At 41.7% G+C, this 57,671-nt stretch carries 48 protein-coding genes and 1 pseudogene (2 of these 49 cut by a window edge); 2 read left to right on the top strand and 47 right to left on the bottom strand.

The window, feature by feature from the left end; translation table 11 throughout:
• The 16 genes from smc to gatC form a co-directional block, all read right to left on the bottom strand.
• A protein-coding gene (smc, locus tag H7198_RS01425; RefSeq protein ID WP_274458023.1) for a chromosome segregation protein SMC crosses the window boundary here: on the bottom strand, nt 1–1,142 show its 5' portion. Its footprint begins 2,416 nt before the window's first position; the window shows 1,142 of its 3,558 coding nt (coding positions 1–1,142); it begins with the start codon at nt 1,140–1,142; its stop codon lies beyond the left edge, outside the window.
• Nucleotides 1,143–1,157: 15 nt separating this feature from the next.
• Nucleotides 1,158–1,838 (bottom strand): ribonuclease III, encoded by a 681-nt coding sequence (gene rnc, locus H7198_RS01420; protein ID WP_441316737.1) that lies wholly within the window; start codon nt 1,836–1,838, stop codon nt 1,158–1,160.
• A 136-nt stretch (nt 1,839–1,974) separates the two neighbouring features.
• Nucleotides 1,975–3,345 (bottom strand): phosphoglucosamine mutase, encoded by a 1,371-nt coding sequence (gene glmM / locus H7198_RS01415; protein ID WP_274458021.1) that lies wholly within the window; start codon nt 3,343–3,345, stop codon nt 1,975–1,977.
• A gap of 44 nt (nt 3,346–3,389) precedes the next feature.
• Nucleotides 3,390–4,400, bottom strand: a complete 1,011-nt coding sequence (locus H7198_RS01410) for a CdaR family protein (protein ID WP_274458020.1) — start codon at nt 4,398–4,400, stop codon at nt 3,390–3,392.
• Nucleotides 4,397–5,221 carry a diadenylate cyclase CdaA gene (gene cdaA, locus H7198_RS01405; protein ID WP_274458019.1) on the bottom strand — a complete coding sequence of 275 codons (825 nt, stop codon included), beginning with the start codon at nt 5,219–5,221 and terminating at the stop codon, nt 4,397–4,399. The genes H7198_RS01410 and cdaA overlap by 4 nt, the downstream gene beginning before the upstream one ends.
• A gap of 3 nt (nt 5,222–5,224) precedes the next feature.
• Complete coding sequence (locus H7198_RS01400) at nt 5,225–7,318, bottom strand: cation:proton antiporter (protein WP_274458018.1); 2,094 nt, start codon at nt 7,316–7,318, stop codon at nt 5,225–5,227.
• A 3-nt stretch (nt 7,319–7,321) separates the two neighbouring features.
• Nucleotides 7,322–8,212: a UDP-N-acetylmuramate dehydrogenase gene (gene murB / locus H7198_RS01395; protein WP_274458017.1), complete on the bottom strand. Its 891-nt coding sequence runs from the start codon at nt 8,210–8,212 to the stop codon at nt 7,322–7,324.
• Nucleotides 8,213–8,313: 101 nt separating this feature from the next.
• Entirely contained in the window at nt 8,314–8,802 is a 489-nt protein-coding gene (locus H7198_RS01390; RefSeq protein WP_274458056.1) for a DUF1456 family protein, read from the bottom strand.
• 32 nt (nt 8,803–8,834) lie between these two features.
• Nucleotides 8,835–10,967 carry a DNA mismatch repair endonuclease MutL gene (gene mutL, locus H7198_RS01385; RefSeq protein WP_274458016.1) on the bottom strand — a complete coding sequence of 711 codons (2,133 nt, stop codon included), beginning with the start codon at nt 10,965–10,967 and terminating at the stop codon, nt 8,835–8,837.
• A complete protein-coding gene (mutS, locus tag H7198_RS01380; RefSeq protein WP_274458015.1) occupies nt 10,960–13,704 on the bottom strand; it encodes a DNA mismatch repair protein MutS in 2,745 nt (914 codons plus the stop codon). The genes mutL and mutS overlap by 8 nt, the downstream gene beginning before the upstream one ends.
• A gap of 48 nt (nt 13,705–13,752) precedes the next feature.
• A complete protein-coding gene (locus tag H7198_RS01375; protein WP_274458013.1) occupies nt 13,753–14,964 on the bottom strand; it encodes a hypothetical protein in 1,212 nt (403 codons plus the stop codon).
• Between the two features lie 10 nt (nt 14,965–14,974).
• Entirely contained in the window at nt 14,975–16,366 is a 1,392-nt protein-coding gene (gene rlmD, locus H7198_RS01370) for a 23S rRNA (uracil(1939)-C(5))-methyltransferase RlmD (RefSeq protein ID WP_274458012.1), read from the bottom strand.
• A gap of 65 nt (nt 16,367–16,431) precedes the next feature.
• Nucleotides 16,432–17,502: a diacylglycerol kinase family lipid kinase gene (locus H7198_RS01365; protein ID WP_274458054.1), complete on the bottom strand. Its 1,071-nt coding sequence runs from the start codon at nt 17,500–17,502 to the stop codon at nt 16,432–16,434.
• Nucleotides 17,503–17,639: 137 nt separating this feature from the next.
• Nucleotides 17,640–19,091, bottom strand: coding sequence for an Asp-tRNA(Asn)/Glu-tRNA(Gln) amidotransferase subunit GatB (gene gatB, locus H7198_RS01360; protein WP_274458011.1), 1,452 nt, complete (start codon nt 19,089–19,091; stop codon nt 17,640–17,642).
• Between the two features lie 12 nt (nt 19,092–19,103).
• Nucleotides 19,104–20,570 (bottom strand): Asp-tRNA(Asn)/Glu-tRNA(Gln) amidotransferase subunit GatA, encoded by a 1,467-nt coding sequence (gene gatA / locus H7198_RS01355; RefSeq protein WP_274458010.1) that lies wholly within the window; start codon nt 20,568–20,570, stop codon nt 19,104–19,106.
• Nucleotides 20,570–20,878: an Asp-tRNA(Asn)/Glu-tRNA(Gln) amidotransferase subunit GatC gene (gatC, locus tag H7198_RS01350; protein WP_091501311.1), complete on the bottom strand. Its 309-nt coding sequence runs from the start codon at nt 20,876–20,878 to the stop codon at nt 20,570–20,572. Before gatC ends, gatA begins: the two co-directional genes overlap by 1 nt.
• A 223-nt stretch (nt 20,879–21,101) precedes the next feature.
• On the opposite strand from gatC, the gene rpsO reads away from it, so the two are divergent.
• Together rpsO and rpsT are read left to right on the top strand one after the other, a co-directional pair.
• Complete coding sequence (gene rpsO / locus H7198_RS01345) at nt 21,102–21,371, top strand: 30S ribosomal protein S15 (RefSeq protein WP_091501309.1); 270 nt, start codon at nt 21,102–21,104, stop codon at nt 21,369–21,371.
• Between the two features lie 46 nt (nt 21,372–21,417).
• On the top strand, nt 21,418–21,669 hold the full coding sequence (gene rpsT / locus H7198_RS01340) for a 30S ribosomal protein S20 (RefSeq protein ID WP_091501307.1): 252 nt from the start codon (nt 21,418–21,420) through the stop codon (nt 21,667–21,669).
• A 55-nt stretch (nt 21,670–21,724) separates the two neighbouring features.
• Here the strand turns inward: rpsT and H7198_RS01335 are convergent, their stop codons facing one another.
• The 31 genes and pseudogenes from H7198_RS01335 to addA all read right to left on the bottom strand — a co-directional run.
• Nucleotides 21,725–22,003: a type II toxin-antitoxin system YafQ family toxin gene (locus H7198_RS01335; protein ID WP_274458053.1), complete on the bottom strand. Its 279-nt coding sequence runs from the start codon at nt 22,001–22,003 to the stop codon at nt 21,725–21,727.
• A complete protein-coding gene (locus H7198_RS01330; protein WP_274458009.1) occupies nt 21,996–22,250 on the bottom strand; it encodes a type II toxin-antitoxin system antitoxin, RelB/DinJ family in 255 nt (84 codons plus the stop codon). The genes H7198_RS01335 and H7198_RS01330 overlap by 8 nt, the downstream gene beginning before the upstream one ends.
• Nucleotides 22,251–22,369: 119 nt before the next feature.
• A complete protein-coding gene (locus H7198_RS01325) occupies nt 22,370–23,023 on the bottom strand; it encodes a hypothetical protein (RefSeq protein ID WP_274458008.1) in 654 nt (217 codons plus the stop codon).
• Nucleotides 23,024–23,199: 176 nt separating this feature from the next.
• Nucleotides 23,200–23,628 carry a GtrA family protein gene (locus H7198_RS01320; protein WP_274458007.1) on the bottom strand — a complete coding sequence of 143 codons (429 nt, stop codon included), beginning with the start codon at nt 23,626–23,628 and terminating at the stop codon, nt 23,200–23,202.
• Between the two features lie 74 nt (nt 23,629–23,702).
• Nucleotides 23,703–25,172: pseudogene (locus tag H7198_RS01315) on the bottom strand (glycoside hydrolase family 68 protein).
• Nucleotides 25,173–25,397: 225 nt separating this feature from the next.
• Nucleotides 25,398–26,096, bottom strand: coding sequence for a C39 family peptidase (locus H7198_RS01310; protein ID WP_274458006.1), 699 nt, complete (start codon nt 26,094–26,096; stop codon nt 25,398–25,400).
• 51 nt (nt 26,097–26,147) lie between these two features.
• On the bottom strand, nt 26,148–27,158 hold the full coding sequence (locus tag H7198_RS01305; protein ID WP_274458005.1) for a hypothetical protein: 1,011 nt from the start codon (nt 27,156–27,158) through the stop codon (nt 26,148–26,150).
• A gap of 418 nt (nt 27,159–27,576) precedes the next feature.
• The gene (locus tag H7198_RS01300) at nt 27,577–29,235 is read right to left on the bottom strand and encodes a hypothetical protein (protein WP_274458004.1); all 1,659 of its coding nucleotides are present in this window, start codon (nt 29,233–29,235) and stop codon (nt 27,577–27,579) included.
• Nucleotides 29,232–31,013, bottom strand: a complete 1,782-nt coding sequence (locus H7198_RS01295) for a DUF6020 family protein (RefSeq protein WP_274458003.1) — start codon at nt 31,011–31,013, stop codon at nt 29,232–29,234. The genes H7198_RS01300 and H7198_RS01295 overlap by 4 nt, the downstream gene beginning before the upstream one ends.
• Nucleotides 31,006–31,959, bottom strand: a complete 954-nt coding sequence (locus H7198_RS01290) for a glycosyltransferase family 2 protein (protein WP_274458002.1) — start codon at nt 31,957–31,959, stop codon at nt 31,006–31,008. The genes H7198_RS01295 and H7198_RS01290 overlap by 8 nt, the downstream gene beginning before the upstream one ends.
• A gap of 22 nt (nt 31,960–31,981) precedes the next feature.
• Nucleotides 31,982–32,875 (bottom strand): glycosyltransferase family 2 protein, encoded by an 894-nt coding sequence (locus H7198_RS01285; RefSeq protein ID WP_274458001.1) that lies wholly within the window; start codon nt 32,873–32,875, stop codon nt 31,982–31,984.
• A 29-nt stretch (nt 32,876–32,904) separates the two neighbouring features.
• A complete protein-coding gene (locus H7198_RS01280; RefSeq protein ID WP_274457999.1) occupies nt 32,905–33,843 on the bottom strand; it encodes a glycosyltransferase family 2 protein in 939 nt (312 codons plus the stop codon).
• Between the two features lie 58 nt (nt 33,844–33,901).
• Nucleotides 33,902–35,092: a UDP-galactopyranose mutase gene (glf, locus tag H7198_RS01275; RefSeq protein ID WP_274457998.1), complete on the bottom strand. Its 1,191-nt coding sequence runs from the start codon at nt 35,090–35,092 to the stop codon at nt 33,902–33,904.
• Nucleotides 35,092–35,862: a DUF4422 domain-containing protein gene (locus H7198_RS01270; RefSeq protein ID WP_274457997.1), complete on the bottom strand. Its 771-nt coding sequence runs from the start codon at nt 35,860–35,862 to the stop codon at nt 35,092–35,094. Before H7198_RS01270 ends, glf begins: the two co-directional genes overlap by 1 nt.
• A complete protein-coding gene (locus tag H7198_RS01265; protein ID WP_274457996.1) occupies nt 35,862–37,181 on the bottom strand; it encodes an O-antigen ligase family protein in 1,320 nt (439 codons plus the stop codon). Before H7198_RS01265 ends, H7198_RS01270 begins: the two co-directional genes overlap by 1 nt.
• An 81-nt stretch (nt 37,182–37,262) precedes the next feature.
• Nucleotides 37,263–37,886, bottom strand: coding sequence for a YveK family protein (locus H7198_RS01260; RefSeq protein ID WP_274457995.1), 624 nt, complete (start codon nt 37,884–37,886; stop codon nt 37,263–37,265).
• Between the two features lie 14 nt (nt 37,887–37,900).
• Nucleotides 37,901–38,533, bottom strand: a complete 633-nt coding sequence (locus H7198_RS01255) for a sugar transferase (RefSeq protein ID WP_274457994.1) — start codon at nt 38,531–38,533, stop codon at nt 37,901–37,903.
• A 62-nt stretch (nt 38,534–38,595) separates the two neighbouring features.
• Nucleotides 38,596–40,038, bottom strand: a complete 1,443-nt coding sequence (locus H7198_RS01250) for a flippase (protein WP_274457993.1) — start codon at nt 40,036–40,038, stop codon at nt 38,596–38,598.
• Between the two features lie 107 nt (nt 40,039–40,145).
• Complete coding sequence (locus H7198_RS01245; protein ID WP_274457992.1) at nt 40,146–41,183, bottom strand: acyltransferase; 1,038 nt, start codon at nt 41,181–41,183, stop codon at nt 40,146–40,148.
• A gap of 109 nt (nt 41,184–41,292) precedes the next feature.
• Nucleotides 41,293–43,530, bottom strand: a complete 2,238-nt coding sequence (locus H7198_RS01240) for a glycoside hydrolase family 68 protein (protein WP_274457991.1) — start codon at nt 43,528–43,530, stop codon at nt 41,293–41,295.
• A gap of 132 nt (nt 43,531–43,662) precedes the next feature.
• The gene (locus H7198_RS01235; RefSeq protein WP_274457990.1) at nt 43,663–45,594 is read right to left on the bottom strand and encodes a GDSL-type esterase/lipase family protein; all 1,932 of its coding nucleotides are present in this window, start codon (nt 45,592–45,594) and stop codon (nt 43,663–43,665) included.
• A 67-nt stretch (nt 45,595–45,661) separates the two neighbouring features.
• The gene (locus H7198_RS01230) at nt 45,662–47,146 is read right to left on the bottom strand and encodes a GH25 family lysozyme (RefSeq protein WP_274457989.1); all 1,485 of its coding nucleotides are present in this window, start codon (nt 47,144–47,146) and stop codon (nt 45,662–45,664) included.
• 26 nt (nt 47,147–47,172) lie between these two features.
• Entirely contained in the window at nt 47,173–47,583 is a 411-nt protein-coding gene (locus H7198_RS01225; RefSeq protein WP_274457988.1) for a hypothetical protein, read from the bottom strand.
• A 163-nt stretch (nt 47,584–47,746) separates the two neighbouring features.
• Entirely contained in the window at nt 47,747–48,658 is a 912-nt protein-coding gene (locus H7198_RS01220) for a phosphatase PAP2 family protein (protein WP_274457987.1), read from the bottom strand.
• 122 nt (nt 48,659–48,780) lie between these two features.
• Nucleotides 48,781–50,148, bottom strand: coding sequence for a magnesium transporter (gene mgtE, locus H7198_RS01215; protein ID WP_274457986.1), 1,368 nt, complete (start codon nt 50,146–50,148; stop codon nt 48,781–48,783).
• A 69-nt stretch (nt 50,149–50,217) separates the two neighbouring features.
• Complete coding sequence (locus H7198_RS01210) at nt 50,218–51,123, bottom strand: RluA family pseudouridine synthase (protein WP_274457985.1); 906 nt, start codon at nt 51,121–51,123, stop codon at nt 50,218–50,220.
• 75 nt (nt 51,124–51,198) lie between these two features.
• The gene (locus H7198_RS01205) at nt 51,199–52,008 is read right to left on the bottom strand and encodes an NAD kinase (RefSeq protein WP_274457984.1); all 810 of its coding nucleotides are present in this window, start codon (nt 52,006–52,008) and stop codon (nt 51,199–51,201) included.
• A gap of 107 nt (nt 52,009–52,115) precedes the next feature.
• Nucleotides 52,116–52,688, bottom strand: a complete 573-nt coding sequence (locus H7198_RS01200) for a GTP pyrophosphokinase (protein WP_274457983.1) — start codon at nt 52,686–52,688, stop codon at nt 52,116–52,118.
• 152 nt (nt 52,689–52,840) lie between these two features.
• Nucleotides 52,841–53,800 (bottom strand): ROK family glucokinase, encoded by a 960-nt coding sequence (locus tag H7198_RS01195; protein ID WP_274457982.1) that lies wholly within the window; start codon nt 53,798–53,800, stop codon nt 52,841–52,843.
• A gap of 144 nt (nt 53,801–53,944) precedes the next feature.
• On the bottom strand, nt 53,945–54,199 hold the full coding sequence (locus tag H7198_RS01190) for a YqgQ family protein (protein WP_274457981.1): 255 nt from the start codon (nt 54,197–54,199) through the stop codon (nt 53,945–53,947).
• 94 nt (nt 54,200–54,293) lie between these two features.
• Nucleotides 54,294–57,671, bottom strand: the 3' portion of a protein-coding gene (addA, locus tag H7198_RS01185; RefSeq protein ID WP_274457980.1) for a helicase-exonuclease AddAB subunit AddA. 432 nt of this gene lie beyond the right edge of the window; the window shows 3,378 of its 3,810 coding nt (coding positions 433–3,810); the start codon falls outside the window, past its right edge — the gene reads right to left on this strand; its stop codon occupies nt 54,294–54,296.

Below are 57,671 nucleotides of genomic sequence, written 5' to 3'. Positions count from 1 at the left end.
CTTTCCAAATCAGCCTTGATTCGGTCAACCTGTTGTTGGCCGTGGTTAGCTTCAATCTGTTGAATCGTTTTCTTTAATTCAGCTTCCTTTGTTGAGAGCAAACTTGCCTGCTCATCCACTTCGGCTAACTGCGAAGCGGCCTGTTCACCCTGAGTGGTCAAAGTCGCTTGCTGCTTCACCAAGGTTTCCGACTCACGCTGTAAGGAGTCAGCCTCCTGAGAAGCCAATTTCTGGTTCCCAATCATCTGCTCACGCTGCTGCGTTTTAGTCAGAATGTCCTGTGACAACTGGTCTTTTGCCTCTTGAACGGAAGCTAATTCAGCACGAGTGCTAGCAAGTAACTCCTTGTGAGCAGCTAAGGCAGTCTGCTTTTCTGAGACATCCTGCTTCTTTTCGTCTAAAGTCTTGCCCTGGGCAACGACTTTACCTTGCAAAGAAAGGATGGAACGGGTCAAGCGGACCTGGTCCAACTGCTCGTAGCGTTCCCGCTTTTCCAAGTATTCTTTGGCACTCTCGGCCTGCTTTTCAAGCGGTGTCAAACGACCTTCCACTTCATGAACGATATCCGCCACACGGGCGAGGTTATCGTCAGTCACAGCTAGGTCCTTTTCGGCCTGAGTTTTGTTCTGCTTGTACTTGTAAACACCAGCAACTTCTTCGATGATACCGCGCCGTTCTTCCGGCTTAGCAGAGAAAATCTTTTCAACCTGCCCCTGGGAGATGATGGAGAAACCATCGCGGCCCAATCCAGTATCCATGAAGAGCTCATGAATATCCTTCAAACGGCAGTCAGCCCCATTCATTTGGTAAGAAGATTCACCTGAACGATAGAGTCGTCGGGTAATTCGCAATTCAGAGAAATCGGACTGAATGTAGTGATCTGAATTATCAAAAGTAATCGAAACTTCCGCACGGTTTAAGGCTTTACGGTCTTTTGTTCCAGCAAAAATAACGTCCGCCATTTTGTTACCGCGCAAGTCCTTTGCAGACTGCTCGCCCATCACCCAGCGGATTGCTTCAATAATATTTGATTTACCAGAACCATTTGGCCCGACAATTCCCGTCATCCCCTTCTGAAAGTCAATGACGGTTTTATTGGCAAAAGATTTAAAGCCAATAATCTCCAGCGTTTTTAGTTTCATACTTCTCTACTCAATTTATTCAGATAGATCAACCAATGCTTGTTGTGCGGCTGCCTTTTCAGCATCCTTGATTGATGAACCAAAGCCATAGGCTAAGATACGGCCGTTCAAAGCAACGGATACCTTAAAGACTTGGCTGTTGTCCTCATTACGTTCTTCATCTTCAATGTTGTAGGTAATATCAACCGTTCCCTTGGCCTGCAATTTTTCTTGCAAACGGGACTTGAAGTCAATAAATTGGTCGAAGAAATGCTCGTCAATGGCAGCAAAGACTGTTTGATTTAATAGCTTTACCACGGCTTCTTGACCTTGATCTAAGAATAAGGCACCAATGAAGGCTTCCCAGATATCCTCTAATAGTGAAGGACGGTGGCGAGCACCGTTCATCTCTTCCCCCTTACCCAAACGAATGGCTTCGTTCAAGTGGATAACTTGAGAAAAGTGTGCGAAGGACTTGGTTTGAACCATTGTGATTCGCATTTCAGTAAGTTGACCTTCGTCCCAGTCAGGATAACGCTTGAAAAGGTACTCTGTTACCGATGCCTGCATAATGGCATCCCCTAAGAACTCGAGACGTTGGTAGTCCCGGCCCTTTTCCTTTGGATGCTCGTTTAGGTAGTTTCGTTGTGTCAACGCTTCCTTTAACAGGTCCACGTTGTCAAAGTTGACATGGTAATTCTTACTTAGATAGTCTATGAATTCTTCTGGTGACACTTTGTCTTCCTCTCATGTTTCAATTAGTTACTATTATACCAGATTTACCGGTATTTTCTTGGCCAGACTGACACGAAAAAACCAAGAAAACGAGACTCGCTTTCTTGGTTTAAATCCATTATTCAGCTGTAATTTCTTTTACAGTTTCAACTAGTTGGGCGACATAACCATCCACTAGTTCAGGTGTCTTAGCTTCCGCCATAACACGAATCAAGGCTTCCGTTCCTGAAGGGCGCACAAGGACACGACCGTCCCCTGCCATTTGCTTTTCAACAGCGGCAATTTTTTCCTTCAAAACAGGGTTATCCATGATTGCCTTCTTATCAGCAACCGGCACGTTCACCAACTTCTGTGGGTAAATCGTCACTGGTTCTGCCAATTCTTGCAAAGTCTGGCCAGAATCCTTCATGACCTGCAAGAGTTGCAAGGCTGTCAAAAGGCCGTCACCAGTCTTGGCCCAGTCACGGAAAATAATGTGTCCGGACTGTTCCCCACCCAAGTTGTCATCGTCTTCGACCATCTTTTCCATAACGTAACGATCACCGACTTGTGTTTTAACAGAGGAAATACCGGCTGCTTCCAAGGCCTTGTAGAAGCCGATGTTTGACATCACCGTTGACACAACAGTCTGGTGCTTCAAACGGCCCTGGTCATTCAAAGCCTTGGCAGTGATATACATGATTTTATCACCATCGACAATGTTTCCCTCGGCATCAACGGCAATCAAACGGTCACCGTCGCCATCAAAGGCCAAACCAGCGTCAAATTCACCATTTTGAACCATTTGAACAAGGGCTTCGGGATGTGTTGACCCAACATGGTCGTTGATGTTCAAACCGTCGGGTTCAGTTCCCATCGTTTCAAAGTCAATGCCAAGATCAGCAAACAAACGTGGCAACAAATCAGATGTGGCACCGTTAGCCCCATCCAAAGCAATCCGGAAACCAGCCAAATCAGCAGGAACCGTCTTTTGCAAGAAGGCCAAGTACTTCTGAGCACCCTCTTGATAGTGAGAAACCACACCCAATCCTTCGGCTGAAGGACGTGGCAATTGGTCACCATCTTCTCCATCCAAAATAGCTTCGATTTCGCCCTCTAATTCATCAGAAAGCTTAAAACCATCTTGGCCAAAGAACTTGATTCCGTTGTCCTTAGCAGGATTGTGTGAAGCAGTAATTTGGATACCAGCGTCAGCCTCCAAGGCTTCAACTAGGTAGGCAACGGCTGGAGTTGTAATCACACCCAAGTTCAAGACATCAACACCCACTGAAAGGAGTCCTGAAATCAAGGCTTCTTGTAACATCTCGGATGAAATACGTGTGTCTTGACCAACAACAACAACTGGCTTCTTGTCGGGATTATCGTTATGACGAGTGAGAATAGCTCCCCCTGCTCGACCAAGTGAGAGGGCCAATTCAGGCGTTAAACCTTGATTGGCCACCCCTCGGACCCCGTCTGTTCCAAAATATTTTAACTGTGATTCTGTCATTGTTTTATCTCCAAATATGTTTCACTGTCAGCCATTAAAAAGTCTTAGTTGCTGCTAGAACTTGAGCTTGCGCTACTTGAGCTGGCACTCGAACTATTATTCGTTGATTTCGGTGTAATGGTTACCGAGACTTTTTGGTCAGACAGTTGATCAACACCGGATGGTTTATCTAGCGTAATACTTTTTGTCGTTTTACTTGTGATATTTGATAAATCTAAGCTCACAGGCAGTGTATCGATGCTATTAAGTGTATCACTTGAACCGTAGATTGTCACTGTTGACGGATCAAAGGAGATATCATAAGCACTCAGTGAGCCAGAGCTAGCTTGAGCTGCTAATTGCACCTTTTTGCTTGACTGAGCCTTTGTTAACGTCAACTTGACGTTCGCCTTTGTCTGAGATAAGGTCACTTGAACAGCGTTTCCATCCTTGTCGTAGGCCGTCAATTTGGCAGCTTCCGATACATTGGATTTCGTGTTCTTATCTAAGTCAACATCGGCCCCAACGTATGAAACGGCATCGACGTTTGTCTTTGGTCCTGAAACAGTCACAGAGTTCACGTCTGTGCTTTCATCCGTTACCGAGTAACCAGAAGCAATTTTGCTATCATCGTACTGAACCTTAACATTTTTCTTAGCAGAAGACTTTTCAGCCAGGGTAACCGTCACCGTTTGAGGTGAAGCATTCGCTGATAGTGATGAGTTGACGCCTGACAAAGCCACGTTAACCGTATGCTGTCCAGCGCCCAAACCGCGCAAATCAGCGGAAGCAGCAATATCGTTATGGTTCTTTGCTGCAGTAACCAAGGCAGATGAACCTTGAACGTTAACTGAAACCGTTGAAGCACCGCCAACGATAACATAGTCATCTGAATCATACTGGAAAGTCAAAGGAACCGTGAGGGTTGCTTTTTTTTCTGGAATTAATGACGAATAACTATTCGAATTTGTTGAATTCGAGTAGTTCTTAACTGAAAGAACATAGGCTGCTAACAGAATAGCCATTAGCAAGGAGAAAATAATGTTAATGATTTTTGATGAACCTAATTTTTTCATGACTTCCTCCCTTTCGTTAAGAATTGGAGCCAAGCAAATCGGCGTGGCTTTTCAACCGGTTCAACCCACTGCTTTTCAAAGAAGTTCATGTAAGACTTCTGATCCATGTTACGAAGCAGGTCACCACGTTGCGTGATTGAAACCTCTCCAGTTTCTTCTGAAACAACAACCGTAACAGCATCCGTTGCTTCCGAAATACCAACGGCGGCACGGTGACGGGTTCCCAATTCTTTGGGAATACGAGTTGACTCAGATAGTGGCAAGTAAGCGGCGGCCACGGCAATCTGATCATCGTTAATAATCACCGCACCATCGTGCAATGGTGTGTTTGGAATAAAGATGTTAATCAAAAGCTGACCGGTCACGGTCGCATTCAATGGAATCCCCGTCTTGATATATTCATCAAGGGAATCTTTCCCATTAATTGTAATCAAGGCCCCAATACGGCGCTTGGACATGTACTGTAAAGCCATGTCTAATCCGCGAATCAATTCACGGGCCTGTTCGTTATCCAGGTGCTGCTTACGAACCGTAATCCGGCGGCCCAGACTTTCCAGTCCCCTTCGAATCTCCTGCTGGAAGACAACTACCAAGGCAATTGGCGCCCAGGTAATAATCTGATCCATCAACCATGAAAGCACTACCAGGCCGAGTGACCAGGCAATGACTTTGACCAGAACAATAGCACCAACTCCAAATAAAATCTGGAGGGCACGCGTTCCTTCAACAAATGTAATGACCTTGTACAACAAGAACCAAATGATCAAAATATCTGCCACGTGGGCCAGGTTGCTTGAGGTCATGTACGCCCAAATTCCCATTTTTTACTCCTCGTTACGGCCGACCAAAGCTCGGGTCTCCGCATAGTTAATATACTGTCTTAAATTAATACTTGTCTGCCTTGTAATCCGCTTTTGGTCGTAGAGCTGTTGAACCATGTCGCGTTCGGCTGACAGAGCCTTTAATTCTAATTCCAAGCGCTTGCGGTCATCCTCTTCCTGCTGGTCAAAGGATGGCACGTGCTTGGTCATTTCGATTTGATAACGGTAGATAACAATTAAGTTATAGGCCGTCTGTCGAATGATTCGGTGGGTTACTGTATCCCCCACCTGCCCGCTGACAAAATCAGACAGGGCCTTGATGGCCGCCTTAGCCATCTCCCGCTTGGCAATACCCGATTCCTCGTAGACGGTGTCAGATTCTTCATCTGACCACCAAATTCGGATATCAGCTAGCAAACGGCGGTAAAGCCATTTCAAACGCTTTGTCCAGACCAAATCGCGGTCCGAACCAAGGTCGGCTTCAAACTGATCCAAGCGCTTGGCTTGAACACCGTAAGTGACAGGCGAAATTGTTTCTTCGACCAACAACTGCTGCAATCGGTCCCGCTGTGCCTGCAAAGCCAGTTCCTGCAATTCCAGTTCCTTTTCGGCTGCAAAGTCCGACTGATCCTGATTATCATGCAGGCTATGGCGCAAGACACGGGCCGACTTTTGACGACGGGAAATCAATTCGTGGATAATCCGACGATTATCTTCCGTCTGCATCTCACGTAACTGCTGAATCCCCACACGGGTAATCCAAAGTCGCGCCCGCCGTTCCGACAAATCCGCCTTCGGACGCTCATCGCTATCGTTAACCGACGTCACCGATTCCGGCTGCGTGAAATCATGCTGGCTGGCTTCCTTTGTGACCAAGGGCAACATAATCGAGGCCATCACTAAGGATAGCACAACGACAACCGCAGCGATAAAAATCACCAGGTCGCGTCCAACAAAGGCAGCCCCTGTCGCCGTGACGGTTGGCACCGTCAAAACAGCAGCCATTGTGACCGCCCCACGAACACCAGTTAAACCAGATACGATAGCAGAACGGAAGGAAACAGCCGTCTGACGGTGGTGCCAGTGTTGTCCCAACTGAATGAAGTAGGCCCAAAGCACACGCAGAGCAAAGACGATGAACCAAACGGCAAAACCATATAGAAAGGCCTGCCAGTTAGCAATGGCCGTGTTCTTTAAGATGCTGTGCAAGGCGTTTGGTAAGGTAATTCCCAACAGAACGAAAATCAATCCGTTCAAAACGTAGACAATCACTTCCCAGGAATGCACGGAAACAATCGTCGCTTCAGCCGAGAGCAAGTTGGCCTTGCGGTCGGACAAAATCTTAGCGGCCACACCACCAGTTACCACGGCAATCAAGCCGGAGGCATGTACCCCTTCGGCCGCCCAGAAAATCATGAAGGGCATCAAAATCGTCAAAATCGTATAAAAGACGACATCCGCTAGACCAGCCTGAGACACCCAGTTACGGAACGTAATGATTCCCGCCCCAAGGACAATTCCAATGATAGTTCCAACGACCGTCATCCAGGCGAAGTTTAACAGGGCATCCCCTAGCACAAAGGTACCAGCCACCGTGGCCTTCACCGCGGTGTTAAAGGAAACCAAACCAGTTGCATCGTTAACCAGACTTTCACCAGTCACAACGTGTAACAGGTTTTCTGGCAACTTCACTCGCTTGGCAATCGCTTGTACGGCCACCGGATCGGTTGGCGACAGCACCGCGGCCAAAGCCAAAGCAACTGACAGAGGTAGCTGCGGAATCAGCCAGTGGATGGCGTAACCACCAAGAATGGTGGTCACTAAGACCAGCAAGATGGCATTCAGCAAAATTGGTGCTCGTAACTCCCAAAGCTCTCGCTTGGGGAAGCGCCAGGAATCGTTAAACAGGATTGGTGCAACGAAAAGCATCATGAACCAGTGGGAATCGACTTCCACGTCGATGTGACCCATGGTTGCTAGCAAGACACCAATGGCAATTTGGAAAAGTGAGATGGGAATGGCCGGGACAAAGTGCGAGATGATGCTTGAAAGCGCCACCCCAGTCACTAAGACAACCATTAATTCAATCAAGGTCATGGATTAGCGGTCTCCTATAATACGAACTTCAGGTTCTAGTCGGACTTGGTAGTTCTTATAAACGGTTTGCTGAACCAGGTGAATCAGATCCTCGTAATCGTTTCCGGTACCATGGTCAACGTTGACCATGAAGCCGGCGTGCTTAGTTGATACCATGACACCACCGACCGCAGTTCCCTGCAATCCGGAATCCATGATTAACTTTCCAGCAAAATACCCTTCTGGCCGCTTAAAGACAGAACCGTTTGACGGCCAAGAAAGAGGCTGCTTCAATGCGCGGGCGTAATTATTTGCGTCCATTTTGGCTTGAATTTTTTGTCGATTTCCTTTCTTCAACTTAAATGTCGCTTGGACAATAACTCCACCGTTATCTTGGAAAACAGAATGACGGTAGGCAAAGGCTAATTGCTCCCGTGTAAAAGTCTTCAAAGACAAATCTGGCATTAAGGCGGTTACTGATTCTGCCACCATGTCGGTCTGGCCCCCGTAGGCACCAGCGTTCATGAAGACAGCGCCACCAACGGAACCAGGAATTCCAGCCGCCCATTCAAGGCCAGCTAATCCCTTATCCTGTGCGATGGCAGATAACCAGATAATGTCACAACCGGCATCAGCGGTTAGTAACTCACCTTCTTGTTGGACTGACTTTAGTTCGGTCATAATAATGACCAAACCACGCAATCCACCAGAACGAACAACCAAGTTGGAAAGACGCCCAAAGACGTGAACCGGTAGCTCTCGTTCTTCAGCCCATGCTAGCAAATCTTTTAATTCGTCCAGGGACTTTGGAATCGCCAAATAATCAGCTTTACCCCCAGCCTGTGTATAGGCGTAAGGTGCAATCACTGTGTCTTTTAAAAGCTTTGGTTCAGTCTTTGACATCATGTTCTCCATTTGTGTTCTATCTCTTCTATCATAACAAATTTACCATTTATATATGAAAAAAGACGACCAAAATTGGCCGTCAAAATCAAAGAATTGTCATAACTAGCACTTTAACCGCGGTACTTCTTGCTCATCCCAGCCAAAAGCTTACGAACGTAGCGATCACCCGCTTCACGGTAGTTACGATGATCTGGTCGACGAAGAATAGCTGAAAGTTCACCATTTGAAATGCTGTCCCCTGCTAACTTCATCAACTCTTGGATGTCATCTGAAGTATAGCCCATGGCAATCTTAATCTTCTTGATGGTTACGTTGTTCACCAACTTGGCGTTTTTGATGTCAAAAGTTGCTGGGACAATATTACCGTCTTTATCCTTACGATGACCGCGCTTATCAATCATCAATCCGTTCAAAAAGGCTTCTAAATCATGGTTTGAAAGCGTTGCATCGTGCTGGGCTTCCTTATCCTGACGAGTCAAGATGCGGTCCAAGTCACTGTCAGTGACTTTCACGCCACCAAGGTTAAAGATGGCTTCAATTTGCTTGTTGGTCAACGACAACGCATAACGCAATCGAATCACAACGTCGTTGTTGTTCATCATCTGGATTCTCTCCTTATTTCCCAGCTCTTTTAGAAAGGGTGGGTATCGTAATTCTGCCAAGACTCGTGTGAATCCTGAATACGCTTAAACATTCGTTCCATTTCAGTCAACGTAAAGGCCGTTAACACTGGACGGCCATGCGGACAGTTATAGGGATTTTCAGCCTTAGCCAAATCCTTTAGCAACTGTCGCGCCTGCTCATCCGATAGGTGCCAGTTGGCCTTAATCGCCCGCTTACATGACATCATGATGGCCGCTTTCTCACGGAATGCAGCCACCGTTAGCTTTTCACCAGACAAAGTCCAATCAATCATTTCCTTGACTGTTTCGGCTAACTGGTCGGCCTTCATCCAGGTTGGGTGCTCGTACAAAGCAACCGTGTTCGGACCAAACTCTTCGACCGATAAACCAACCTCAGCCAGCATCTCTTTGTGGTCCATAATCTTCAACACATCGGCCGTCGAATAGGTCAAAGTCAATGGTTGCAAGAGCACCTGCTGGTTGTCCGACACTTCCCCCACCTGTTTGCGATAGAACTCATAGTTCAACCGTTCCTGGGCGGCGTGCTGATCAATCAAGTAAAGTTTGTCCTTGTCCTGGGCAAAGAGGAAGGTCCCGTGCATCTGCCCTATGTAATCCAAGTTTGGGAAACCCTGTGGGTTATCAGTAGCGTTCTGTTCGTCCACGTCCAAATCGACGTTTTCAACTTTGACTTTTTTAGTAGGCGCTGGTGCATCTGAAACTAGCAGTTCTTCATGCGCTGGCTGATGAAACAAATCAACGTTTTCCGCCTCATAGGTCGCCGTCGGTTCGGCTACCCGGTCAGCGGACTCAAAGAACTCGTCCACCTCTTCGCTAACAACCGCGTTCTTCTTAGAAGGCGCAGGTCCAAATGGTTCGCAGAACCCTTCAGCTTCATAACGTTTCGTAAAGACCAAGACCGCCGCATCGTTCAAGAAGGCCTTATCGGTTAACTGAATCACGCGTTTTTCATCAACTACAATGGCTGGCAAAGTCGCCAACTTAACCGACCGTTCAGCCGGATTCAAGAAAGTCCCAGCAGTCGTCACGGCCGCTTCCGCCTTCTCTACCTTTTTCTCGACAGGGGCCATCCCCGGATGAACCAATTCATCGGTTTCTTGCCCCAAGTTCTCCAGGGCGTCGGGAATCAGGTTCTCCTTAGCCAAACGCTGGGCAATCACCCGTGTCAGCAAGTCCGTCAGTTCGCCCTGCTCCGAGAGTCGAATCTCGGCCTTTTGAGGGTGAACGTTCACATCCACCAAGAGTGGGTCTAATTCAATGGAAACCGCCCCAATCGGAAAACGGCCAACCATCAACTTGGAACCATAGCCCTTAATAATGGCGTTCGACACCGAAAAATTCTTAACAAAACGGTGGTTGACCAGAACGGCTAAGTAAGAACGCGAGGCTCGGGTTTGTTCCGGCAGCGTCAAATAGCCGGACACCTTAAAATGTTCGGACTGGCCCGAGAAATCAACCATTTTCTCGGCTGTCTTTCGATCATAAATCGAGGCTAGGACCTGGCGCGAATCACCGTTTCCGGCCGTCTTCACCAAAGTCTTCCCGTTATGAGTTAGCGTCAAGGCCTTTTCCGGATGAGCCAGAGCCAAGTGGTTGACCACATCGACAATCAATGATAATTCCGTCTGTGGTTTCTTCAAATACTTCAGCCGTGCAGGTGTGTTGTAGAAAAGATTGCGAACGGACACAATCGTTCCAAAACGTCCGGCAGCCGGTGTTTGCTGAACAACCTGGCCACCCTTGACCTGGTAGGTAAAGCCATGGCTGGCATCCTTAGTCCGTGTCTGTAAAGTGACATCGGCAACAGATGCAATTGATGGCAGGGCTTCACCTCGGAAGCCCAGGGTCATGACTTTGAACAAATCATGACGGTTTTCAATCTTAGAGGTGGCATGACGAACGAAGGCCAGTGGGACCTGGTCCGCTTCAATTCCATCCCCGTTATCAATGACCTTAATCATGTCCAGACCGGCATTATCAACGACAACGTCGACCTGGGTCGCACTGGCATCAATGGCGTTTTCCACCAGTTCTTTGACGACCGAAGCTGGTCGCTCAATCACCTCACCAGCCGCAATCTGATTGGCAATTAAATCCGATAGTTCGTGAATCTTAGCCATCGTTCTCCCCCATCTCCTGCAATTGATAGAGCAGGTTCAAGGCGTCCAATGGCGTCAACTTGTTTAAATTCGTTTCTTGCAATCGCTTCAAAACGGAGGCCTGTTCATCGCTCAGTGTCTTACCTTCTGGCTTTGCCTCGGCAATTTCAAAGAGTGGTACTTCTTCTGCCAGACGGTTTTCTTGGGCAAAGTCGCTCGCTCCGCTAACAGCAAAATCATCTGCAGGTGCAGCCGTTGCCACAGCCCCATCCTGCTTACCTTCCGCCGCCCGCTTAACGGTTTCTTCTACCTCAACCTGTCCGGCACCCTCGCGCTCCAAAGTTGCTAAAATGCTCTCGGCATTTTGCAAGAGTGAGCCTGGCAAGCCAGCCAAAGCGGCAACTTGGATACCGTAAGAACGGTCCGCCGCCCCTGGCTGTACCTGGTGCAAGAAGTGCAAGCGACCGTCATCGGTCAACTTAGCGCCAACGTGCACGTTTTCAATAGCTGAATAGGCCTCTGACAAAGCCGTCAACTCGTGATAGTGCGTAGCAAAGACGGTCGTGGCGTGTAGGTGCTTAGCCAAGAATTCAATGATGGCCTGTGCTAGCGCCATTCCATCGTAGGTCGCCGTTCCACGTCCTAACTCATCAAAGAGAATTAGGGACTGGGCCGTCGCGTTTTGCAAGGCCAGATTAGCTTCAGCCATCTCAACCATGAAGGTTGAACGACCGGCGACCAAATCATCGTTGGCCCCAATTCGGGTAAAGATTTGGTCAAAAATTGGTAATTCAGCCGCATCAGCTGGCACAAATGATCCCAACTGCGCCAAAATCACGATGATGGCAATCTGACGCATGTAGGTTGACTTTCCAGCCATGTTCGGACCAGTCACCAATTGGATGAACTTGTCCTGTGGGAAAGTCACGTCATTTGCCACGTATTCCCCAGCTGGCAAGAGTGATTCCACCACTGGATGACGTCCTTGCGTGATATTCACTGCACGGGAGCCATCCCCATGAAAAGTCGGGCGTGTAAAATGCAAGTTTTCCGCCACATCGGCCAAAGCAGCCAAAACATCAATGGTTGCCAAATCATGAGCCAAATGCTGCAAACGATGCATCTCAGCCTTGACCTGACGACGAATCTCCAAGAAGAGCTCATACTCACGGTCGTAACGCTTTGTTTGAGCCGCGAAAATCAGGTCCTCGTGCTCCTTCAACTCAGCCGTCGTGAAACGTTCAGCGTTTGTCAAAGTCTGCTTACGGGTATAGCGACCCTCTTCCAACTTCGACAAGTTGGCCTTTGTCACTTCAATAAAGTAGCCAAAGTTCTTGTTGTATTTAACCTTCAGAGTTGGAATACCAGTGGCCTGGCGCTCCTCTTCCTGATAGTTTGCCAACCAATCCTGGTTATCCGTTAAAGCCTGCTTGTAGGAATCAACTAGGTCGTCATAACCTTCCTTGATCAATTCGCCATCACGAACGGATACGGGCGGATCTTCCACCAAGGCTGCTTCAATCAAATCAGCTAAATCAGAAACGGGGTCCAAATCATTCCCCAGTGTTTGTAGAATTGGGTCGGCTGAGGTTCCAGTCAAAGCCCCCTGCAAAGCAGGTACGGCCTGCAAGGACTTCTTCAACTGGACCATATCCTTAGCATTCAAAGTTCCCAGAGCGGCCTTAGCAGCCAAACGTTCCAAATCATAGACGTACTTCAACTGGTCCTGAACGGTTCCACGGGTGAAGAAGTCCTCCTTAAAGGCAGCTACAACATCCTGTCGAGCCTTGATATCCTTTAAGTTCTTCAATGGCTTAATCAACCACTGCTTGAGCAAACGTCCTCCCATGGCCGTCTTGGTTTCATCCAAGAGAGCAAAAAGAGAACCCGCCTTCTGCTTGGTCCGGGCGTTCTGCACCAAGTCCAAGTTAACACGGGTGACCTGGTTGAAGACCAAATAGGCCTGTCGTTCATAGGCCTGAACCGGCATGATGTGGTCCAAGGAACGCTTCTGCGTATCAAAGAGGTACTGCAAGAGCAGTCCCGTCACAGCCTGACCCAAATTATCCTTCAACCCCTTGGTCAAATAAGTAATGGTCGAAGAGGCTTCCGCTTCTCCCTGGAAGGAAACGACCAAGCCCTTTTCACCAACTAACTGGGCAACGTCGCCAGCCTGCAGATCGTCCTGCTTAGCCAAAACGACTTCCTTAACTTCCAAGGCGCCCAATTCGTCCATGACTTCTTCAGCAGACTCTAGAAAAGTCGCTTTCAGCTCCCCGGTCGACAAATCAATGTAGGCCAGCGCATAGGGACGAGGTACCTCCCCCTTCTTCGCAGGATGAATCCCAGCGTTATCATGCACAACGGCAGCCAAAAAGTTGTTGGTCTTCCCATCGCCGTGTTGACCACCTAACTTCGTTCCTGGCGTAATCAACTGCACAACGTCACGCTTAACCATCCCCTTGGCCGTGGCAGGGTCTTCCATCTGTTCAACGATGGCGACTTTATAACCCGCATCGACCAAAATATCAATATAGTTAGAGGCCGCATGGTAAGGAATCCCGGCCATTGGCACTGGGTTCTCAGAATTCTTGTTCCGGGCTGTCAGCGTCAGCTCAAGAATCTTTGCTCCCTTAATGGCATCGTCTTCAAAAAGTTCATAGAAGTCCCCAAGACGGTAGAACAAGAAGGCATCAGGATAGAGATCTTTAATCTTATGGTACTGCACCATCATTGGTGTGTCGGTTGCTTTGGCCATAGCGGTCCCTCCTTTATAGGTCAAAAATATATGTACGAGCTAATAAAATTAGCTCTTAGGGTAGTCCCAAAATTCGCGGTGAGAAAAAGGAAACATAATATCCATTGCTGTGAATAATGAATCGAAATCTTCGTGAGGCTTAGTTAAATATTCTGGATCACAATATGGGAATGGTTCTTTCTCTTTTACTACAAATAAAAACAACAAGTCTTCTCGGTTATCCTGGTTCATTGAATCATAACCAGCTTCCATGTTTTTATCTACGTATACATGTTCCCGGTACGTATTACTATATTTTGAAAATGTCATCATAGTATCATCAATCTGCTGAACACCAAATCCTAATTTGAATTGGCCGGCATCAAAGTAAGCAGATTGAAAATATTCATCACTCTCGCATGTGTCAAAAAGTATTTCCTTATGGTCATAATGTGAACACAATTTTAACTCATCAAATGCGTACTTATAAGGCAGAATCGGTTTAAATAACCATGCACGTTTAATATTTAGTGGATAGCTATATATTTTGTCTTGATTAAGCAACCACTGAGTTTCTTTCGTCACATCAATTAAGTCGGAATCTATTTTCTTACCATCTCGTTCCATCCAAAACTTGATGGGTCCTATATGAATGTCCTTACCACTTTTTTCAGAATTTGAAAAAGTCATATCATCTAGATGAACACTAGCTTGCTCTCTTATGTCATCATGCACATCACGCATTACTTCAAAAGATTGCTTGAGGGCCACATCAAATCCACGTGAAGCAACTTGTTGATCATAATTTGTTTTCGACTCAGTACTAATTTGAAAGTACAACCAATTATTATTGTGAAGAGTAATGTCCGAGTATTCAGCTCGAAACTTTTCTACGTTAACCTTAGCTGATTTACTAATCCTAGGTGGTTTATTATATGGAAAGCTCTCTGACCAATGAAATAAATCATAAATAGCTAGTCCAAACATTGTCTGACCAACGTTAAAGACACCACCATCGCAAAACTCAGAATCAGCTTCTTTCACATATTCAAAATCACCAACAACCCGGTCCGTTCGAAGCTCTAATGATTTAAACTTCGTCGTATCCGAAATATTAGGGCGAATCACGTACTCATGTTTTACAGTATGATTTTCGACTTTCCAACGTAGATTTTCAAACCCAGAACAGTCATAAACCTCAAAATCAATCCGCTTCCCATCCATCATCATCCAAAAGGTAACATCGTTGACCTTCAGTTGATTTTGAATCGACTTTTCCATTCTGATACCTTTACTTCGCCCGCACCAACTTCACGACCGCTTCCACGTGCATCGTCTGTGGGAACTGATCAACCGGTTGTACACGGCCATCCACTTCATAGCCCTGTTCCAACAGGTCCTTGACGTCACGTGCCAAAGTAGCTGGGTTACATGAAACATAGACCAAACGGTCGGGCTTCATGACACCAACAGCTTCGATGAAGTCATGGGTAAGGCCCTTACGGGGAGGATCAACGAAGACGACGTCCGCCGTCTTTCCTTCGCTAGCCCACTTATGCATCTGTTCAGGCGCATCGGCTACAACGAAGTCCGCATTCCAAATGCCGTTCAACTTGGCATTTTTCTTGGCATCTTCGATGGCTGGTTCAACCACTTCAACACCCAAGACTTTTTTAACATGGTCAGCAACCGTCAAAGCGATTGTTCCGATACCACAGTAGGCATCGATAACCGTATCCGTTGGCTTCAAATCGGCCATGTCCTTGGCCAATGAATACAACTTAGCCGTTGTCACAGGGTTCACCTGGTAGAAGGAATTAGGACCAATCAAGTAGGCCTTACCAAGCAACTGGTCTTCGATTTCAGGGTGACCCCAAATCAAGTGGTTTTCCTGGCCCATGATGACGTTGGTCTTGGCCTTGTTCACGTTTTGAACGAGGGAAACCATCTTTGGCAAGCGCTCACGCAAAGCAGTCATGACTGCTTCCTTTTGTGGGAAACGTTCCTTGGCAGTGACAATAACCACCATCAACTGACCAGTGGCCTTACCGTAACGGGCCATCACGTGACGAACGAGTCCCTTACCAGTCTCTTCATCATAGGCAGTCACACCCAATTCCTGCAAAACGTCACGAGTAGCACGAATGGCTTCGTCCACGTTTTCATCCTGAATGTAGAAAGAATCCGTTGGAATCAACTTGTGGGAACCGCGGCGGTAGAAACCAGTTTCCAAACGGCCGTTGACCATCTGAGCTGGAATCTGGGCCTTGTTACGGTAGTGCGTTGGGTCTTCCATCCCAATGGTTTGTGCTACCGAAACCTTTAACTGGGCCTTTTTGAAGAGCTCGCGTACCTGACGCTGCTTCCAAGCCAACTGTGCTGGATAAGAGAGGTTAGCCATTGGGGCAATGCCAGTCGTCAAAGCTAACTTGTCCTTTAATTCAACACGGTCTGGTGATGGCTTCACCATCTTTTGAATACGGGCAAAGCCGTAGTTCTTCAAGACCTTGGTAACCGTCAAAATCACCTCTTCACCAGGCAGCGCGTTAGCTACAAAGAGTGGATAACCCTCCACCTTTGCCACACCCATCCCCTGGTAGGTCAAATCAATGATGCTTGCTTCCACCTGGTCGTTTTTAGCAACCGGCGCCTTTTGTTTAATTACTCGATTGGCTTTAGCCATTTTAATCCCCTATAATTCTTGCTTTAACGCAAAATCGGCCATACCAAACGGTACAGCCAGATTGCTTACTTATCAGCCTCTTTAGCTGGCGTATCCGCAAGGTCTTCATGACCCCCGGTTTCTTCTAACTTCTCAACTTGCTCAACGAACTGTTCTTGAACCTTGGTCGTTGTTTCGTCCTTCACATCGCTCGCCACATTGGCCACAAACTCGATGTGTTGCATCAAGTTGTCAAAAGTCATTGGTGCATCACCACCATATTCCCCATCTAAGTTGACCTTGATTGGGTCACCGTTCAACGGCTGAATATCGACCTTTGACGTCTTCTTGTAAATCAATTGAGGGTTATTGACGTGGGCGCCACCCTTCAACACTTGGGCCGCCAACTGGGCGATTTGCCACATGTTCGACTTTTTTACGATGAGCAAAGTAAACTTCCCATCATCCAACTTGGCATCGGGCACAATCGTTTCAAATCCGGCAACTGAGTTCGTTAGAGCCAAGAAGACCATTGAGATGTCTCCTTCATACTCACCGTCATCATAGGTTACCTTCCCTGAAAAAGGCTTCAAATGAGTTAATAATTCGGCCCCTTTAACCAAGTAGGCCAAGTAACCATAAAGTGACTTCAAAGAAGATGGCACCGCATAGGTCAACTCTGACAAAGTGCCAAGGGCCGCAATGTTCATGAAGTAATGAACAGGTTGCTTAACAGCTTCCCCACCATCAGTGGCAGGTTGGTAAGCTTGAATCTCACCGATATCCATCTTAATGGTTTGCTTGTTCAAAATTGCCTTAGCCGCTTCCAAAGGATCATCACGTGAAATCTTCAAAGCACGGGCGTAATCGTTGGTCGTTCCCGCAGGAATAATGGCCATCATTGGGCGTTTCTCAAGCGGTGCAATCCCGTTAACAACCTCGTTAATGGTGCCATCCCCTCCGGCAGCCACAATCAAATCAAATCCGTCTTTTGCTGCACGGGTTGCTTCGTTTTGTGCTGATAATGGAGCAGGTGTTGTTGCAAAAGTCGAGGTCTCATACCCTGCTTCTTCGTATACGTTTAGAATATCAAGCATGTCCCGCTTGACCATCTCACGTCCTGAGCTAGGGTTATAAATAATTCGTGCACGTTTCATCTTCACAATCGGAGCCAATTCGACCGGAGTTGACTCTTCCTCCTAAATTTCTATGTACGCGGGGGACAACCCCCGTTTTAAAAGGTATTTTTCAACAAACGACTCGATTTCATCGCTTCATTCGTTAGCAACCTTTTTTATCGCTTATTCAACTCTTCTAAGAGCAACTTGTTCAAGACACCTGGGTTAGCCTGTCCCTTTGACTTCTTCATCAATTGTCCAATCAAGAAGCCAGTAGCACGATCTTTTCCACCCTTAAAGTCTTCAATAGACTGTGAGTTAGCGTCCAAGACTTCGGTAATCCATGGCAACAAAGTGGCTGGGTCAGAAATCTGTACCAAGCCCTTTGCCTTAGCGTAGGCTTCAGGTTCTTCACCTTCCATGATGGCCTCAAAGACCTTCTTGGCCTGCTTGGTTGAGATAGTACCGTCTTCAATCAACTTCACCATGCCGGCCAAGTGTTCAGGAGTCAACTTTGTCTCCTGCAACTCAACCTGGTTCTTGTTCATGTAGGCGTTCACATCACCAATCAAGTAGTTGGCTGCACGCTTAGCAGCAGCCTTTGAAGAAGCCCCTGCCTTAACCGTGTTGTCAAAGAAGTTTGACATGGCCAAAGTCTGTGTCAAAACTTCGGCATCGTATGGTTCCAAGCCAAGTTCGTCAACGTAATCCTTTTGACGGTCAGCCGCTGACTTTGGTAATTCAGCTGCTACTCGGTCAATCCAAGCTTGGTCAATGTGAATTGGTGACAAGTCTGGTTCTGGGAAGTAACGGTAATCATCGGCCGTTTCCTTCACACGCATCAAAACCGTTGACTTGGTTGGTTCATCGTAACGACGGGTTTCCTGACGAAGTTGACCACCAGAACGGATAATCTTTGCCTGACGCTTTTCTTCGTATTCCAAAGCGGCTTCAACGTAGCGGAATGATGACACGTTCTTCATTTCGACACGGGTACCAAACTTTGATGATCCGTGTGGGCGCAATGAAACGTTAACATCGGCACGCATCTGCCCTTCTTGCATCTTGGCTTCCGATACACCGGTAAAGAGAATCACGCGGCGCAATTGTTCCAAGTAAGCGTAGGCTTCTTCAGGTGAGTTCAACTCAGCCTTTGAAACGATTTCGACCAGTGGTGTTCCCTGACGGTTCAAATCGACGTATGAATAGCCGTCGGTTCCGTGGGTGTTCTTACCCGCATCTTCTTCGACGTGCAATTCTTCGATACCAATGCGCTTAACGTTACCATCAGGCATCTTCACGTCTAAGTAGCCGTTACGACCAATTGGCGTATGCAATTGAGTCGTCTGGTATGACTTAGGGTTATCAGGATAAACGTAGTTCTTACGGTCCCAACGAATATCTTCCGTAATGTCGGCGTGCAAGGCCATGGCAACACGCATCCCATAATCAATGGCACCCTTGTTGGCAACTGGCAAAACACCTGGGTAGGCCCAGTCAATCACGTTGGTGTTTTCGTTAGGTGAATCCCCATAGTGGACGGGGGATGGTGAGAGCAACTTTGACTTTGTTTGCATCTCAACGTGGACTTCGAGTCCAATTACTGTTTCAAAATTTTCATTTCCCATCAGCTGGCCCCCTTAGAAATCCTTACCAATTGCTGGCACGTTTTCAGCAAAGTGATTTTTTTGCTCAAAGGCGTAAGCCAACTGGTAAATTGTTTGTTCGTCGAAAGCCTTACCAATGATCTGCAAGCCAATTGGCAAACCAGCGTTAAAGCCGGCGTTCACTGACATGGCAGGCAATCCAGCCAAGTTCACAGGAATCGTCAAAACATCACCCATGTACATGGCCTTTGGATCATCAATTTCAGAACCAATCTTGTAGGCCTGAGTTGGTGTCGTAGGTGCGACAATCAAATCGTAGTCTTCAAAGACTTTGTTAAAGTCTTCGATGATCAAGGTACGAATTTGAGCGGCCTTACGGAAGAAGGCGTCGTAGGCACCGGCTGACAATGAGTAAGTTCCCAACATGATACGACGCTTCACTTCAGGACCAAATCCTTCAGAACGCGTCTTCTTGTAAACTTCTTCCAAAGTCTTGGCATCTGGTGCACGGAATCCGTAACGGATACCGTCATAACGCTGCAAGTTTGATGAAGCTTCAGATGACATCAATACGTAGTAAGCGGCAACACCGTACTGCGTGTGTGGCAAAGATACTTCAGATACTTCAGCACCCATTGCCTTCAATTCAGCAATGGCGGCGTTGACTTGCAACTTGACTTCGTCAGAAATACCTTCTTCGAAGTATTCCTTCGGAACGGCAACCTTCATACCTTCAATGGACTGACCCATCTTTTCAGTAAAGTCAGGAACAGCCACATCAGCAGAAGTAGAGTCACGCTCGTCGAAACCAGAAATGGCGTTCAAAACCAAAGCGTTATCCTTAACCGTGCGAGTCAAAGGACCGATTTGGTCCAATGATGACGCCATGGCAAAGAGTCCAAAACGAGATACTCGACCATAAGTTGGCTTCATACCAGCCAAACCGTTAAAGGCGGCTGGCTGACGAATTGAACCACCAGTATCAGAACCCAAAGCGTATGGCACTTGACCAGCCGCAACGGCTGCCGCAGAACCACCTGATGAGCCACCAGGTACGCGAGTCAAATCCCAGGCGTTCTTCGTCTTCTTGTAAGCAGAAGTTTCGGTAGAACCGCCCATGGCAAATTCATCCATGTTGGCCTTACCAACGATAACAGCACCGGCTGCCTTCAACTTCTTAGTAGCCGTGGCATCGTAAACGGGTTCAAAACCAGACAAAATCTTAGAAGCCCCAGTTGTTTCAAGGCCTTCCGTTGAGATGTTGTCCTTCATGGCCATTGGAATACCAGCCAAGATATTATCAAAGTTTCCTTCTTCGTCAGCAACACGTGCTGCTTCCAAAGCGGCATCTTCGTGCAAACGAACAAAGGCTTCCAATTCGCCGTCCGTTTGCTTGATGTTTTCTAAAGTATCCTTAGTCAACTGCGTAGCAGTTAATTCACCAGACTGCAAAGCTGCGTGGATATCTTCCAGTGAGTGTTCGAAGTAATTGTATGTCATTAGGCTTCTTCCCCTCCCGACAAGATGGCAGGAACCTTGATAAGGTCCGCTGCTTCTTCAGGCGCTTGCTTGAGCAAAGCCTTCTTTTCATGCCAGTTATCGGCCTTGTCTTCACGAAGATGGTTGACATTCTTCGTAACAGAAAACGTTGGTTCAACGCCTTCTGTGTCAACTTCGGCCATCTTACCAACAAGGGACACGATATCCTGCAATTGGTTCGTGTAGGCTTCTAGTTCAGCATCTGTAAAAGTCAACTTGGCCAAATCGGCCACGTGGGCGACTTCTTCTTTTGAAATTGATGTTGCCATGTATTCACCTGCATGGCACGCCACAAAGGCGATACCACGGCTTTCCTTTCTAGATTAATTACTGTTCTATTCTACCATTAAACGGCTTTTCTTGCCCCTTGATTTTCTAGCAAAAGTCCGTATAATTAAGACTGTTGTCAAAACAACTGACCAATTTCTTAGATTAACGTCTCACCGTCGTTTTTCTCAGAACTTGGCGACATTATAGAAAGGTGGAATGATTATGGCCCTTACACAAGAACGTAAGAACGAAATCATGAAAGAATATGCCCGCCATGAAGGCGATACTGGTTCAGTGGAAGTTCAAGTTGCAGTTTTGACTGCTGACATTAACGAATTGAACGCCCACATGGAAATGCACAAGCATGATTTTCACTCACAACGTGGTCTTTTGAAGAAGATCGGTCGTCGTCGTAACTTGCTTCGTTACCTCCGTGGTACCGATGTTCCTCGTTACCGTGAATTGATCAAGCGCTTAGGTTTGCGTCGTTAAGCTACTGCTTTTCAAAAACCAGCATCAAATTTAAGGAGATAGACATATGCCGATCATTGAATCATCTATTCAACGTGTACGCTTGACTAAGAAGCAACACGATCGTAACGAACCTCAACGTTCTGCCTACCGTACTGCTGTAAAGCGTTTCGTTAAGGCTGCTAACGCAGGTTCAGAAGACACTGCTGAATTGTACAAGCAAGTTTCTTCTGCTATTGACCGTGCCCACTCAAAGGGCTTGATCAAGAAGAACAAGGCTTCACGTCAAAAGTCACGTTTGGCTAAGTACGTTAAGTAATTCATATTAATGAATAAACCCCCTCACCTATTGGTCGAGGGGGTTTTTGTTTTACTTAAAATAGATTGGTATGACTACCAGTCTCGATGAATTCAACATAATCCCCATTATAGCGGTAAATCAGAACCCAATCTGGTTTAATATGCAGTGCACGGTCACCTTCACGATTAGTTAATTGATGGTCTTCATATGGAATAGGAATGGCTAGTCCACGCAAAAGTATTTCATAGACTTGCTCAAAATCTTTTTTCTTATATCGTCCCCCTTTCAGTAACTTTCGATATTGCTTTTTAAATCCATTAATAAATCTCGGCTTGAATCGGTAATCATTCATCTTCATCACCGTTCAGATATGCTAAACCTTTCTCAGCCGTTTCAAAGCTTACAAAGTCTCGACTTGCCAAGGCCCTTTTCAATCGCTCGTTCGGTTCTTCTATTTTAAAGGGAATATTTCCTACATCTAGCGACTTAATCACAAAATTCTGAAAGGCATCCTCCGCTGTCATCCCCAATTTTTCGCAGAGTCGATCAAAGGATACCTTATCGCGACTATCTAAATTAATTTGAACTTGTGTGGTCATCTTTTTCTCCTTTACATTGTATTTTCTGCCGTAATCATAACAGGTTAAGATTCCTATCACAACAGTCTTAATCGATGTTATACAAAAAAGGACCTACTGTTTAGCAGGTCCTTTTTATACTAATTAACTAACTTAAAATTCAACTTTTCTACCGTCGTACGACCGCCGTTAGCATTCGCGTAATTCAACACATCATCCACCGTTGCTCGATATTCCTTAGCATCATTCTCACTAAAGGAAAGTGGCTGTTTCTGTGATTCAGTATCATTTGAGCTCATCACATAACGGTAATACGCCTTATACTTACCACCCTTTGTATCGGTAGCAATAAATACAGGTGCTGAACCTGGTTGACGAGTCATCGTAATCCCCGATGCTGACGCCAGCCCCTTCCACGAGCTATCGCCATGCACCATCCCATAGATTGCAATCATTCGATAGGCTAAATCATCACTCGAACGAAAATCGTCCTCGTTCAGCGTATTTGATTGCTGCACAACCGAAGAGTCCCCCTTACTAGCTGAACTCCGTTTACTACTTGCCTGAGTTGATGATGAGCTACCTGATTCATTCACCTCTTCATCAACAGTTCCTTCCGACTGGATGTTCTTCTTCCAAGACGTATCCTTTGTCGAACTTTTTGAACTGCTCCGCTCCGTTTTTTCTCCATCAGCAGTCGAAGAATCCAAATCCCTCACCGCCAAAGTCGCAGCGCCCGCAGTCAAAATAATGGTAACGAAAACTGTTACCAAGAATTTTTTCTGTCTTACCACACTGGTCAATCTCCTAAATATGATATCGACACTCCTAAACCTTCGGAATATCTTTTCAACCCCTATATTATATACATTTCTTTAAGATTGCAATGAGATGAGCAGATTTTTTCAATAATTAACTCACAAAGTTTTAAAGCAATAAAAAGAGCAGTTGCCCAGGCAACTGCTCTTCTTTACTCTTCCATTTCTTCAATCTTCTTAAAGATATAAAGCTTACTCAAAACATAGTTGGAAATAATAACAAAAATGTTTTGAATACCGTTCCAAATCAGGTCATTCTGATGCAAAATTCGAACACCGAAGGCCAAGATCAACCAGCCCAAAATTCCAGTAACAATTCGTGCTAAGTAAAACTGCCAAATTTCACGAAATAGGCCTGGTAAATCCTTTACTTCTGATTTAAATACCCAAATACGATTTGTTAAATACGCAAAGAGCACTGCTAAGAACCAAGAAGCAATGTATGCCCAGGTATAATCCCAATGCCATATAGCTGAAAATAAAGCATAGCTGGCAACAGAAACTACAAAAGTCGCTCCACCAAAGAACAAGTAAAGAATTGTTTCTTCATACTTCTTATATAAATCAATTAATTTAGTCATTATATTCCTCAATCAAATAATACTATAACCAATAGCATACAGGACAAATATTAAAGAAACAAACAATTTAATCCTTAATTCAATTTCTGTGCATGGGCAGAATAATATTTCTTATTATCCGTTAATACGCCTTGCCCAAGAACTTTGTTATTCACCATCGTTGTTTTATCGCCCTTAATTTTCAATAAGTAACTAGGTGCAAAAGTCGAGTTGTGCTCAAATGATGTCACAACAAACTGATTGTTCTTCTTGTTACCATTTGGAACAACCAGATATGAATAAGTAAAGCTAGTAGGATTAGCGCCCTCACCTTGTCCAGCAATCACTAATCCATTATCATTTAGAGGCTTATACGTATCATTAATACCATCTTTTGAACTAAATCCAAGAAGGTAAGAGTTCTTCGTAATCTTCTCATCGTCCGTTGCCATATGGAATCCCCAAGTAGACGTAAAGAGATACCAGCGACCGTCATGTTTAAACAAATTAATACGCTCTAACTCATCATTTGTCGCATTTCCAGTTACCATTGGTTGCATAACCTTTTTAACCGTGAAATCTTTGTTCAACTCTAATTTTCCAATAGCGCCATTAGCAAAATATGTCTTTTCATATTCAGAACTATTGGTATCTGCCTTCAAGCGATCAGATTCCTTCTTGAAGTATGAAGAAGAACCATAGTATGCCTTGTTTGAGAAATTATTTTTTCCTTGATAGTTATAATCTGGTCCTGTATTTCCCTCAAAGGCAAGATAGTATTTATCACCATCTTTAACAAAGTGTGGATCACGAAGGGTTAAGTCATCACTGAAATGAGCGCCTTTCCCTTCCCCTTGAGCTGGAGTTTGATAAATCTTACCGTCTCCTGAAAAGACCGTTTTATGGTCGGTCGTCTTACTATGGTCAATAGTCAAACCACTTGACCATTTCTTTCCATCGCTAGGATTCAAAGTAATTTGAGCGGTAGTCAACGCCTGTGCAGATACCCCGTTCATTTTATATGAATTAGCATAGAAGAAACGTAGTGTATCATCCTTACTATCCATCATCACTGTTGAACCAGACCATTCACCACCCGTGTGCTGCAAGTACTGATCATAATCCTTATCAGCGATTCCTTCAGTTTTGGAATTGAAAACATAGCCAACAAATTGCCAAGTACTCAAATCATCCTGCTTAGCGTCGTTCTTTTGCATGAAAAGTCCCATCTTCGTTGGGGCCCCGGACTAACGACCATTTTTAGCCGTTAGTCCAACAACAAGACGATAACCATGAAAATTAGCAATCTCTCCCTCTGGGGTTGTCACTGGCCAAGAATCCCATACATCCATGGGAACAGTCTTTCCTGTCGCACTGTCAACAACTTTTGCATTTGGAATATCCTTTTTCAAAGAATCATGGTCAATTGTTGGTGCTAAATATTTTTTATTCGATAACAAATCCGGAATTTTATTCATATCTGAGCGAGTATAAAATGATACCTCACCCACTTTAGTTGTGCTTGTGTTACTAGTCCCTTTTTTGTGTTTTTCTTGTCCATTCATCAAGAACGAACTAGTAATTCCAATCACAGCAACAACAATTAAACCTAACAACATATACAATCGTTGTTTACGCTTATTTTTCTTATACTTTTTACGTCTTTCCATACTATCTCTCCGTATTACTCTCTTGCTAGATATCGCAAAACGAACAAAAGAATAACCATTAATATCCATAAAAAAATCGACGAAGATAAAGATATCAACAGTCGATTTTTAAAGCTTAAATTAAATCACAGCAACGTTCATTGAAGCAGGTGCCCCAAATCCAACAGGCTGTACGTTACTGTTTAGGTACCACCATTCACCAGTTGAAATCCAATAGTTAGCACCTCGTGCATATTGCAAAGGATCAGCAACAAGGAAGCCACCGTTACGGTAGCCATAAATCATCTGTACGTGGAAGTGATCACGACCAGCACCAACTTGGAAATCCCAAGGAATATATGAAATAACTGGGTTCCATGAAAGAAGTTGTGCCAAAATTTGGTTTGGTCCAGCACCCGTAATATCTTGTGTCTGAACGCCAAAGGCATTGTTCAACTTTGCAGCCAAAGGTGCAGCAAGAACAGTCTCCGTATAAGAACGGGCTCCCCCAAATGGGTTACCATCGAATCCTTCATAAGGCGAAACACCATCACCATATCCAATACGGTTATAGATTTCTTGCAAACTAGGAACATGCTTTCCCTTGGCAGACAAAGCCATTTGGAAAGATACCCCTTCACAACCTTCAGGTGCTCCTAATGAAACTTGATTCAAAGACCAGTGTGGAAAATCAATGTTCAAGCCATCGGTATTCAAACGACCATCGCCAAAGAAGTTTACCGTACGGCCATAGATACCTTGTGTACCAGTTAAGAATCGGCCATCGCCCCCGGCAAAATATACACCGTCATTATCAGCGACATACTTATTTGTACGCAAGAAATAACTTCCATCTGTTCCAAAGAAGTATTGTCCACCATTAATCCAATATCAACCTTGCACGGCTCGACCATTATTATCGGTATAATATGTCAGACCCCATGCTTGACGCCAACCAGCATTCTGACGAACACCATCCACGAACCAATAGTATGTTCCCATGTAATACTTAAATCCGGTGTAAAGATTTCCGTTATCATACCAACGGTATCCACCATTTTGGCTTGATCCGTCCCATACATAACCGTTTACTGGACGACTATAGTAGGTTCCATCATTTCCAAAATCATATACCTTACCGTCAATAACTCGTGTTCCTTGAACGGCACGTCCTTGGTCATCCGTATAATAAGTTAGTCCCCATGCTTGGCGCCAACCTTCATTTTGACGAACGCCATCTACGAACCAGTAATACGTTTCCATGTAATACTTAAATCCAGTATAAAGATTACCATTATCATACCAACGGTATCCACCATTTTGGCTTGAACCATCCCAAACATAACCGTTTACTGGACGGCTATAGTAGGTTCCATTAGTACCAAAATCATAAACTTTACCATCAATAACACGGGTTCCTTGAACGGCACGACCATTGGCATCAGTATAATAAGTTAATCCCCATGCTTGACGCCAACCTTCATTTTGACGAACACCATTGACAAACCAGTAATACGTTCCCATGTAGTATCGGAAACCAGTATATAACTGACCGTTTTCATACCAACGGTATCCACCGTTCTGGCTTGATCCATCAAACAAGTAGCCAGTTGAACGTAGGAAGTATGAACCATCGTCACCAAAGTAGAAATCTTGACCATTAATATTACGATGGCCCTGAACAGCTCGACCTTGATCATCAGTATAGTAGGTCATTCCCCACGCCTGACGCCAACCTTCGTTCTGACGAACGCCATCTACAAACCAATAATATGTTCCCATGTAGTGGCGGAATCCAGAAAATAGCTGACCGTTTTCAAACCAATTGTAACCACCATTAGCAGTTGACACGTCAGGTGAAAAAATATATCCAGTAACGTGTTCATTCGCATATTTTGCCAAAGCTGCATCACGTGGAGATTCAGCTACATTTGATTGTACATTAGTTTGATTCCCAACATTTTGGGTAGACGGTGTTGATTGACTGTTTATGGAAGTATTTCCATTTTGAATACTTGATGACTGTATATTAACGTTAGTGTTAGATTGACTTAAAGTCGCAGATGAATTATCTATATTTGAACTATCCGCCGAAACTGTGCAGAACGAAAATGTCATTCCGGCAGCAGCAACTACCGTCGCTACCCAGAATTTACCAGCCCTATATAATTTTTTATGCATTTACTCTCTCCATGAAAAAAACGAAATATATTAGCAATCATACCACAAAAAATTGAAATAAAAAAAAAGTTAAAGATAAAAAAATATAAAATAAAAGGTTTAAGTGTAAGTAACACTCAAACCTTTTATTTTTATAAAATTATTTATTAGTTTTCTTTTTAAATATAAAGAATGTTGATGTAAACATCATTACTATAGAAACTACAAATAAAGGATAGTTCCGGGAGTGAACACTCTTCAATACTAATGAATGCTCACCAGCGGTAACATTAATTTTTACAAGATTCGTCATTTGGCTCTTAACAGGTTTACCATCTAACAGAATATCATACTTAAATCCGTCATACATTACGGCAGGAAGCGTAATTGTCTTTTCTCTATCTGAAGAAATCTGATATTTTACTGAATCAGATGTTCTCTCCAACTCTTTATAGCTTTCAGTTGAAAACATATTTACTGATTCACCAACACCAATTGACATATTATTAGTTTTATCAACAGGTAAATAGTCAATCGCAGTTGGAGCAGTATTTAACGTATCATAATAATTTTTAGACGTTAAATTATGATGTTGGGGAACCTGATTGTAAGCCTTGTGCATTTGGTAAGTACCGCACATTGAAAATATTATTATGAAGAATTCAATGTAAAGAACTTTTTTTACTGTTAGCTTATTATCCTTCAAGAAATAAAGAATAATTGAAATAGTAAGAAGTAACACAATCATCACTTCCAAACGAGCAAAGAATTGTAGAAGAGAAAGTGGTGTATTTTGGAATTTATACCATGGTAACCATGAAAAAATAATTAAGGTAATAGCATTAGCTCCAAAAAGCCAACTCCTCCAGTTTTTCCCCTCATTTGTATTCCAAGCGATTACTGTAAGAATAATTTGAATGGTAAATAATGGCAAACCGTATGTCCAATATGGTTTTTCATTCATATCATTTTGCAATAAAGCGTCAAAAAATTGAACAGGATCTACACTACATACAAAATGACCAGGTTCTAAAAATCTTGCATGTAGATACATAATTGCAATATTATATAGTGAATAAATTCCAATAAGTAAACTAATTATTCCAGCAAAAAATAATAATTTGAATTGAGTCATACCAAATTTTTTATTAAAGATTTGGTATAGTTCAAAAATAAGTATAAATGCTGCGGCAAAAATAACAGATAATACATGGCTATTGATAATCATACCAACTGCCAGGCCTAGAATCCATGTTCCTGATACTTGCTTTTCTTGAATCTTCAGCACACCAAGAATCACTAATGGCATCCATGCATATCCCAAAGCTTCTCCAAAAGCTGAGCGTGAATATAAATCAATAAAATGAAGATTATTAAATTGATAAACAATAACGCCCAACCAAATAAGCAATGGCTTTTTGGTCCAAAATGAAATTAACGCCTTAATATTAACAATTGTTATTACATTTAGAATAAAAAAACCAATTGCTAATGCCAATAGTTGATTCTTAATCAACAAGGATGGAATAATAAATATCAAACCAGAAACCCAAGGATACATAGCATTAATTGCTACACCAGGTTGGCTATTCGAAGGAGCGTATTTAAAATTGAAAAGCGTTGGTAAACTACCATCTTTAAAAGAAGAAGAAACGCTTGCAAAACGATCCAAATGGAAAATACCATCGAATGAAAGACTATAAAAATGGCCTATAAAAGCCGGTAATAAAGAGAGAGTGGCAAAAGCAGCTATAACTATAGTATTGATAAGCGCTAACCTGACTTTTTCACTATATTCAATTTTTTTTATTAAATTCATTTTTTCTCCTGGCCTATTGTCACCATGGAATTTTTATCACTATTCATAAAAGTAATTATCAAGACTAACGGCATAACAGCAAGAATACCCAAGGTATATCTCTCAGAATTTGCTAAAGGTGAAAGCATAGAAATAACAATCTGTAACAAAATAGGCATTACTAATACTAATTTTTTTATAGAGGTTACAAAAACCGGTAAAATTAAAATCAAAATAAAAATCCAAAAATTACCATGCAGTATGTAGCCAACATACTTATTAGTAAATAAATCAAATACAACGGAGATTGCTTTAGTACGAATCTTGTTGTGATAAAAATGATATATCCACTTAGAAATTGATAAACTTCCATACCCATGTCCAATGACATCATTAGGCATTGTTAAAGCATAGTCAGCTAATGGCTGTTGTGATGGTGATAAATATGAACCAACCTGAGCAACAGTCGCATCAACTGCAATTTGTGGATTACGCTTAACTAAATCTAACCATACTTTATTAAATTCTTTCCAGTCACCTTTTTTTACAGTCCTATAACGATAACCTAATTTACTATCGTCATTAAAATTACCACCACCAGAAGACTTTACCGGATCGGAAATTGCAGGACTATATAAATTACCAATATTATCAACATCAAAAATTCTATTTAATTTTTGATACTCATCTTTAGTAAGAATAGATGGATCATCATGAACATAACGTGCAACTTGCTGTATCTGAACACCTTTAGATTCAATTGGGTCATCTTTTAAAACAACTCCTTGCTGAACTAGAATAAGCAAAGAAACTTTAAATAATACAATAGGAAAAATAATCGAAATTATTACAGACTTTAAAGCAATTTTTTTATAAATAAGAATATATAAAAGTCCAACAATTAGATACACATATAATGCCCATTTAACAGCTAAAATACCAATTAGAACTGAAATAAACATATTAATATTCCAAATTTTATTCACAATACCATTATTACGATAAAATTCAAACATTAATACAAAAAATAGAATAAATGAACTAACAAATAGAGGATTTTTAGACAAAGAAATGGTATTTAAAAAAATCATTGGATTGAAAATAATAAGAATTAAACCGATGATTTTTAAAATCGAGTTTTGAACATTCCTTTCACAATATACAATTGCTTTTGTATAAGCATATATTGCAAATAAGAAATGAAATAACCCCAAGAAAACATAACCAGGTAAAAATGATTTTGAAAGAAGCCAGCTGTATTTTAATGTAAGAGCATAAAAAGCAGTAAGAAATGCTCCATGTTGATTAGTCCACATGGTACTTGAACCATCAGTTAAATAACTAGCAATAGGATAAATATTAAAAATATTTTTTGTAAAATCAGCAGAACGAGTATCAACCATTTCATGGAAAGATCCCACAATATCCCATCCGGATACTACTGGTAAAAATGGTAAAAGAAAAAATCCCCATATAATAATTAAAAATATTGCTGTTCTTTTATAACTAGAGAAGAAATTATTGACTTTGTTAAAAATATTAGGTACTTTTGTAAATCTATATTTTTTTTTCGAAATTTCAATAATAACAATCGACAAAAACGAAAAAAATATTGTTAAGAAACAAAAAGCAAAAATATTTTTTAGTGTGAAGGAACCTTTCATTGTGCCCCAACCACCATTATTTAAAACAGATAATGCAAAACTGTTAAAAAAAGATAAGGTGACACTTGTTATGAGGATTACCAATAATTGAAAAGGTGTTATTTTCTTAAAAATAGCTTTCATTTTATTACTCATTAATTATTGCTTTCTTTTGTTCTTCAGCGTGTACCAATGCTAATTCAAAATTTCGTTTATCATTAGTTTGAATTGCAGCTAAAATCGACCCAGAGAAAAAAGTAATAAATGATAATACAAGAAGAATCATCGATACAATTAACGTAGGAAAATTAGGCACAGTATGATCTGCAGAGAAAGGTATCATTACCCGCCATATAAAGAGAATCATAGATGTTAAAAAGAATAAAAGTGAAAAAACAGAATAAAAAGTAAAAGGATGATATCCACGATAAAGATTAATCACCATTTTTATCACTCTTAGTCCATCACCATATGTGTTGAGCTTTGACTCAGATCCTTCTGGTCGATCACGATAAGTGATAACTTGATTTTCAACCAACATTCTTTTTTCGGTCGCGTGAATTGACATTTCTGTTTCAATTTCAAATCCACGTGATAGAACAGGAAATGTCTTTACAAATTGATATGAAAAAGCACGGTAACCAGTCAAAATATCACGGATATTCGTTTTAAATAGTGTATTAATTAATTTACGAACCAAGCTATTCCCAATATTATGGAATGGACGCTTATTTTCCTCAAAGTACGTTGAAGATAGACGATCACCAACAACCATATCAACACCCTTATGAATAACCTTATGATACATTTCTGGAATTGCTTCTACAGGATAAGTATCATCCGCGTCAATCATTATGTAGACTTCTGCATCAATTTCCCTAAACATACGTCGGATAACAGCGCCCTTACCTTGAGCATATTCATGGCGAACTACAGCACCAGCTTCTTCAGCAAGTTCAACTGTCTTATCCTTTGAATTATTATCATACACATAAACTACAGAATCAGGAATATCTGTAATAATATTTTTGACATCCTTTACAACTTTAGCAATTGTTTGCTCTTCATTATACGCAGGAATTAAAATCGCTAATTTATCCATTTTTCTCTCCCTTTTGACACAATTATTTATTGTTCGCAAATTCAATTACAGGATTAAACTTTTTACCGGCTTTTATTCCCTTTTTCATAGTTGCTAATTTTTCTTCTTTTCGCTCAGTATTGGATAGCTTAATTTGCCAATATTCTGCTAAAATACGTGCCTTTGCGCGATTACGTCGATACCATCCACGCTTTCGAATATAATATTCTTTATTTCGGTAAGAATAAAAGTATCTTGGCGTTCGGTTAGGTCCGTCATTAAGTAAACTTGATCCAACGTTAGATGCCATCTTATGGGTAACCTTGGCTGAAGGTACAAAATAACCAGGTGCTACACGACCTGCTCGTTCCGTGTATTCAATATCATCTCCCCAGATAAAGAAATCTGTAATTGGAAGGCCAATTTGAGAAACAATCTGGCGACGTAATAGCAATGAAACGAAAGTAGCGTTTTGTAGCTGAATAGGTTCAACTTGATCTTCTGGAATAACTTTTAATCGATTCATAGGAGCAGGTTGATTCATCTTTGCTCGGTGTCCGTCAGTCCAACGTACATCAGATGCCAAAAAGCCAAAATTAGGTTCTTCTTCAGCAAATGCCAATAAGTTCTGTAAAGTATCAGGATGAACTACCGTATCATCATCCATTACCCAAACCATGTCATCATTGGTGTTTTCCATAAAATAACGAATACCACGGTTAAATCCACCAGCTCCACCTAAGTTTTCTTCCAAACGAAGATACTCAATCTGACTACCAAGTGACTCAAGGTAATCCTTGGTATCTTGCTCACTTGCATTATCAACAACAATAATATGATCAACTGGAACAATTTGATTTTGTAAACTTTGAATAACTTCTTTTAATAAGGCTAAGCGGTTATATGTAACCACAACAGCTGACACTGTTTTCGTCATAATTTTTCTCCTACTCGAACAATTAAATTCTACTTTTCTTCTTTAGCGATATAAATTGGTCGTTTTTTTGTTTCCATAAAAATTGCAGCGATATAACGACCAATAATTCCGAGGCTTAACATTTGAATGCCACCGATAAATAACATGATTGTCACCATTGAAGGCCATCCAGCAACTGAGGTGTTTGAAACTAGTGCTCGAATTACAATAAATATTCCAGCTAAAACTGATGCACCAAAACTGATTAATCCCAGGAAGGTAACAATAGTTAGAGGCATCGTTGAAAAGGAAACAATCCCTTCAATTGCATACTTTGCTAAGGACCAAAAAGACCAAGAGGTATTTCCTGCCACACGTTCACGATTCTCAAAAGGAATGTACTTTGTTTTAAATCCAACCCAAGTAAAAATTCCCTTTGAAAAACGCTGATTCTCAGACATTGAAAGAATAGCATTAACCATTTGACGGGTCATGACACGATAATCACGAGCACCATCCACCAAATGGGTTTGTGAAACTTTATTCATCCACTTATAAAACTGTGAAGAAAACCAGGAACGAATTTTTGCTTCGCCCTTTCGATCCGCACGACGCGTACCAACAGCATCGTATTCTCCAGATTCAACCTCATTCAACATTTCTGGTAGAAGTTCTGGAGGGTCTTGAAGATCGACGTCCATTACGGCAACATAGTCACCTGTGGATTGTTCGAGCCCAGCATAAAGGCCCGCCTCTTTTCCAAAATTTCTCGAGAAAGAAATATAATGAACATGTTCATCTTGATTTGATAGATTACGCAAAATTGATAAAGTTGAGTCTGTTGAACCATCATCAATAAAATGAAAATCAATGGTAGCATTAATCTTTGGTTTGATTTCTTCAATTGCTTGATAAAAAAGATGAATTGTATCTTCTTCATTATGAACCGGAACAACTAAAGAAAGTACTTTATCCTTTTCTTGATTCATTATGATTTCTCTCCCTAATTTAATATGTACAAAGGCCGTCAAGCCTTTTTATTATAACTTACTTCACTTCATCATGTGCGAAGTTGAAATCATCATCAATCCCAAATTCAGCACGAACAGTATTTAACGCGTCGTTAAAGACCTGATCCATATCGAAGTAACGGTACTTACCCAAACGACCACCAAACATCACTTCAGGGGCATTTTCACGAGCTTCTTGAACGTACTTCTTGTACAATTCCGTGTTCTTCTCGTTGTTAACTGGATAATAAGCTTCCTTCGTGCGATCCCAATCTTGTGGGTATTCACGCGTAATAATCGTCTTACCTTCGTCAGCCAAACCATCAAAGTGACGCCATTCCATTTGACGTGTAAATGGCGTTTCAGCATCCGTATAGTTCACAACGGCGTTTCCTTGGTAGTTATCAGAATCAATTGTTTCAGATTCAAAGCGCAATGAACGGTACTCCAATTCACCGTGCTTGTAATCGAAGAACTGGTCAATCATTCCCGTGTAAAGTACCTTAGGGAATTCAGCCAAGAATTCGTCCTTGTGGTCAAAGAAGTCCGTATCAGTCATGACGTCAATCAAACCATCGGCACGTTCCACCATGTGTTCAAAGATTTGTGTATAACCACCAACAGGAATTCCTTGGTAGCGGTGGTTAAAGTAGTTGTTGTCGTAGATAAAACGAACTGGCAAACGCTTGATAATAAAGGCTGGCAATTCGGTTGCCTTACGGCCCCACTGCTTTTCCGTGTAACCCTTAATCAATGCTTGGTAAATATCAGTACCAATCAGTGAGATGGCCTGTTCTTCCAAATTACGTGGTTGACGATCACCCAATTCCTTCAAAGCGGCTGTCTTTTGTTCTTCAATCTTAGCCTTAGCTTCGTCAGGAGTCTTCGTTCCCCACATTTGGTAGAAAGTGTTCATGTTAAATGGCAAGTTGTAAAGCTTACCGTTATAGTTAGCAATCACTTGGTTTTGGAAACCGTTGAATTCAGCGAACTGACGCACGTAATCCCAAACTTGCTTGTTATCCGTGTGGAAGATGTGTGCCCCAAAATCGTGCACTGTAATTCCATTTTCAACGTGCGTATGAGTGTTTCCACCGATGAAAGCACGCTTTTCAACAACCAATGAACGCTTTCCGCGCTTAGCTGCTTCGTATGCAAATGTCATACCGAAAGGTCCGGCACCAACAATCAAGTAATCGTAGTTCTTTGTATTAAACTTATTAGCCATTAGAAATGTACCTTTTTCTTTGAATTAGGGAAAAACTTACGCTTTAAGAACTGTGTTCCCTTGTCAATCCAGTTCGTCTTCTCAAGCGATACGACAGGTGCTTCGATAAACGAATAACCGCGAGTATACAACCAAGTATCCATTAAGCGTTCAGATAGAAAGCCATATACGCGCAAATCTTGTCCACTTAGTGTGGATAAGTCAACCTTTCCTTCGACTTTATCCAAAACACCAAACAAGAAGCTAGCGTAATCATCGAACGCTTCTCGCTTCATGATAAACATGTTAAATAAGTGGGCCTTCGTCGCCTTTTCCATCTTTTGAAAAGCTGGATAAAAATCTGGGAAATCATCACGAATCACAGACTCCATCGCAAAGTATGGTTCGTTTGCATGAGCATGTAAATAATGGTTGCGCTGATTTTCAATGAAATAATTACGAGCCTTAGGCAAAATCACATCGTGATCGCGGAGAAGATATTTAATCTGAGATTTGGTTAAACGATCTTTCACATCGTGTGACCTTTTCGTTCCAAGATATCGACGATAATGAACTAAGCCAACAACTGAAGTGTTTGTATTCTTCCAAGCCCAATAGATTGCGGTTAATTCATTAAAATTAGGGTTTTTAACGGAAATATTCTCCCCACTATCATCACGTTCGTATTCTTCTGGAATGTTGTCACGTAAAGCAGATCCAACCATGATGGGCTGATAGCAGCCATCTGAAGGAATGTCATATTTCTTATGCGTTGCCACAAAGATATTCATTATTTATACTCCTTTTCAAGCCGCATTATATGCTTTCGATAAAAGAAAAACATTAATAAGTATGGCCATAAGAATACTTGGATAACAAAGATTGAGGAAAAAGCTGCCAGAATAATCATTGTAATAAATGCTGCAACTAATCCCCTCGTCCATTGCTGCTGTTCGACAGTTAGATGCATTGAATTTAAGCGGTATCGTATCAGGTAGGTTCGAGCAATTAATCTAAAGAGTAACCATATTGCAGGAATCATAATAACTAACCCAAAAGAAGCAAACCATCCTAAGAAATCAGATAAATTAGGATAACCGAATTGTGAATAGACATGTTCAAACTCAAAGTTATGGGTTGTATACTCAGGCACATTTTTTAAAGTAAAAAATGATGTAAATCCATAACCAACTCCAAAAATTGGATGGGTAATAAAGGTCAATAAGAGACCGATTGTTCCACCTAGACGATTATCAGTTCCTCCCTTAGCAAAAAGGAACTGATTTAACAGATTATGAACTGTTGGTACCTTAATATAGGCAACTGTAATCAATACAAGACCAATAACAGCAATACTCAAAAGTACCGTTCTCATTCGCCCCTTTGACCAAATAATCCAAAGAATAAAGGCAACGCCTGCTGTAAGAATCCCAGTTGTTGTTTTAGCCAGGAATAAAATTCCAAAAAGGGATAGGGCAAAAAATACATTTAAAGCGATGTCCCATGAACGATTTTTCGTCCAATTCCAAAATTTCTGTCCAGTGGCTGTTAACCCCATTAAAATTGGAAGATAAACAACACCAAGCAAATTAGCTAAAAAGGCAGCTTCTGGTTCAAACCCATTGACACGGTGCTCACTAGTTACATAGGATCCGTTACGATAAAAATCATAGCTAGGACCGTGCATACGCCAATGACGCTCAAAAAGACCAGCTAAACGGTTAACATAGCCGCTAAGATCTCCCTTATTTAAGGTAACAAGGATTTGTGGGCAGACAACAAACACTAGATAAATTGCTAATGCAATCAGTCCTGATTTAACAAAGTTTTTTTCGTCATTTGTATCAATCACCGTAACTTGAATCACTGCCCAGGCAACATAGATGGTCAACGTCCAGGTAAACAAAATAATTCCTGAATGAATAATTCCAGTTGTTAGAATTGTTTCCCCGGTTTGATTATAAGACCATGCCATTGCACCGAGTTGCATAACCCAGAAAAAGCCAGTTAAGGCCAATGCCGTTTTTGAAGGCAAAATTGACTTTAACCGGCCAGGAAATCGAAATAGTTGGACAAGTATAATAGCAATGAAGAGTGGAAAGGCAATCATTGAGCTTGTTTCAGCTACCGAGTTACTATAATTCTTCGAAAAGAATGTAATTGGAAGGAGAAAATTCACCATGCCGACAGATTATCCTTGCTTCTTAGCTTCTTTATAATTACGACGAATACCGGTAAGCAACACAATAAACATTGAGATAATCAAACCAGCAACTGCACCAAATACAGTTAACTTCTTTGCAGACTTCATTCCTGAACGAGTCACATCTGAACCAGTTGCCTTAGCAAGCAAATCAGGCTTACCCATGTCTGCATATAGTTGTGGAGCAATATTTGAGAAAACATCAGCATAAATGTTAGCTAATGTCTTAGCTTTATAAGGTGTTGCTCCTGATGCTTTAAAAGAAAGCATTAAGGTATCAACTGGGTTTTCAACAACAACAGCTGATGAAATTTCTTGCTTTGAGAGAGTGTAAGGCAATTCTTTCTGTACTTCAGAAACGATAGCATCATCTTGAGCTAACTTCTGGTAAGTTGGCAACAATGACTTATCAGCAGAAAAACGTGAATTTGGATCCTTCACATCAGTGTTGTTCTTGGCAACTAATACCAAACGGGAAGCTGAATAATTAGTAATTGTCTTAGCAGACTTCGCATATGCAAAACCTGCAGCTGCAAATACTAGCATTGTCAGAACAATTGTCCAACTATACTTCCAAAAGCGTTTCATTAAATCGGTAAACGAAAAATCCATTTTACTCTCCAAACCTAATATGCACCATCGCCCTTTAAAATTGCGATGACTGTTAAAAACATAATTTTAAAATCTAAACCAAGGTTAGCTTCATCCACATACTCTAACTCAATGTTAGCGCGTTCAGGATAGCCAATGTTTGAACGCCCTGATGCTTGCCATAAGCCAAAGACTCCGGGTTTAACTGATAAAAACTTATCAATTCTTTCCTGGCTACCATACTCAACTAGTTCTTTTTCAACAACTGGTCGTGGCCCAATAATAGTCATATTTCCAATCAATGTATTCCAAAACTGTGGTAATTCATCTAGTGAAGTATGACGAAGAACTGCCCCAATCTTTGTAATACGTGGATCTTCCTTCGTTGGTAGTTTATATCCATTTTCTACAAATCGTTGGTACAATTCCTTATCCGACTTCAAGATCTCGTCAGCATTATCAACCATTGATTGAAACTTATAAATTTTAAAATGCTTTCCACCCTTACCAACACGGTCTTGGCTATAGAAAACATGTGATGTTCCCGCCGAGAATTTAATCCAAAGTCCAATAATTAGAAACAATGGTGAAAAGACCACCAATGCTACTAAGGACACAATAATATCTAATAAACGTTTGGGAAGACGATAGAACAAGATTTCTTTCATTGCCCCATTCTCCATTAATAAATTATTTGTACACAACCGCTAATTATACCAGAAAAAAAAGTTTACCGGAAGAACAGCGTTCCCTTCAACTGCTTTAGGATTGGTGCACGTAGTAATACCAAAACAAGTAAGTACACAATAACACCAATAATCGACTCAATTAACGTTGAGAGAATCCCAATGCCATGCATGTCTACAACTACGGTGACAGCTACATACATAATTGCCGCTGCTACAATATAACGCCACAGTCCAACAAAATGCTTCATTATCGGCATATCGTGACGCGTAACAACTAGCTGATAGCCAATCACAGCCAATTCTGATAAGGCAGTTGCAACGGCTGCACCTTCCACTCCCCAAAGATAAATAAAGAAGAAGTTTAAGAAGATGTTTAATACCGCTCCAAAGGTAACTGACCACGTATAATCATTTAAACGTTTAGTAGGAATCAAGAACTGATTACCAATAACATTTGACCAACCAATGAAAACGATAATCGGTGTCAACAACACTAACGCGGTCCCAACTTCTCCCCATGACCTACCTAGGAACCAAAGCATTGCTGTTGGGCCAACTGCTGCGATTCCTGTTGCTAGAGGGATGGCAATGGCAGAAACAAAATCCATAGATGAATGTATCGCCTTTTTCATTTGTTCATTTTCACCTGCTGCAAAATGCGCCGACATGCGTGGAAGCATCACCATTCCAACAGATGTAACGAGAGCAAGGCAAACTTTGATAATTTTATCCGCATTGTCATAGATACCTGAAGAAGCAGTTGAGCCTGTCATGAATGGCAGCATCGTTTTATTTAATTGTAAATAGATCTGTGTTGCAATCGTTGGTAGAAACATTAAGAAAACAGGTTTCCAGTGAACATTGAACTCCAAGGAAGAAAGCTTTGGAAACTTAAACTTTCCAATTAAATAAAACCACATGGAAAGGTTACCAACAACTTGAGAGAGCGCTAATAAAAGAATATAAGCACCAACATCATTGGGTGTCTTAACTAAAACAAAAATCAAAACAGTCATTAACAGTTTAATCATCATATTACGTAAAACTGTTTTTTTGAAATCTTGTAATCCCATGAAATACCATGAGATATCAAGAATACCTGAAAAGATAACCCAAATTTGGTACCACAAGAATAGCTCATTATTATGTATTCTAGAGTTCATTGCCCCACCAGCATAAATAAATGCAATATAAAGCACTACTGCTACGGCACCTGCAAGAAAATGGATAATTTGAATTTCCCAGAACTTTTTCTGTCGCAACTCTTCATCATCATGAATATAGGCAATTTCACGTGATCCATAGGTAACGATACCCAATGAAGCAATAAGCAGAAAATAAGTTACCAATGAGTTGGTCCAAGAGGCAATACCTACTCCATCTTTACCAAGAACTCGCGCCAAGTATGGCAGAGTAATAATTGGGACAATAATATTTAGCAACTGGTAGGCTGCATTGTATAAATAGTTTTTAGCAACTTGCATAAATTGAAATCCATTTCATTTTGCTTATCCTTAATATTTTACAATATATAGTCTTAATATTTAGTTAAGTCTTTACTAAAAAAAACGCACATAACATGCGTTTCTTTTTATACAGTTCTCTTCAAGTATGGAACTTTTTTAATTAGCATAATAATACTAATTGATACAGCCCATATAATAATAGGTAGAATAAATAAATGCAATAATGAATTATTAGCAATTAGATGGTAGCGGTCAACATGATCAACGAAAAAATAATGGATAACATAAACACCAAGAGAAGCGCCAGACAAGTTACGTAGAATTGTCTTTATACGTTGATTAGGATTCCAATCGAATAACTTATCCTTAATAAATTCAAAAATCGTAGCTGACCAAGCTAACCCCATAATTCCCCATATACTATAAACATTTCTTTGGTATTCACCTCTCTTATGTGACAAGTAAATAGTCAACATAATCATTAAAATTGCTGAAGTAACTCCAAAATAATACAAAAATTTCTTTTTGTAATCTAGAGAAAAGTTATGTAAATACCAGCCTATTGAAAAAATTCCAATTGAACCTGCGCTTCCAATACTTAAATATCCTTCAATTGATAAAGCTGGCTGTTGCTTAATTTGATAATAATACCCACATATTCCTACTACAATTAAATTTAATAATATTAAATATTGAATAGTAGTTTTATTTTCCTTAATGAATATCTTACTTAAAACAGGAACGGATAAATAGAAACCAATAATTAAATAAAAGAACCAAAAAATTGGCTGAATCGTTCCATGCAATAAGCCATCAAATAATCGACTGTATGTGTTTAAATTTTTAATTGAATAATGCCAATCATAATGATTAAAGTAAAAAAACCAAACCACAGACCAAACAAGAAAAGGAGTGGCAATTCGCTTAAATCTTTTCTTAAAAAAAATTTCAGTAGTTTCACGTTCTCGATAATTTAAAATATTTGCTGCTGAAATCATCAAGAAAATAGGAACTGCAAAAATAAAAAGCACTTGAATAATAACGGTAAAATCCCATCGAACTCCAAAAGAATTAGTAAAAGCAAATCCAGAACAATGTAACATCACTACCGCAAATGTTGCCAAGATATTCAATACATCTAAATAATAATAACGACGTTTCATTTTATCCCTCTCAACGAATAAATAATTATATTTTATTAACCTATTCATTATATATATAAGTAAATAAAAAGAAAAGCCGAAGGAAAATAATCCAACGACTCTAACTCTTTTAGCGAAGGTAATAAGTACCATCAGTTCCAAAGAAATAATGTTGTCCATCAATCACTTGATTTCCTTGTACGGCACGACCATTCGCATCAGTATAATACGTAAGTCCCCATGCTTGACGCCAACCGGCATTCTGACGGACACCATTTACAAACCAATAATAGGTTCCCATATAATAACGGAAGCCAGAAAAAAGCTGACCATTTTCATACCAACGGTAACCACCATTGTACCCACTACCATCAGCAATGTAACCTTGCAAAGGGCGCTTATAATACGTACCATCAGTTCCAAAATTATATATTTGACCATCAATTATCTGAATACCTTGTACGGCACGGCCATTCGCATCAGTGTAATACGTAAGTCCCCACGCTTGGCGCCAACCGGCATTCTGACGGACACCATTTACAAACCAATAGTATGTTCCCATATAATATCGGAATCCAGTATACAATTGACCATTCTCATACCAACGATACCCACCATTTTCAGATGAGCCATCATAGAAATATCCAGTAGATCGCATATAGTATGTTCCGTCGTTACCAAAATTATAATGCTGTCCATTAATTACTTGGTCACCTTGCACGGCACGACCATTCGCATCAGTATAATACAAATGTCCCCATGCTTCATGGAACTGATTATCTTGCCGAACACCATCATCAAACCAATAATAAGTTCCCATATAATAACGGAAACCAGTAAATAGTTTGTTATTTTCATACCAACGAAATCCACCATTATCAGCACTTCCATCAGCAAGATATCCGGAGAAATTTTGACTTTTTTGCGGAATTGTTTTAAAGCTTTTTCCGTCTGGTGTTAGTGCACCTTGGTTAAAAACTTTATCATTAAGAATCTTAGTACTATTACCATTAATTTCCATTTCATAACTTGGAGCAAAAGTTCGATTATTCAAAAACGAAGTAATCATAAAGCGATTGCTTTTATTATCGTTAGGTATTACTAAAAATGAATATTCCCAATTTCCGGTTTGATCATCACTCGCAAGCACTAAGCCATTACCATTTAATGGCTTATAATTACCAGTAATTCCATTGTCTGAAACAAATCCAAACATATATTGAATTTGTCCGTGATTAATTTTTTTATTTTGAGTTGCTAAATGACTGCCATGACTAGTTGCGAAAATATACCATTTTCCATTTTTTTCAAATATATTTGCACGTTCCATTTCGATTCCGGTTCCATTAAAGGTAACCAAAGGATCAAAAACTTGGTTTACAGAAAAATCAGAATTTAATTTAATAATTCCAATTGTACTATTTGATTCTAAAACCCTAGTATATAAATCGCTCCCCTTTTGATTTCTTATCTTATTCACAAATTGTTGATAATCAGCATCACTTAAACCATAATACTGACGATTAGTTAAATTATTTTCCCCGGCCTGATCTGCTGAACTACCTGTACTTCCTTGGAATACAACATATGGTTGACCATTGTCATAAATAATATGTGGATCACGCATGGCTGTTTTATCAATGCCACCAGTTGCTGCTTTTGCATATTTCGAACCATCTCCGCCAAATACGGTTTTATGATCTGTTGTTTTTGAATGATCGATTTTCAATCCAGAATTCCAATCATTACCATTTTGCGGTACCACGGAAACTTTTGCTGTTGTTAAATACTGCCCCGTTGAAGAAAAGTTCGTATAAATAAATCTTAATGAATCATCATTTGGATTTAATAAGACCGATGAACCAGACCACTCTGCAGTAATCTTATTTAGGGGCACATCGGAATTACCTAGTTTTCCCTCTCCAAAATCATTAAAGACATATCCTAAATACTTCCAAGAAGAAATATCCTGATCATCACCAATCTTTTGAGCAAATAGCCCTATTCTTGAATAATACCATGGTGTACTGTGGTCCGATAACCATGTAATTCCAGCTACTAGTCTATATCCATGATAATTTGCTACTGTACCATCTGGATTTTGAATATGCCAAGTATCCCCAACATTTAATCGAACAGTTTGACCACTTGGATTCTTCCCGGTCACCCCAGTAATATCCTTTCTTAAGGCATCTGTCTCTACCTGCGGAGCCCGAAAGTCAGAATTCCCCACCGAATCAATAATGGAACGAAGATCTGCTCTTGTATAATGCAAACTAGCATCAGCAGGTTTACTGTATACAGTACCCAACACAGCAATACTTATAATGGCACTTAACACTTTAAAGATAATAAACTTACTTTTCATTTTTTATCATATACTTTCTTACTAGACATTTTTACACTTCTCCTTATTTAAAACACTTTAACAGAATATCGAAAAAAAAATAAATGGCAAGAAACCATTTATTTTTTTATTTTCTTTTAAAAACTATATATACTATCGAAGATAGTAAGTTCCATCAGTTCCAAAGAAATAATGCTGACCATTAATTATTTGGTCACCTTGTACCGCTCGTCCATTCTTATCAGTCCAATATGTGTATCCCCAAGCATGTCGCCATCCTTCATTTTGACGAACACCATCAACAAACCAATAATAAGTACCCATGTAATAACGGAAACCTGTGAAAAGTTGACCATCTTCATACCAACGATAACCACCATTATAAGCTGATCCATCGTACACATAACCATTAACTGGCCGCTTATAGTATGTTCCATCAGTTCCAAAATTATAGACTTGACCATCAATAATTTGTATTCCTTGAACTGCACGGCCATTTTCATCGGTATAGTAAGTAAGCCCCCATGCCTGGCGCCAGCCAGCATTCTGACGAACACCATCTACAAACCAATAATAGGTTCCCATATAGTAACGGAATCCAGAGAAAAGTTGGCCATTTTCATACCAACGATAACCACCATTTTGTGACGACCCATCATAGAGGTAGCCCGTCGATCGCATATAATAAGTTCCGTCATTACCAAAATCAAAATTTTGGCCATTAATGTTATAAATTCCCTGCACCGCACGACCATTATCATCGGTGTAATATAAATGTCCCCAAATTTCATGCCAGCCTCTATTTTGGCGGACGCCATTCACAAACCAATAATATGTGCCCATATAGTAACGGAACCCTGTATAGGCTTTACCATTTTCAAGCCAACGCCAACCCGTAAGTGTATTTACATATCCCGAAACATTTCCTAGATCGTAGTGCTGAGCATTATCTTGATACTGCTGATTATCGTTCAAAATAGCAGAAGCAACTTTTTCTGCAATTGCCTTATAAGTAGCATTTGTTGGATGAACACCATCCGGAATCGTTTCATTATGATTTTCGTTTGTTACAACTCCTGCATCAATAACATCGATTCCCATGCTATTGCCAATCATGGTCAAAACATTTTTCAACTGATTCATTGAAAAGCCATCTGCATTAATGGTGTCATTATTACGCCCATTCAAAAAATCACCTTGTGGTAACAAAATGTGAATCTTAATATTGGGATTGGCTGCGTGCAAACGTCGAATTGAATCCTGAAAAATCTGCGCAATGGTATTAATATTTTGATTCCCATAGTTTGAATCATTAACACCCATAGCAATAACTATATCTGTTGCTTTAGTAAAAGATGGATCAGAAACAGCTTGATCCGTCATCCAGACCATATCTTGACCAATCTGTGTACCAGAATAAGCAGAAGTATTTTTATACAGCATCTGTAATGCCTGCGCCGCATAGTAATCATAAGAATGACTACCATCGTTGTAGGGATTCCACCCTACAGTTGTGGAATCACCAAATCCCCATAAAATACCATGAATAGCAGTTAGTCGACCCTCACTATCAATTTTATAAGGTACATTATTAATCGTAATGTTATCAATTGAACGACGAAGCGTAAAACTATGGTCATCTCCAAAATAATATTCATCAGCACCAATTGTATGTAAACCAGAATATGATTCACCGTATTGACCAAAATAATACGTATTGTTATCAACAGTTACAAATTGATTAGTGACGCGCACCCCCTCCTTATAGTAAGCATAACCATCTTGATCGGAAATCTTAACAAGTCCATCTTTAACAGTAGCTACTCCATCTGCAGCAAAATCGTATATTTTTCCATCAATATTTTTCTGAGTATTTGTAACAAGCTGGTTATTTTCATAATAATATTGTTTACCATCAACAGTTTGAAATCCATTTTCCGGATGGGTAATCTTTACAACAGCATCTTGAACATTATTTTCATTCGCTGAAACAGATTGACCAGCTTGAATCATACCTGTCATTCCCATTATTAACAACGCGGTCGTTACCCATGTTTTACCACTTTTATACATTTTAATTCGCATCTATTCCTTCTCCTATTAGATGTTTATAAAGAAAAAGCCACTACCTCAGTAGTGGCTTAAAGCTTAATTAACGTAAGTAATACGTGCCGTCAGTACCGAAGTTATATGTTTTTCCATCAATAGTTTGGATACCCTGCACAGCGCGACCGTTAGCATCAGTATAGTAAGTGAAGCCCCATGCGTGTCGCCAACCGGCATTCTGACGAACACCATCGACAAACCAATAATATGTTCCCATGTAATAACGGAATCCAGTAAATAACTTACCATCTTCATACCAACGATAACCACCATTATAGGATGATCCGTCAGCTAAATACCCACCACGTTCGTAATACGTATTATCTTCACCGAAATAATAATAAGTACCATCTATTTTTTGTGCACCCTGAACAGCGCGTCCATTTTCATCAGTATAATACTTCATACCCCAAGCACTACGCCAACCAGCATTTTGACGAACACCATCAATAAACCAATAATATGTTCCCATATAATAGCGGAATCCAGTAAACAGGTGTCCATTTTCATACCATCGATATCCACCATTTTCTGATGAACGATCATAAATATAACCTGTAGAGCGTAAATTATATGTTCCATCATCACCAAAGTAGAGATCTTGACCATCTACCTTTTGATGACCTTGATATGCTCGGCCATCGGAACCAGTGTAATACCAGTTTCCCCAAGCTTCATGCCAAGAGTTATCTGAACGGACACCATTATTAAACCAATAATATGTTCCCATATAATATTGGAATCCTGTATACATCTGTCCATTCACAACCCAACGCCATCCACCAGCTGATGGTACGTATCGATAGCCAGAGTCAATTGACGCCATATTTGTATAATCAATAGACATATCAAAAGTACCAGAAACGCCATTTACATGGGCATTAGAAGTCCACTGCCACATACCGTATTGCGTATTCCACAAATGACTTGATGAAGGTTCATATGGGTATGAAGCCATCCAAATACGATTATTTGGCATGAATGAACGATCCATATTATAGTTTGTATAGGTATATAAACCAGTGTCAGAAAAGCCACGTGAATGCAATTGATCATTAAAGACCCTTGAGTTTCCTGATACATCATTTCCAACCATGTTCTTATCTTCAACATCGTTAACCATCAAATCGGAGGTTGAGAAACCAAGGTTGTAGGCCGCATCAGCAAAATAATTTGCCTCACTACGAGCAGCATCAGCACTACGATAACGAGCAAAATGATATGCAGATACTTTCATTCCTGCTGCACGAGCATTATTAACCTGAGTACGTGCAAAAGGATTAGTGTAGTTAGTTGATTCCGTCAACTTAACAATTACACCCTTGATACCAGCTGCCTTCATTGCCTTAAAATCATCAACAGAAAGATTACCTTGGTATGAAGCGACATCCACAACATCCATCGCTGGTAAACCAGACTGTCCTGCGACAACAGATGGAACACCATCTGCACTGGCTACGTTTAATCCATTAGCCGCTAATCCGAACGACGAAACTGCAGCAATGGTTAAAATAATTTGTTTAACTTTCATTCTATTACTTCCTTACTGACCAATCATCACTTATGATAGTTCTGATTAGCATAATCAACTACAGAAATTCCCTGTTGTTGGGCATCCGAAATGATCTTCTCAATATCTGAAGGAGCCCATTCATCCACTGGGAATCCAGCAGCCTTTAACTGTGCTTTAGCAGTATTAACATCAGTTGTTGAAGGTGTTGATGGTTGACCGCCACCTTGTCCACCAAATGCAGAATGCTTCTGCGAAGAACTAGTTGATGAACCACCGGTTACAGATGTTGAATCATCTGTTGAAGTACCACTAGACTTTTTCTTTGAAATACTTGTAGAAGTCTTTGATGAACTTGAATCATCACTAGAATCATGCTTAGTACCTAGTGTGAATGCTCCCCATGCAATTAATCCTGCAGCAACAAGAGCTAATAGTGAAATAATTATTTTTTTCATTTGGCACTCCTTAATAAAATAGTATTCAGTGTAATTTTTTACACCATTCAAAACCAATTCTACTAAAAAAAAACAATAAATGCTCAACTTATATCGCATTTATTGTAAAATTAATTTTTTAATTAGAAAAAACAATGCATTAATTCGAATTTAAGTTCTAAAATTATTTTTTAACAACAAATGTAGTCTGTAATACCCGACTGGCTAAATAAATGATTAATACAGTAATCAATGTAGATACTGAAACATCAGTTAACCAATGGTTTCCCAATCGTACTCGTCCCAAGGCACCGCCAATTCCGAAAATAACTGCTAATGCTGTAAAAAAACGTTGTAATACAAACTGATTACGTTTCAAAATTAATGGTAAGTATAAATATAACCAACTACAACGGGCATGCCCTGATGGAAATGAAGCATGTCCATTATTTCCATTAATTACATACCATGCCGTATACTGTGAATGCTGAGTATCAATTTCCATTGGCCGATAACGCCCCCACCAGTTCTTCATACCATCGATTGTCACTTGATCTAAAACAATAACTAATAATCCAATAAATGCTGCTTTAATTGAATATTTTAGTTCCTCCTCAGTTTGTTTTGATATAAATTTAAAAAATAAAATCGAAAAAATAAAAGTAAAAAATACACCTAAAAACCAAAATAAGAATTCCTGTGAATGATCATATAACAACTCGGCATCAAAAGAGTCTGCCCATGGTGTTCCCAATTTGTGCTTTTGTATAACAGCAGCAGTGTAGTATATATAATCATAAATAATTGCAAACATTTCATTCAAATCAATTAGCAACATACCGATAACGACAGTCCACTTCAATATTTTATCTGTAATTTTACGCCATGCAATCCAGGTCATCATTTCAAAAACCACAAAGTACACAACATTTACGCCCTGAACCGCATAATGTTCAAACAGATGTGCCCAAACAGATTTTGAATCAATAAACATTTCCGAAATTTGTTGATCATAAAATGTTCCTATTATTATTAACGACAGTATTATAAACATAAATATTTTGAAATAAAAATTATTATTCTTAATATTAATCATAAACTTTTATCCTCTTTTTAATCGTAACCATAATATTATACTATTTTTTAAATTTTATTCAAAACAAAAAGGAATGCTAATCCAGTTAGCATTCCTTTTATCTATATATAATTATTAACTCTTTACTTCCCCACAAACTGTCCCAACATCGCTGTTGCAATGCTGAAGTAGATTAAGATGGATGCCCAATCACAGACTGTGGCAACTAATGGGCCATTCACAACCGCTGGATCGATGTCGAAGCGGTTCATGATGGCTGGTACTAAGTGAGCTAGCAATGATGATGCCAAAATTGAAAGCCCAAGTGACAAGCCGACTGCCACGGCCAAGCCGTTGTTATCCTGCCAAAGGATGGTCACAACGAACAGAATAACACCAGCAGTAACGGCCAAAACAACAGCTGAGATAAACTCAGAAACTAAGTTCTTCCAACCAGATTGGTCAGATCCGTTACCGAAGTGACGGATGGCCAAAGCCAATGACTGCGTACCGGCATTACCAGCAGTACCAGCAATGATAGTAATAAAAGCAGCCAAGATTGGCGCTTGGCGAATGGTGTGCTCAAACATACCGATAAGAGCTGTTGAGGCTAATCCCAAGACCAAAAGCGTCATCAACCATGGGATTCGCTTGATAGCAGAATGCCAGGCTGAATCGTCGGTATCCGAAACATCAACGGCAGCCAAACCAGAATAATCACCAACGGCCTCTTCATCGATAACATCGACGATATCATCGACGGTAATAATACCGAGGAGATGATGATCATTGTCCGTAACAGGAATTGAGAAGAAGTTATAATCGGCAACAACCTGTGCAACATCCTTCTGGTCACTGTCAGCCTTCACTGAAATAACACGGGTGTTGGTAATGGAATCAATCGCCATGTCGTCAGGGTGGGTGAGCAAATCACGTAGTGAAACGACCCCAATCAAATGTTGTTCGTCATCCACAACGTAAACATAGATGATTGATTCGGCTTCTTCGGCCTGCTTCTTAACCTGAACAAGCACGTCTTTGACTTTTTCAGACTGCTTAACAGCGAGGTATTCCGTGGCCATCAAAGCCCCGGCAGTGTCATCCTCGTAGTTAATCAACTTTTTCACTTCGCGCACTTCATCAGCTGGCATAAGTGAAAGGTATTTCGCTACTTCGCGGGCAGGCATGGCCTGCAAGAGGTCGGCCTCGTTATCGGCAAACATCGCAACCAAGATGTCGGCACCCTTTTGGGCGGGCATCTCTTCCAACAGTTTGACAATTTCTTCTGGATCAATTTCCAAGTTATCGAAAATCGTTGCCAAAGTCTCGTCGTCCATGATGCGCCATGCGACTTCACGGATATTTTCAGGCAGTTCTGCATATACCTGCCCTTTTTCAAAGTCGTGCAAGGTCGTAAAACGATTCATAAATTCATCGTCTTGACCGGAATTAATAAAGTTGACCAAGTCGTGGACCGTTTGCTCTAACTGCTGGTCGTGATCAAGTTCCATTGTTTCGTTATTCCTTTCAGGGCGAAAGTAACCACCCTTAAAATGATTTTGTACGTTTAATTAACTATTTTAGCCCTCAATATCCTTTAAAGCTAGCAAATCTTCAGGCAAATCAGTTTGAAGGTGACGGGTTTCTTCCGCAAATGGGTCGTAAAAAGCCATTTGATAGGCGTGCAAGGCCTGGCGTTTCAAGCCATACCAGAGGGGGCCGCCGTATAGGTCATCGCCAACCAATGGGAAGCCAATGTGCTTAAAATGAACACGGATTTGATGTGTTCGACCAGTATGTAACTGAACCTTAACACGGGTCATTGGGTGATCAGGGTCCTTTTCGTACCGCTGTTCCACCCAGTACTCCGTCTTCGATGGCTTTCCATCCTCCGTTACCGTTCGCTTGATGAAGTCCCCTTCTAAACGACCAATGGGTGCTTCAATAATGCCATGGTCATCAGGCAGAATACCAGACACGTAGGCCGTGTAGAACTTTTCAACGGAGTGGTCTTGCAACTGCTGGTCCAAAACGGCATGGGCAAAGCGGTGCTTAGCCAGAAGAACTAAGCCTGATGTGTCCCGGTCTAAACGGGTTACCACGTGTGGCACCAAATCTTCGGCCTCTTCATCGATGAGGTGGCCTTTGACTTTGTTAACCAAAGTGTGCAAACGGTCGGCATGGCCGGGTACCGTTGTCACACCGTAAGGCTTATCAACAGCCAAGAAGTGGTCATCTTCATAAATCACCTTAATGGGTGAAAAGTCAGGCACGACCAAGTCGTTTCCCTGCTCCACTGGCATAATAATTGTCGCCACGTCACCCTTCTTTAGGTAATCGGATGTATAAACCTGCTTGTCGTTGACAAGAATTGCCCCACCGTTATGCTTCATTTGCGAAAACATACGGTGTGAGACGCCGTGACTCTGGAGGAAAGAGCGAACCTTACGGTCCTCATCCCCTTCATATGTCCAAGAAAATTTCATAGTGATATGGGCCGAAATAAAATGCTTCCCGGCTCTTCCTTTCAATAGTTCAAATAATAAAACGATTTAGCAGGATTAATTCTCTAAATCCTTCACCTCATCGGCGATAAAGGCCTGTTGCACGCGGCACCAGAAATCAAGGTGTCGGTATGAAGCGAAGTGAATCATTTCATCCGCCACTTCAAAGCGAACAGAAACAACGTCTTCTGCCAAAATCTCTAATTGGTCACAAGTAATCAAAAATGATTGGTGCTTAGGCTTTACCGTAATAGTCTGGCCCTTTGGCACAATCAATGGTGAACCAAGTGTTCGAAAGACCCGGTTATTGATTGAGGCAATTTCAGACATCTGAATGGCCTGCAAGGATGGGTGCAAGACTGCCCCACCGTTCGCCTTGTTATAAGCTGTCGAACCAGTTGGCGTCGCAATGGCAACCCCGTCTCCTCGAAATCCTTCAAAGAGGTGGTTACCCAAATAGATATCGGATACCAATGTCCCGATTGGCTGCTTAATCGTGGCTTCGTTTAATGCCAGATACTCCTGTGTCGACCCATCCGACTGAGTCGTCGTTAACTTCAAGAGTGGGTAAGAAACACGCTGTCCTGAATCATTCTTCAAGGAAGCCACGAGTTCCTTCACTTCGTTCCCCAGCCAGTCCGTGTAGAAACCAAGGTGGCCTGTGTGCAAGCCCACAAAGCGTAGGTCAGGGTCATAACCGATATATTCGTGAAAGGCGCCTAAAAGGGTCCCGTCTCCACCAACCGTAATAACTAGGTCAGGATGGTCATCGTCGCGGGTGATCCCCTGCTCCTTCAATTCTTTATTCAATTCTTTCACAATTCGTAATGACCGTTCTTGGTCATTGTGATAGAGTGCGACTTTCATAAAGCTTCTTTCTTGTTTCTTAGTTCGACTCTAGGCAGGTGCATCTTCAATGCCGATGACAGGAATCGAACCCATCTTCAATTTATGCGCTGAGGGGGAGTCGAACCCTACTCCATGTCCTTAATCTCAGACAACTCTTGTTCCAATGAAAAAGTCTCTTCCGAAATTTCAGCCAACTGCTTGGCCATTTCCGGCTTAATCTCACCGTGCTTATAGTTCAAATCGTGTTCGATGGTTGCCCAGAAGTGCATGGCCATTGTTCGAATTTGAATTTCAGCTAGAACCTTCGTTTCCCCTGAATACAAAGAAACTGGGTATTCAATCACAATGTGGTAAGAACGGTAACCGGAAGGCTTGGCGTTCATCACATAGTCACGTTCTTCCAAGATAGTAAAGTCGGTGCGCTTCCGAAGTAACTCGACGACTTTATAAATATCATCGATGTACTTGGTCATGATTCGCAACCCGGCGATGTCTTGGAGATCCAAGGCCAAACGATCTTCGTGCAAATGACGACGGACAATCTTTTCTTCAATGGAGGCCTGGGACTTCACACGTCCCGTTACCGACTCAACCGGACGGGTTCCTGTTTTCACCTGACCGGTCGTCAAATAACCAAGCTTTACTTTCAGCTCGGCTACGGCCTGTTCATAAGGTTCAAAAAACTTCTCCCACTCCACGGTTGGGCCTCCTTTTCTCAACATGGCAAAATATCGCCACAATACTTTTCCATTTTACCATATTTTAGCTTCTACTAAAGCGCACAAAAAAGAGCTATCCGTACGGATAACTCTTTTTTAATCGAGTCAAAAACGACTCATTAAACTTATTATTACTTACGTGCCAATGAGGCAGCACCGATAACACCGGCGTCGTTACCCAATTCAGCCAACTTAACAACTGTTGAAGTACGAACAGTTGGGAAGGCGAATACTGACCAGTTCTTCTCAACACGTTCGCGCAAGAATTCACCGGCAGCAGCAACCCCACCACCGATAACGATGGCTGATGGGTTCAAGATGTTTGAGATAGTTGCTGATGCGTAACCCAAGTAGTAGGCAACCTTATCAACAGCTTCGTTGGCAAGGTAGTCACCTTCCTTAGCCAAATCAAAGATAATCTTTGAAGTAACTTCGTCACCGTCGTCAATCATCTTCTTCAAGCGTGATTCACCAACGTATTGTTCTGCGAAGTCCTGTGCCAAGTGAACAACACCAGTTGCTGAAGCATATTGTTCCAAACAACCGTGGTTTCCACAAGTACACAAGTAACCGTTAGGTTCAACGATGATGTGGCCAACTTCACCACCGGCACCGGCAACACCGTGAATCAATTGGTGGTTAGCAACCAATCCACCACCGACACCAGTCCCAAGTGTGATAAATGAAACGTCAGCATCGTTGTTTCCGGCACCCTTCCAGGCTTCACCCAAGGCAGCAACGTTAGCATCGTTATCAATGTACAATGGGAAACCAGTTCCAGCTTGGATTGGTTCCTTCACTGCGTTTTCCTTAGCCCAACCAAGGTTGTAGGCACCCTTAACTGTTCCGTTTTCACGGTCAACAGTTCCAGGAGTTCCCATACCAATACCAATCACGCGTGAGCGATCCAATTGGTAAATGTCCAAGTGGTGGTTAATTGATTCGATGATGTCAGGCACGATGTGCTTTCCGTCACCCAAAATGTTTGTTTGAATTGACCACTTTTGTTGGATTTCCCCTTGGTCAGTCAAAATTGCAAACTTGATGGTTGTTCCACCAAGGTCAACACCGATTAATTTATCTTTAGTCATGATGATCGATTGGCCCCCGATGGCCAAGGCAAATCGGGGGTCCGCCTCCTATTTCCTTAATTACAAATATATTTTAACAAAGGTTAGGAAAGTTTTGCAAGCGTTTACAAAAACTTTCTTTTCAGGCTTATGCCCATTCTAAGTTCAAGCTTTTGATGTGGATTGTGAAGACTTTTGGCCGTTGTAATGACCAAGTTCACCGGAGCGTTCCGCCTCTTCCTTGTGTTCTTTGGCCAAAATCACCTTCATCGTTTGATAATCCGATGCGGATAAGACCTTCGCTTTATACAAGTTATCCACTTCTAAAGCAGCTACTTCAATATCCCAAAGCCGATGACCCACGTGAATATAAATTTCGTACTTCTTCAGGTACTGCAAAATATCATAAAAGTTTTTCACGAAAATCTCCTTAATCTTATGGAAGCGCTCACTATTGCGTTAAACTTGTTTGCCATTATAGGCGGATAAAGTCAAAAGCGCAACAACGTTCATTCTAATCTAAATCCAAAGTAATCCCCGCCGATAAGAGAATCAATCGGCCAGGAAGTACTTCATAATCGGGGAATTCATCCTGCAAGGCCTGACGGTACAAGTTCAACTGACCCGTATAGTTCTTCTTCATTCGTTGAAGAGCCATTCGCTGACGCTCTCCCGCACGTTTTGGAACAAAGTCGGTCTTATAGTCAAAGATTGTTACCGTCTTCTTCGCTTCATCAACGAAGTAACCATCAATAATTCCGTGAATCAAAATTGGTTCTTCATCGTCAACATTCTGATAAACACGCTTTGCCGGAATAATCATGGCAAATGGTGCTTCCCGCTTCAGAGTGTCGTTATGACGAGCAATTGTATCAGCAAAGTCCGAACGCAAGAAATCGATAATCTGCCCCAAATTAATGAGCGGTGCCACTTCCTTGGCAATCTTACCCGTCGCTACCAAACGGTCAACCATATCCTGCAAGTCGGATTCATCAATCCAAGCTTCAAAGTTCAACAATTGCATGATTAAGTGGGTAGCAGTTCCAACAGCCGTTGGTGATGGCTTGACTTTGCCATCCGTCATGAAGGCAGGCATTGGTAACTCCTGCTTAGTTAGCATATTAGCCGCTTGCTGCTCGGACTTGTCCTCCAAAGCATCCGTTTCAACCGACTGTTCGTCCGGTTTCTCAACTGCCTGGCCATTTTCATCCAAATACAAATCTTCTAAATATGGACGGTCTGGGTCCTCAAAGAGCTGCTTAATTTCTGAAACTGACTGGTAGGCAGCGGTCTTCGTTGCTGCCTCATAAAGATAGCGATAAGAAAGCTTATCCTTCAAAAGTTGGGCATCAAAGTCAGCAGATTTTACTCTAGCTTCGTTCTCGGCCTCATCCTTTTCGACCTTTGGTAACTGTCCCTTCAAATCATCCTGCTTTGGAATATCTTCTTCGGCAATAACCTGGGCCTCAATCGACCAAGAACCATTCTTTTCCTCTGAAAGCCACTGGTGTAATGGCTTCTCGTCGCCCATGAAATACCGCTGCAGGCTTGGGATTTCCAAACGAGCAAAGGACTGCAGAGTCCAATCCAAGTAGGACTTGGCCTTCAAACGCTGACTTTCAGGCAAGAACTGCTCCGTTGATTCAACGGCATTTTTATACAACTTTGCTTCAGCCGTCTCCTTATGCTCAATCGGATCAACACGACCAATCAAATACAGCTGCTGCTTAGCACGGGTCAAAGCAACGTAGTAGAGCCGCATCTCTTCTGACCAGCTCTGACGCTTCAAGGACTGCTTAACCGCGTACTTCCCTAAGTTAGGCACCTTGACTTTGGCATTTGGTTCCAAATAATCCAAACCAATTCCCGCATCCTTCTGAAGAACGAAGGCAGAGTTCATATCCATGGCATTAAAGCGCTTATCTAACTCTGGCAAGATTACGATTGGGAACTCCAATCCCTTTGACTTGTGAATGGTCATCAACGAAAGCGCTGAGTTCGATGTTTCCTGAGCAACCTCGCCCACGTTACCACCCGAATCCTGCACCTCTTCGATATAGGCGATAAAGGCAAAGAGACCTGACTGTCCGTTTTCTTGGAAAGTCGTTGCCCGCTGATACAAGGCGTGCAAGTTGGCCTGACGCTGAGCGCCACCAGCCAAACCAGCCACGTAATCTAACCAACCGGTGTCCTGATAAATTGCCCAAATCAAACCAACGAGGTCATTTTGGCTTGCGTAAACACGCCAAGCAGCCAAATCATCCAAGACTTTTTGGCTCTTTTCGTTCTCTTTAGCATCCGCCTTCAAGGCCATGTAGAAATCATGGGCCTTATCGGCTAAACGCACCTTTGCCAAATCGTTTTCATCGTAACCATAGATAGGCGAACGCAGAACAGCCGCCAGTGGAATGTCCTGGTGTGGGTTATCCAAGATACGCAAAATATCTAAGACAATGTAAACTTCCATCGCCTTGTAGTAGTCACCAACGGATTCAGACTGAATTGGAATGCCAGCCTGGTGGGCCAAACGAAGCAAGTCTGGGTAAGAGGTTTTCGAACGGGTCAAAATGGCAATATCCGAATACTGAACCGGACGCATCCCCACGTTCTTGTCATAAACCTGACCATGGGCCTGAATCTCTTGGACCTTCTTCAACAGGTATGTCAAAGTCTTCTCACGGGTTTCACGATCATCATCGTCACCATCCCCGTCATCGCCATCATCACTTTGGCTCTTCTTTCCCTGCTTAATAGCCAACAAATCCAAGTTAAATACGGGCGTTACATCATCAGGAAAGGCCGCTTTAGCAATCAGCTTGGCTGACCCTTCGTAGGCCACATCGCCCAACTCCTGGTCCATAATCTGCGTGAAAATCAGGTTAATCACCTTCGTCACGTTATTTTCAGAACGGAAATTCTCGGCTAATTCGATTCGCTCGTCATCATTCTCATCCTTTGCAAAGGCGTTGTACTTATTGGCAAAGAGCTGTGGCGCTGCTTGACGGAAACCGTAGATGGACTGCTTAATGTCGCCCACCATGTACATGTTGTGGCCGTTCGACATATCCTTCAAAAAGGCCTCTTGCAAACGGTTCACATCCTGGTACTCATCGACCATCACTTCAGCAAACTGCCCCTGGACTAATTGACGAATTTCATCATTCTTCAAAATTTGTCGAGCAAGCACAACCAAGTCCGAGAAGTACAAGATATTGGCTTCCGCCTTGGCCTTTTTTAGTGCAGCCAAATACTCCTTAGTCACCATTACCAAATCAGAAACGATTCGCTGACTACGAGCGTTAACAGTCTGCCACTGTTCTTCGGTGAGACGGAAGAAGGAGTCAATAACCGTATTAATTGGCGCTTTCTTACCTGAGAAGTAGCGGTCTTTGTATGATAAAGCCATCTCCAGTGTTTCAGCCTTATCTTCATCGTTATCTTTACTTCGTGTTGGAAAACCAATTGAGAAATTCTGCGAAATAGTTGCCCGTAGATTGTCATAATCTACATTGTTATCAATAGCAGACAATAAATTCTTTAAATAATCCTGCCGCTCAAACAAAGCACTGGCGGCTTTTGCCAAGTCCTCATCCTCTTCACCCTCAACCGCCGACAAAGCAGCTGGCAAATCATTCAAGGCTTCTTCTACTAATGGACGCACCTCACCCACCAAATAATTTTGGTAGGCCTTTTGGTCCTTCATTGCCAATCCAGCATCGTAATTCTCAGTCAAAGAGTCCAGCCAGTTATCTTCCTCCGGCCGGGCAATATCAAAGTTCGCTAACTTTAAAATAATGTCCTTCAAATTTTGACTATGGGAAACCGAAGCAAAATTTTCCAACACCTGAAGAAAAGCCTGGTGCTTTGGATGCTCTTCATCAAACATCTCATC

It is taken from the genome of Fructobacillus sp. CRL 2054 (assembly GCF_028764065.1).
Classification (GTDB): domain Bacteria; phylum Bacillota; class Bacilli; order Lactobacillales; family Lactobacillaceae; genus Fructobacillus.
Note: the sequence above shows the minus strand (reverse complement) of the source record. Positions and strands in the feature narration are given on the sequence as shown.

Bases quoted from the DNA above. Each gene is read 5' to 3' on its own strand.
- cdaA (WP_274458019.1), bottom strand. From the start codon at position 5,221: ATGGGAATTTGGGCGTACATGACCTCAAGCAACCTGGCCCACGTGGCA.
- H7198_RS01330 (WP_274458009.1), bottom strand. From the start codon at position 22,250: ATGACCACACAAGTTCAAATTAATTTAGATAGTCGCGATAAGGTATCC.
- H7198_RS01285 (WP_274458001.1), bottom strand. From the start codon at position 32,875: ATGACGAAAACAGTGTCAGCTGTTGTGGTTACATATAACCGCTTAGCC.
- H7198_RS01260 (WP_274457995.1), bottom strand. From the start codon at position 37,886: ATGGATTTTTCGTTTACCGATTTAATGAAACGCTTTTGGAAGTATAGT.
- H7198_RS01300 (WP_274458004.1), bottom strand. From the start codon at position 29,235: ATGAATTTAATAAAAAAAATTGAATATAGTGAAAAAGTCAGGTTAGCG.
- gatA (WP_274458010.1), bottom strand. From the start codon at position 20,570: ATGACATACAATTACTTCGAACACTCACTGGAAGATATCCACGCAGCT.
- murB (WP_274458017.1), bottom strand. From the start codon at position 8,212: ATGGAGAACATGATGTCAAAGACTGAACCAAAGCTTTTAAAAGACACA.
- H7198_RS01220 (WP_274457987.1), bottom strand. From the start codon at position 48,658: ATGATTAATATTAAGAATAATAATTTTTATTTCAAAATATTTATGTTT.
- H7198_RS01365 (WP_274458054.1), bottom strand. From the start codon at position 17,502: ATGAAACGTGCACGAATTATTTATAACCCTAGCTCAGGACGTGAGATG.
- H7198_RS01410 (WP_274458020.1), bottom strand. From the start codon at position 4,400: ATGAAAAAATTAGGTTCATCAAAAATCATTAACATTATTTTCTCCTTG.
- rpsO (WP_091501309.1), top strand. From the start codon at position 21,102: ATGGCCCTTACACAAGAACGTAAGAACGAAATCATGAAAGAATATGCC.
- glf (WP_274457998.1), bottom strand. From the start codon at position 35,092: ATGGCTAATAAGTTTAATACAAAGAACTACGATTACTTGATTGTTGGT.
- H7198_RS01225 (WP_274457988.1), bottom strand. From the start codon at position 47,583: ATGAAAAAAATAATTATTTCACTATTAGCTCTTGTTGCTGCAGGATTA.
- H7198_RS01335 (WP_274458053.1), bottom strand. From the start codon at position 22,003: ATGAATGATTACCGATTCAAGCCGAGATTTATTAATGGATTTAAAAAG.
- H7198_RS01280 (WP_274457999.1), bottom strand. From the start codon at position 33,843: ATGAATCAAGAAAAGGATAAAGTACTTTCTTTAGTTGTTCCGGTTCAT.
- glmM (WP_274458021.1), bottom strand. From the start codon at position 3,345: ATGACAGAATCACAGTTAAAATATTTTGGAACAGACGGGGTCCGAGGG.
- H7198_RS01320 (WP_274458007.1), bottom strand. From the start codon at position 23,628: ATGACTAAATTAATTGATTTATATAAGAAGTATGAAGAAACAATTCTT.
- H7198_RS01205 (WP_274457984.1), bottom strand. From the start codon at position 52,008: ATGAAAGTCGCACTCTATCACAATGACCAAGAACGGTCATTACGAATT.
- H7198_RS01210 (WP_274457985.1), bottom strand. From the start codon at position 51,123: ATGAAATTTTCTTGGACATATGAAGGGGATGAGGACCGTAAGGTTCGC.
- H7198_RS01235 (WP_274457990.1), bottom strand. From the start codon at position 45,594: ATGCGAATTAAAATGTATAAAAGTGGTAAAACATGGGTAACGACCGCG.
- H7198_RS01400 (WP_274458018.1), bottom strand. From the start codon at position 7,318: ATGACCTTGATTGAATTAATGGTTGTCTTAGTGACTGGGGTGGCGCTT.
- mutL (WP_274458016.1), bottom strand. From the start codon at position 10,967: ATGGCTAAGATTCACGAACTATCGGATTTAATTGCCAATCAGATTGCG.
- H7198_RS01230 (WP_274457989.1), bottom strand. From the start codon at position 47,146: ATGAAAGTTAAACAAATTATTTTAACCATTGCTGCAGTTTCGTCGTTC.
- H7198_RS01245 (WP_274457992.1), bottom strand. From the start codon at position 41,183: ATGAAACGTCGTTATTATTATTTAGATGTATTGAATATCTTGGCAACA.
- H7198_RS01265 (WP_274457996.1), bottom strand. From the start codon at position 37,181: ATGATTGCCTTTCCACTCTTCATTGCTATTATACTTGTCCAACTATTT.
- H7198_RS01375 (WP_274458013.1), bottom strand. From the start codon at position 14,964: ATGGAAAAGTCGATTCAAAATCAACTGAAGGTCAACGATGTTACCTTT.
- gatB (WP_274458011.1), bottom strand. From the start codon at position 19,091: ATGGGAAATGAAAATTTTGAAACAGTAATTGGACTCGAAGTCCACGTT.
- H7198_RS01255 (WP_274457994.1), bottom strand. From the start codon at position 38,533: ATGAAAGAAATCTTGTTCTATCGTCTTCCCAAACGTTTATTAGATATT.
- gatC (WP_091501311.1), bottom strand. From the start codon at position 20,878: ATGGCAACATCAATTTCAAAAGAAGAAGTCGCCCACGTGGCCGATTTG.
- mutS (WP_274458015.1), bottom strand. From the start codon at position 13,704: ATGGCCAAAGCAACCGACACACCAATGATGGTGCAGTACCATAAGATT.
- H7198_RS01250 (WP_274457993.1), bottom strand. From the start codon at position 40,038: ATGCAAGTTGCTAAAAACTATTTATACAATGCAGCCTACCAGTTGCTA.
- H7198_RS01295 (WP_274458003.1), bottom strand. From the start codon at position 31,013: ATGAGTAATAAAATGAAAGCTATTTTTAAGAAAATAACACCTTTTCAA.
- rpsT (WP_091501307.1), top strand. From the start codon at position 21,418: ATGCCGATCATTGAATCATCTATTCAACGTGTACGCTTGACTAAGAAG.
- H7198_RS01195 (WP_274457982.1), bottom strand. From the start codon at position 53,800: ATGACTAAAGATAAATTAATCGGTGTTGACCTTGGTGGAACAACCATC.
- H7198_RS01390 (WP_274458056.1), bottom strand. From the start codon at position 8,802: ATGAACAACAACGACGTTGTGATTCGATTGCGTTATGCGTTGTCGTTG.
- H7198_RS01290 (WP_274458002.1), bottom strand. From the start codon at position 31,959: ATGGATAAATTAGCGATTTTAATTCCTGCGTATAATGAAGAGCAAACA.
- H7198_RS01240 (WP_274457991.1), bottom strand. From the start codon at position 43,530: ATGAAAAGTAAGTTTATTATCTTTAAAGTGTTAAGTGCCATTATAAGT.
- rlmD (WP_274458012.1), bottom strand. From the start codon at position 16,366: ATGGCTAAAGCCAATCGAGTAATTAAACAAAAGGCGCCGGTTGCTAAA.
- H7198_RS01270 (WP_274457997.1), bottom strand. From the start codon at position 35,862: ATGAATATCTTTGTGGCAACGCATAAGAAATATGACATTCCTTCAGAT.
- mgtE (WP_274457986.1), bottom strand. From the start codon at position 50,148: ATGGAACTTGATCACGACCAGCAGTTAGAGCAAACGGTCCACGACTTG.